Source organism: uncultured Sphaerotilus sp., from assembly GCF_963924895.1.
Taxonomy (GTDB): domain Bacteria; phylum Pseudomonadota; class Gammaproteobacteria; order Burkholderiales; family Burkholderiaceae_C; genus Sphaerotilus.
Genome location: NZ_CAWURG010000044.1, coordinates 1 through 56,401 on the forward strand (window position 1 = coordinate 1; position 56,401 = coordinate 56,401).

The window sequence follows — 56,401 nt, forward strand, 5'->3', positions numbered from 1 at the left end:
ACGCTGACATTCAGCATCACCGGCGGCGCCGATGCAGCCCGGTTCACGATCGACGCCAGTACGGGCGTGCTGCGCTTCCGGACGGTGCCGGACTACGAAGCCCCGACCGACACCGGTGCCGACAACGTCTACGACGTGACCGTGCAGGTCAGCGACGGTGCATGGGCCGCTGCACAGGCGATTGCCGTGTCGGTGACCGCTGTCAACGACAACGCGCCGACGATCACCTCGGGCAGCGCGGTGGGTGTGGACGAGAACAGCACCGCGGTGATGACCGTGACGGCCACCGACGCGGATCAGCCGGGATCGACACTGCGCTTCAGCATCGCCGGCGGCGCGGATGCCAGCCGGTTCACCATCGACAGCGCGACCGGGGCGCTCCGGTTTGTCACTGCACCGGACTACGAGGCGCCGACCGACCAGGGGGGCGACAACGTCTATGACCTGCTGGTCCAGGCCAGCGATGGCGCGCTGACCGGTACACGGGCAGTGACCGTGACGGTCGCTGGCGTCAACGACAACGCACCGGGTTTCAGCTCGGAGGGCGGGGCGGCTGCAGTGACGGTGTCGGTGCCGGAAGGGACGCCGTGGTCGACTGTCCTCGGCGCGACCGACGCCGATCAGCCGACGCAGGCCCTGGCCTACCGCATCAGCGGGGGCGCGGATGCTGCGCTGTTCGAACTGGATCCGGTCAGCGGTCTGCTGACGTTCAAGCCGACGGCCGACCACGAGGCGCCGCAGGATGCCAACCACGACAACGCCTACGAGGTGGTGGTGAGCGTGTCGGACGGTACGCTGGTCGGCAGCCGGGCGCTGACGCTGCTGGTCACCAACGTCAATGAGACACCGGTGCTGGTGAACAGCCAGCTGGCGGTCGACCAGGGTGGTCAGGTGGTGCTGGATGGCGACATGCTGGGATCGAGTGACCCGGACACCGATGCCGCAGGGCTGGTCTACACCGTGAGCGATGTGCGCTCGGGCGCGTTCGAGCAGATCGGCGCGCCGGGACAGGTGGTGACCCGGTTCACGCAGGCGGACGTGACCGCCGGTCGGGTCGTGTTCGTGCAATCCGGGACTGCGGCGAGCGCGGGTTTCGGGCTGACCGTCTCGGACGGCAGCTGGGTGCTCGGGCCGCGCCAGGTGGAGGTGCGCGTGCGGCCGACGGCTTCGGTGCCGCCAACGGACCAGTCGTCCGATCCGGTGCCTGCCATCGTGTCGGCACCGTCGAACTACGAGTTGCTGCCCGCGCCGGCCAGCGGGTCTGGTCCGGCATCGGTGTCCGGCGGCGGCCTCCAGCTGCCATCGGCGGTGGCCGGGCCCGCTGACCGGTTCGACCCGATCCTGTCCGATGTCACCGCTGGCGGAAACGGCGTGGCCGCGGTGCGAGGCGCCAACCGGTTCACCACCACCGACCGCGACAGCGACGCGCTCGCTTCGACGGTGTCCTCCAGTGCGGGCTCGGTGCCGGCGCCGGGTCCGATGCGGGCGATGGTCGTCTCCGCTCCGGGTGTCGGGCCGGGTGTGCAGGCCGAGCGGGTCGGGGGGATCCGGGTCGGTGGCGTGTCCGCATCCGGATCAGCGCCGGACATGGCGCGGCTGACACCGAGCGAGCTGCTGGTGATGCTGGACGCGCCGATCGATCTGAGCGGATTCGTGCAGGAGCGCTCGGCGCTGCTCCAGTGGGCGCTCACCGATGAACGCTCGCGGGGCCAGGCCGAATCCGTCCGGCAGCAGGACGAGTCGGACAGTGGGCCGGGCTTGCACTGGGACAGCGGCAGTGCGGTGAAGGTCGGTGGTTTGGCGCTGTCGGTCGGTCTCGTGTTCTGGGCCACGCGGGCCACCGGACTGGTGGCCAGCCTGATCGCGGTGTCACCGCCGTGGCGGCAGTTCGATCCGCTGCCGGTGTTGAGCGTGAACGCGCCGCGTCAACCGGACGACGCTGAAGTCGAGTGGCTGGATACCGATATACCGGGATCGCTGGCGGAGCTGGCGGAAGACATCCTCGACCAACGGACCTGACCCCGCATGCGATTTCCCTGGCCCCCCGACACGATCACCCGCATCGCCGTCGGCATCGCCGCGCTGGTGGTGCTGTGTCTGATGGGGATGGACTACGCCTTCGGACTGGTTCCCAATCCGGTGCGCCTGGAGATCGACCGGCGCCAGGCCGTCAGCCAGCTGCTGGCCGACCAGACCGCGCTGGTCGCGACCCGGCTGGGGCCGAAGGACGTGGACCAGTTGCTGTACGGCGCCCGCCGCAACGAGGGCCGGCTGCTCGGCATGGCGCTGCGTTCTGCCGCGGGCGAGGTGGTCTCGGTGACGGGCATCACGCCGCCGCGGGTTGGTCCGAATTTCCGCAGCACCTCCACCCACATCCGGGTGCCGGTGATGCTGCAGGGCCAGCCCTGGGGGGCGCTGGAGCTGAACTGGGAGCCGATCGCCGCCGAGTCGTTTCCCCAGATGCTGCTGATTCCCCAGGCGCTGTGGCCGATGCTGACCTTCGTGGGACTGGTGGTGCTGCTGCGCCTGTACCTGGGCAAGGTCCTGCACCAGCTCGATCCCAGCGCCGCGGTGCCGGAGCGGGTGAGCAAGGCCTACAACGCCCTGTCCGAGTCGGTCATCATGCTCGACGGGCAGGGCCGCGTCGTGCTGCTCAACGAGGCCTTCCGGGTGCTGGTCGGTCAGCGCAGTGTCCAGATCGGGCGCCGGCTGGAAGAGCATGTCTGGCTGCGCGACGGCGCGGAGCTGCAGCCCGGTACCGGCTATCCCTGGACACTGGCGCTGCGGTCCAACACCGCCTGCTCCCGCCTGCCGATGAAACTGCGCCTCGGGGACGAACTGCGCGTGACCCTGGTGAGCTGCAGCCCGATTGCGCAGAAGAAGAAGACCGTGGGCTGCCTGGTGGTGATTTCCGACCAGACCCACATCGAACGCAGCAACGAGAGCCTGCGCCTGACGACCAGCCAGCTGCAGTCCGCCAACGACGAGATCCAGCAGAAGAACGCGGAGCTGTTCCGCCTGGCCACGCGGGATCCGATGACCGACTGTCTCAACCGCCGGGCCTTCTTCGAAACCGGTGGCGCCCAGAAGGACCAGTGCAATCTGATCGGGCAACCGGTGGCGGTCATCATGTGCGACATCGACCACTTCAAGTCGTTCAACGACCGCTATGGCCACGCCATCGGCGACGAGGTGATCAAGGCCGTGGCGGGCATCTACAACAGCGCGGCGGCCGAGGTCGGACTGGCCTGCCGCTACGGCGGGGAAGAGTTCTGCGTGATGCTGCCCGGCTGCGACGAGGTGCAGGCGGGCGTCTTCGCCGAGCGGCTGCGCAAGCTGGTGCAGGACACGGCCGGCGACGGCATCGACTACGAACCCCGGCTCAGCATCACGTCGAGCTTCGGGGTGGCGGTGACGCGCTCGCCGCGGTTGTCGCTGGAGCTGCTCATCGACCAGGCGGACCAGGCGCTCTACCAGTCCAAGCGGGCGGGACGCAACCGCTGCACCCTGTTCGAGCCGGCGCCAACCCAGGACGCCGAGACCGCGGTCGAAACCGGGGCCTGAATCCGGCTCAGAGCGGCAGCGGGTCCGTGTCGTCGAAGCGCAGGACTTCGAAACTGACCGTGGGGGCGTTGATGATGTTCGGGCTGACGCCCAGGCAGATCACGCCGCGGCCATGCAGCGTGCAGGCACCGCGGCGCAACGTGACCACCTCGGACTGCCGCCCGAAGCGCACGTAGGTGCCGTTGGAGCTGAGATCGGTGAGCTGGAAGTTGCCGCTGTGCCACTCGATGCGGGCATGCATGCGTGAGACGCGGCTGTCGTCCAGACAATACGCCGCCTCGTGGCTGCGGCCCAGGATGGCCGGCAGGTTGCGCACCGTGTGGATGCGCGAGACCCCTTCGCTGACGAGGCGGATGCCCTCCGGCACCGTGGTAGGCGCCGAGTCGCCGAACATCGTCGACAGCGGGTCCGGCCCGGAGCGCCGCGGCTCGAACCGCCAGACCTCCACCGGCTCGACGCGCCCGCGCAGGTGCAGACGCTCCAGCCGGCGAAACCGCTCGCGCACGTCCGACGGCAGCACGCCCAGCGTCTGCGAGGTCACCAGGGTCTCGTTGTCACCGGCATGGTCCAGCAGGCGGGCGGACACGTTGACCGCATCGCCGAAACAGTCGCCGGCCACCTCGATCACCTCGCCATGGGCCATCGCGATCTGCACGCGCATCACCGGACTGCGCGAGGGACGCGCCGCACCCATGACCCGTTCGAGTGATTCGTGGACTTCCTCTGCGGCCCGCACACCACCGACCGGGTGCGGGAACACCGCCATCAGGCCGTCGCCGAGCGTCTTGATCACCCGCCCGCCCTGGCCTTCCATGATGCGAGCGACCACCGCCACGCTGTGCGTGACGACAGACGCGGCTTCAGCATTCCCCAAGCTTTCGTAGAGGGACGTGCTGCCGCGCAGATCGGCAAAAAGAACGGTGCAAGTGACGGTCTGCGGCATGGGCGCAGTTTACCTTGTCGGTTCGTGAAGCAGTGCGCATCCAGAGGTGGCAGAAGTGAAATGACCCCACAGGTGCGGGGCCATGTTCATGGGAATACTGGATTCCCCTTTGTCAACAAGGATGCTTACAGATTGTCCAGATAAGTCCGCAACTTGTCCGACCGGCTCGGGTGCTTGAGCTTGCGGATGGCCTTGGCCTCGATCTGGCGGATCCGCTCGCGGGTCACGTCGAACTGCTTGCCGACTTCTTCCAGCGTGTGGTCCGTGGACATCTCGATGCCGAAACGCATGCGCAGCACCTTGGCTTCACGCGGCGTCAGGCTGTCCAGAATGTCCCGCACGACATCGCGCAGACCCGACTGCATCGCGGCCTCGATCGGCGCGGTGTTGTTGGTGTCCTCGATGAAGTCGCCCAGATGCGAGTCGTCGTCGTCCCCGATCGGCGTTTCCATGGAGATCGGCTCTTTGGCGATCTTCATGATCTTGCGGATCTTGTCCTCGGGCATCTCCATCTTCTCGGCCAGCGACGGAGCGTCCGGCTCGAAGCCGAACTCCTGCAAGTGCTGGCGCGAGATCCGGTTCATCTTGTTGATCGTCTCGATCATGTGCACCGGGATCCGGATGGTGCGGGCCTGGTCGGCGATCGAGCGGGTGATGGCCTGGCGGATCCACCACGTCGCGTAGGTCGAGAACTTGTAGCCGCGGCGGTATTCGAACTTGTCGACCGCCTTCATCAGACCGATGTTGCCTTCCTGGATCAGGTCGAGGAACTGCAGGCCGCGGTTGGTGTACTTCTTGGCGATCGAGATCACCAGACGCAGGTTGGCCTCGATCATCTCGCGCTTGGCTTCGCGCGAGTTGGCCTCGCCCTCGTTCATGCGCTTGTTGATCGCCTTCAGGTCGTCGATCGGCACGACGGCCTTGGTCTGCAGGTCGATCAGCTTCTGCTGCAGTTCCTGGATCGGGGGCAGGTTGCGGCCCATGATGGCGCTGTAGGGCTTGCCGGCAGCGATCTCGCCCTCGGCCCAGGCCAGGTTCAGGATGTTCGGCGGGAACACCTTGATGAACTGCTCCTGCGCCATGCCGCAGCGGTCCACCACGATCTTGCGCAGTTCGCGCTCGTAGCGGCGCACGTCGTCCACCTGCGAGCGCAGCAGGTCGCACAGCTTCTCGATCGTCTTGACCGTGAAGCGGATCGTCATCAGCTGGTTGCTGATGGCCGTCTGGGCGGCGTTGTAGGGCGCCGACTTGTAGCCGTGGCTGGCGTAGGCCGCGCGCATCTTGACGAACTCGGCGCGCATCGAATCGAAGCGCGTCAGAGCCTGGTTCTTCAGTTCTTCGAGCTTCTTGGTCAGCGCCTTGGAGGTGCCGCCTTCTTCCTCGTCCTCGTCGAATTCGTCGAAGTCTTCTTCGGCGACGTAGTCATCGGCTTCTTCGGAGGAGACAAAACCGTCCACCACTTCCGAGATCTGCGACTCGCCGGCGCGGATCCGGTCGGCCATGCCGAGGATTTCCTCGATCGTGGCGGGTGAGGCCGAGATGGCCAGCATCATGGCCTGCAGACCGCCTTCGATCCGCTTGGCGATCTCGATTTCGCCTTCGCGGGTCAGCAGTTCGACCGTGCCCATTTCGCGCATGTACATGCGCACCGGGTCGGTCGTGCGGCCGAATTCGGAGTCCACCGTCGAGAGCGCGGCTTCCGCGGCTTCTTCGGCTTCTTCCTCGGTCGACGTCGTCGTGCCACCGCCGGCGATCAGCAGCGTGGCCGCGTCGGGCGCCTGCTCGTAGACCGCGATGCCCATGTCGTTGAGCATCGAGATGATGGCTTCCAGGATCTCGTTCTCGACCAGCTTCTCGGGCAGGTGGTCGTTGATCTCCTGGTGCGTCAGGAAGCCGCGCGTCTTGCCCATCTTGATGAGGGTCTTCAGCTCCTGGCGGCGCTTGGCGACTTCCTCTTCGGTGAGCGTGGTCTCGTCGAGGCCGAACTCGCGCATCAGCGCACGTTCCTTGGCCCGGCTGACCTTCATGCGCAGCGGCTTGGCCTTGGGCTTGTCGGCTTCAACTTCGACTTCCCCTTCGGCGACCACCTCGACCTCGGTCTCGACTTCCGTTTCCACGTCGATCTCGGCGTCGGGGTCGGTGAAGTCCTCGTCGGCGTCCAGCGTCGGCTTTTCTGCCTTCTTCTCGATCTTCTTGTCGGTCTTGTCAGCCTTCTCCGCTTTTTCTGCCTTGACGGGTTTCTCGGCTTTCTCGACCTTCATGTCCGACTCGGCCTCCGGCGCCTTGGCCTTGCGACCACGCTTGATCACGACGACAGGCCCGGTGGCCTCGGTCGGTGTGACCGGGACGGTGGTCGCTGTAGCCACTTCGGTCGTGGTGGCGGGGGCTTCTGGCTTGACGGCCTTGACTGCCTTCACGACGCGCACGGTCTTGGACGTCACCGGGGCGGCCGGAGCGGCAGCGGTGTTCGTCACGGGGGATTGCTCAGGGGCGCTCTTTTTCGCGGGCATGCGATTCCTCGGCTGGGGTGCTCGGATACGGTGGGGCTTTGAGCCTGAATCACAAGTCTCGGGCGGCGCACTGCAGGCGCTCGCGGACGAGGTGCTTCTCAGGCGGGCAAGCTGGCGTGAACATCCATCAAGGTGCAGTGCTGGCGGGGAAGTTGGCCTGAAATAACCCGTGTCGCGGGTGGCCGGGGCCGGCAGGCACTGCTGTCACTCTTGCCGCGTCGAAACCAACCTTCAATTATACAGCAGCGTTCCCGGCCGGCCTGGACTTGAGCTGGGACCGCTGCTGGAAGAGCGCATTGCGGCGCTGGGTGGCCGCCTCGGACAATTCGCCCGACTCCAGCAGCAGCGCGATCTCGTCCTCGACCGCCTGCAGCCGGATCCGGTTGACGACGACCCGCAGATCGTCCGCCAGCGGCGCGTCGCTGCCGAGTTCGTGCAGCCGGCGGATCCGCTCCAGCAGCGCGCCCAGCCCCGCTTCGGCCGGATCCTGGGCCAGCTCGTCGAGCGTCGACAGGATGCCGGCCGCACCCAGCACGCCCTGGTCGTGCAGCAGCCGCTCCAGCGCGGCGAAGAAGCCCCCGTGCGGCGCACTCTGCTGGACGAGCAGTTCGTGGACCTCGCCGGGCAGGTCCAGCCAGAGCTGCGCGTTCTGCACCATCAGCCAGGCCGCACGGTCCAGCAGCGAGGCCGTGCGCGGGGGCGGGCGGCGCGGTGAAGCCATCGCGGCGCTGCCCCCCTTGCGTGCCCAAGGCGGCGGATCGTTGCCGAAGCTGCGGCCCTTGCCACTACGGCCGCCGAAGTCCTTGCCGCGCTTGCTGCGCCAGTCCTTGGCGTGCTCGGGCGTGCCATCGTCCATCGGGTCGTAGCCGAGGTCGTTCGGATCGGCTTCGGGCGGCGCCTCGTCGGGCGGCGGCGCATTGTCCCAGTCCGGTTCGTCGTGGTGGCGCGCGGCGGGTGCCTGCGCGGAATGGGACTGATGTTCAGACTGTCCGGGCTCGGCGCGTCGGCGATCACCCCGGCGCGCACCGGCCGCCGCCCAGTGGTGCAGCAGCACATCGGCGGTCAAGCCACCGTCGCGGGCCAGTTCGACCAGCAACTGCGCCTTCAGCAGGCCTTCCGGCAGCAGTTCGTACAGCGGCCGCGCCTGCGCCAGCATCCGTGCGCGGCCTTCGGGTGTCGCCATGTCGCAGCCGTCGCCGGCCACCGCCAGCAACTGCCGCGACAGCGTGAACGCCTCGTGGATGCAGGCCTCGAAGGCTTCCGGCCCGCGCTCGCGGATGAAGGAGTCGGGGTCGTGCTCGGCCGGCAGGAACAGGAAGCGGAAGCTGCGCGTGTCGCTCGCGTGCGGCAGCACGGCCTCCAGCGCCCGCGCCGCCGCCCGCCGACCGGCCGCATCGCCGTCGAAGCTGAAGACGACCTGCTCGGAGAACCGCAGCAGCTTGACGATGTGCTCGCCGGTGCAGGCCGTGCCGAGCGTGGCCACCGCGTTGCCGAAGCCGAGCTGCGCCAGCGCCACCACGTCCATGTAGCCCTCGGTGACGAGGATGAAGCCGCGCTGCCGGATCGCGGCTCGCGCCTCGAACAGACCGTACAGCTCGCGGCCCTTGCTGAAGACCGGCGTCTCCGGCGAGTTCAGGTACTTCGGCTCGCCCTGGTCCAGCACCCGTCCGCCGAAGCCGATCACCTCGCCCTTGGGATTGCGGATCGGGAACATGATCCGGTCGCGGAAGCGGTCGTAGCGGCGCTGCTCGGCCGCGTCGTCGCCCTGCAGGATCACGAGGCCGGATTCGACCAGCAGCGGGTCGTCGTACTGCCCGAAGGCGCTCGACAGCCCGTGCCAACCGCCCGGCGCATAGCCGAGGGCGAAGTGTTTCGCGACCTCGCCCGTCAGGCCGCGGCCTTTCAGGTAAGCCACCGCACGCTGGCTGTCCTTGAGCTGGGCGCGGTAGTGGTCACTGGCTTTCAGCAGCACATCGCCCAGCGTGACCTGGTGGGCGCGGACCTTGGCGGCGCGGGCGCGCTCCTCCGGGCTGTTGTCGTCGTCGGGCACGGTCATGCCCACGTCCTGCGCCAGATCCTTCACCGCCTCGACGAAGCCCAGGCCGCTGTGCTCCATCAGGAAGCCGACCGCGTTGCCATGCACGCCGCAGCCGAAGCAGTGGTAGGTCTGGCGCGAGGGGCTGACGATGAAGCTCGGGGATTTCTCGCCGTGGAACGGGCACAGGCCCTTGTAGTTGATGCCGGCTTTCTTCAATTGCACGGCGCGGCCCACCACGTCGACGATGTCGGCGCGGGCGAGCAGGTCCTGGATGAAGCCTTGGGGGATCACGCGCGGGAGTCTACTCGGCGGGAGGGTCATGGCTGGCCCCGGAGCGATGCAGGACGGCGTGGTGGTCGCGGTGCGGGTGTTGTTTGTTATGGTTGTGTCTCCTTGGTGTGCTACGTGGCTACGTAGTGGCGCTCTGCGTGAATGCGCATTGGTTGCATGGAGTGAAGATGCTGGCCTCAGACGAACTTGCCTTGTTGCTGACCGACCTCGAATCCGACCGGGTCGAGCGCACCACGTCCACCAGCAACACCGACAAGTTCGCCGAAGCCATCTGCGCCTTCGCCAACGACTACCCGAACCACCGCAAGCCGGGTTACCTGCTGATCGGCGTGCGGGACGACGGCGCGCTCGACGGCTTGCAGGTGACGGATCTGCTGCTGCGCAACCTTGCCGGCATCCGAGCGGATGGCAATGTCCTGCCGCCACCAGCGATGAGCGTCGCCAAGTTCAGCCTGCCCGGTGGTGATGTGGCGGTGGTCGAGGTGATGCCGTCCAGCGTCCCGCCGGTGCGCTACAAGGGCAAGGTTCACCTGCGTGTCGGTCCGCGCAAGGCGGTGGCCAACGAGCAGGAGGAGCGTGTGCTGTCCGAGCGCCGCTCCGCCCTGGTCAGCACCTTCGATATCCACCCGGTGCGCGAAGCCGCCGCCGACGACCTCAGCCAGCGCCTGTTCGACGACTACCGCGCCGGCACTGTCAACCCCGATGTCATCGCCGCCAACCACCGCAGCACCGAGGAGAAATACGCCTCGCTGCGCTGTTTCGACCTGATCGCGCATTGCCCGACCGTGGCCGGCATCCTGCTGTTCGGCAAGAACCCGCGCTACTTCCTCCCCGGCGCCTATGTCCAGTTCATCCGGTTTCCGGGCACGACGATGACCGAGCGGCCGATCGACCAGAAGGAGATCGACGGCGATCTGCGCACCGTTGTCGAAGCCCTGCGCGGGCGCATCGACGCGCACAACGCGGTGGCGCTCGGGGAGGGCGCCGGCTTCCGTGACCGTCCTCGGTCGGCTTATCCGGAGTGGGCGCTGCGCGAGTTGCTGCTGAACGCGGTGATGCACCGGGATTACGCCTCCACCAGCCCGATTCGCTTCTACTGGTTCAGCGACCGCATCGAGATCCAGAACCCCGGCGGTCTGTACGGCACCGTCACCCGCGACACGCTGACCCGCCGCAATGCCTACCGCAACCCCGTGCTCGCCGAGGCGCTCAAGGCCATGGATTACGTCAACAAGTTCGGCTATGGGCTGCAGCGTGCCGAGCAGTTGATGAAGGACGGCGGGCACCCGCCACTGGAGTTCGAGATCGACGACCGGGTGTTCGCCGTGACAGTGAGGGCGCATCAGTCATGACCGCAACCCCCACGACGGCGGCCATGAAGTCCATCGCGTTCTTCAACAACAAGGGCGGCGTCGGCAAGACCTCGCTGGTCTACCACCTGGCGTGGATGTATGCCGACCATGGCCTGAAGGTGCTGGTGGCCGATCTGGACCCGCAGGCCAACCTGACCTCGATGTTCCTGGACGAAGACCGTCTGGTGTCACTGTGGAGCGACGACGGTGAACCGCGCACCATCCGCGACTGTCTGCGCCCGCTGATGTCTCGTCAGGGCGACATCCTGGAGCCGGTCGTCGAGCGACTGCAGCCGACACTGGGCTTGATTCCGGGGCACCTGGGCTTGTCCCGGTTCGAGGATCTGCTGTCAGAGAACTGGCCCAAATGTCTGGATGGTCAGGAGGCTGCCTTCCGGGTCATGACGGCGTTTCACCGGATCATCCTGTCGGGCGCGCGCCAGATGGAGGCGGACCTCGTGTTGATCAATGTCGGACCGAACCTGGGGGCGATCAACCGTGCCGCGCTGATCGCCGCCGCGCAGGTGGTCATCCCGCTGGCCCCCGGTCTGTGCGCGCTCTCGGCCCTGTGCGACCTCGGGCTGACGCTGCGTGCATGGCGCCAGGGCTGGGAGGTGCGCGCCAAGGCGCTGCCGGCGGAGGTGTCGATCGAGATGCCCTCGGGCGAGATGCGGCCCGCCGGCTATGTCGTGACGCAGCACAGCGCCCATGCGAGCAGCTTTGCGGAGGTGTCCCCGGCGTGGGGTGATCAGGTGTCGCGGGTGTACCGGGAGTCGGTGCAGGGCGAATCCTGCCCGTCCCATGTGAACCCTGGCGATGACCCGCACCGGCTGGCGTTGCTGCGGCACTACCGCAGCCTGATGCCGATGGCGATGGACGCGCACAAGCCGATGTTCTTCCTCAAGCCGGCCGACGGTGCGATCGGTTCCCACATCGATGCAGTACGCGCTTGTTACCAGGATTTCGAGACGCTGGCGAGAAAGATTGCTGCCAATGCCAACGTGACGATGGGCTGACTCCGGATGTTCATTGCCCCAGCACCACGCCTTCGCGCCGCGGATCGGCACCACCGCGCCAGACCTCCCGCCCCGCGTCGCGCCCCCGGCTGATCGCCTGCAAGCCGCTGGTCAACTCCACCTCGCGCACCTCGTGCCCGCGCGCCTTCAGCGCCTCGACCACCGCCGCCGGAAACCACCCCTGCTCCAGCAGCACCGGCCCGCCGGTCGTGCCGAAGTTCGGCAGGTCGATCGCCTGCTGTGGCGTCAAGCCCCACTGCAGCACGCCGTGCAAGGTCTTGGCAACGAAATGGATGATCAGCGCGCCGCCCGGGCTGCCGCCGGTCATCGCCAGCCGGCCCTGGTCGTCGAACACCAGCGTCGGCGACATTGATGAGCGCGGACGCTTGCCCGGCTCGACCCGGTTGGCGATGGGGCGGCCATCGGCGTCGGCGGGCAGGAAGCTGAAATCTGTCAGTTCGTTGTTGAGCAGGAAGCCGCGCACCATCTGGCGCGACCCGAAGGCGTCCTCGATGGTCGTGGTCATCGAGACGGCGTGGCCTTCGGCATCGACGACGCTGATGTGGCTGGTGCCATATTCCACCTGTTCAGGCATCGGTGCGAGGCTGGTCAGCGCACTGCCCGGGGTACCGGCGGGCGCGACCGGCATGCGCTGCGGGCCGATCAGCCGGGCGCGCTCGCGCAAGTAAGCCGGGTCGAGCAGGCTGCGCCAGTCGCCCGCAGGTGCCGCCACAAAGTCGGGATCACCCACGTACTGCGCCCGGTCGGCAAACGCCAGCCGCGACGCTTCCGCATAGGTGTGCAGCCACTCGGCCGACGGCAGGCCAGCGTCGGTCAGCGGTTCCTGCGCCGCCGTGGTCTGGCCGAGCAAGCCGAGGATCTGGCCGATCGCGATCGCACCAGAACTCGGCGGCGGGAAACCGCACAGGCGCCACTGTCGATCGCCGGCTCGGTGGTCGGAGCACAGCGGCGGGCGCTCCTTCGGCTGGTAGTCCACCAGATCGCGCAAGCTCAGGCGTCCTGGGTTGCCCGGGTGCTGGCGGACCTTGGCGACGATGGCCTCGGCGATGTCGCCCTCGTGCATTGCGCGGGCGCCTTCCGTGGCGAGGCGGCGCAGCACTTCGGCCAGTTCCGGATTCTTCAGCAGGTGCCCGACCGGCCAGGGCGCGCCGTCCGGCTGGTAGAAATAGGCCGCCGCGGCCGGGTCCTTCTTCAGGTGGACCTCGGCCTTCAGCAGCGTGTGCAGGCGCGGGCTGACCGGGAAGCCGTCCCGCGCCAGCCGGATCGCCGGCTCGAACAGCGCCGACCACGGCAGCCGGCCATGCCGCGCGTGCGCCATTTCCAGCATGCGCACCGTGCCCGGCGTGCCGACCGCGCGTCCGCCGACGACCGCGTCGTGGAACGCGAGCGGTTTGCCGTCTGCGCCGAGGAAGAGCCGCGCATCGGCCTCGGCTGGCGCGGTTTCGCGGCCGTCGTAGGCCCGTACCGCACGCCCGTCCCAATGCATCAGGAACGCGCCGCCGCCCAGGCCGCTCGATTGCGGTTCCACCAGCGTCAGCACCATCTGCACCGCGATGGCGGCGTCGATGGCGCTACCCCCTGCCGCCAGGATCTGCCGGCCGGCGTCGGTTGCCAGCGGGTTCGCGGCGGCTACGGCGTAGCGCGTGGTGGTCCAGCCGGGTTTGGCCTGCCATCCCGACGCCGCTTCGGGCTGTGCCGGTTGGATCGGGCGAGGGGCTTTGGTGGTGCTGCACGCCGCCAGCAGGGCGGCGGCACCGATGAGCCACGACAGTTGAAGCAGGCGGGCAGGGCGTTCGGTCATGCCCGCCATCGTGTCACAGGTGCTTCAGCGCGGGGCCAATCGGATCGCGCCGTCGAGGCGGATCACTTCACCGTTGAGCATCTCGTTGGTGACGATCTGGTGCACCAGCTTGGCGTAGTCGGCGGGCGTGCCCAGTCGGCTCGGGAACGGGACGCCAGCGGCCAGCGCGTCCTGCACCTCCTGCGGCATGCCGAACAGCATCGGTGTGCCGAAGATGCCCGGCGCGATGGTCATGCAGCGGATGCCGTTCTTCGACAGGTCGCGCGCGATCGGCAGGGTCATGCCCACCACGCCGCCCTTGCTCGCCGCGTACGCCGCCTGGCCGATCTGCCCGTCGAACGCGGCGACGCTGGCGGTGTTGATCAGCACACCGCGCTCGCCGGTCGGCTCCGGCTCGTTCTTGCACATGGCTTCGGCGGCCAGGCGGATCATGTTGAAGGTGCCGATCAGGTTGACCGAGATGACCTTGCTGAACAGGCCCAGCGGGTGTGCGCCGTCGCGGCCGACGGTGCGGCTGGCCGGGGCGATGCCGGCGCAGCTCACGAGGCCCATCAGCTTGCCCATCGACACGGCCTGTGCCACCACGGCACGGCCGTCGTCCTCGTTCGACACGTCGCACTTGACGTAGGCGCCACCCAGTTCGGCGGCGACTGCTGCACCGCGTTCTTCCTGCAGGTCGGCGATGACCACTTTCGCGCCCTCGCGCGCCAGCATGCGCGCTGCGCCTTCTCCCAGCCCCGAGGCGGCGCCGGTGACGATGAAAACCTTGCCTGCGATGTCCATGTGTGTCTCCTGATGAAGTCGATCGGAAGTCGATCCGAAAAACCGGGAGATGTTGATTGACGTTGACGTAAACGTCAATTGGGGAACGCAAAAAAGCCGCCCGGAGGCGGCTCGGCGTGGCGACGGCGCAGTGGCCGTGCCGGGATCAGCCCAGTGCGGCGAACGCGCGGGCGGTGATCTCGTCGACCGTGCCCGTGCCGCTGATGGCGCGGTACTGCGGAGCGGCGGCGTCGCCGGTGGCGGCCCACTGCGAGTAGTAGTCGACCAGCGGACGGGTCTGGCTCTGGTAGACCTCCAGGCGCTTGCGCACGGTGTCTTCGGCGTCATCGGCGCGCTGGATCAGCTCCTCGCCGGTCACGTCGTCCTTGCCTTCGACCTTGGGCGGGTTGAAGACGACGTGGTAGGTGCGGCCCGAGGCCACGTGCACGCGGCGGCCGCTCATGCGCTGGATGATGGACGCGTCCGGCACGTCGATTTCCAGCACGTAGTCGAGCTTGACGCCCGCGGCCTTCATCGCGTCCGCCTGCGGGATCGTGCGCGGGAAGCCGTCGAACAGGAAACCGTCGGCGCAGTCGGGCTGCGTGATGCGTTCCTTGACCAGGCCGATGATGATGTCGTCGCCGACGAGACCGCCAGCGTCCATCACCTTCTTGGCGGCCAGGCCCATTTCCGTGCCGGCCTTGACAGCCGCGCGCAGCATGTCGCCAGTGGAGATCTGGGGAATGCCGTATTTCTGGCAGATGAAGGCCGCTTGCGTGCCTTTGCCGGCGCCGGGGGCGCCCAACAGGATCAGTCTCATGGATCTCCTCGGTCTCTGTCTGTCAGCAGGTCAGTGCTGATGGCTTGATGCCTGAACGAATGTAAAGCTGTCGCGAAAGCGTGAAAGGTACTGCGAATTCTGGGGTTCGTTTTGAGAATACCATGGCTCCCCTGAGTTGAAACTGACTCGACGTGGCACGTCGCGCCGGTTGAACGTCAGGGTCTGTCCAGGGTATGGCTGCGGCGAAATCTGCGGTATCGGAGTCGAATCCTGCGGCTATTCAGGCTGTTCGAAGTGTCGGCGCACCCGTTCGAGGTCTTCGGGCGTGTCCACACCCGGGCCGGGCCGCGTGTCGCTGACGTGCACGGCGATGCGCTCGCCATGCCACAGCACCCGCAGCTGCTCCAGCGACTCGACCTGCTCGATCGGGCTGGCGCTCAGCGTCGGGAAGCGGCGCAGGAAACCCGCGCGGTAGCCGTAGATGCCGATGTGGCGCAGCGGTGCGGGGTTCGTCGGCAGGGCCGTGATGCGGCCGTCCGCATTGCCATCGCGCCACCAAGGCAGCGGGGCGCGCGAGAAGTACAGCGCGCGGCCCGCCGCGTCGCAGACCACCTTGACGACGTTCGGGTTGACAAACTCCTCGACGCTGTCGATGGCGTGGGCCGCCGTGCTCATGACGCAGTCCGGCTGCAGCAGCAGGCCCTGCGCGCAGGCGGCGATCAGCGCCACGTCGATCAGCGGCTCGTCCCCCTGCACGTTGACGACCAGGTCGCCACCATCGAGTCCGAGCAGTTCGCAGGCTTCGGCCAGGCGGTCGCTGCCTGTCGCGTGGTCGGCGCGGGTCAGCACCACGCGCACGCCATGCGCTGCGCAGGCCGCGGCCACTTCAGGCGCGTCGGTCGCGACCACCACGTCCCTGGCGCCCGCCGAGGCGCAGCGCTGCGCCACCCGCACGATCATCGGCAGCCCGCCCAGATCGGCCAGCGGCTTGCCGGGCAGGCGGGTCGAGGCCAGTCGGGCGGGAATCAGGATGGTGCAGTTCATCGCGTTCATCGTCACGGCGTTGGTGCGGTGTCCGGCAGCGGGAAGGGCGACGGCGGCGGGGCGTCCGGGTCGACCGTGCGCGCTTCGCTTTCGAGCATCACGGCCATGCCGTCCCGGATCGGAAACGCCAGCCGGTCGGCCGGGCAGACCAGCTCATGCGTGGCATGGTCATGGTTGAGCGGCCCCTTGCAGAGCGGGCAGACGAGCAGTTGCATCAGGCGGGTGTCCATGGGGCGTGATGCTACCTTGCCGGCGCGGGGCCGAGCGCGTCCAGCACACGCCGGATGAACACGGGCGGCAGCACCAGCACCAGCGGCACCACCCACACGCGCAGCCCCGGGCGCTCGGCCGCCACGCGCCGCGGATCGAGCTTGATGGCGTCCTTCTCGGTCACAACCACCTCACGGGCCTCTTGCGGCCAGGGGAGGCGGGCGTGGTCGTGGTGGTCGTCCAGGGGGAGGGTGTCGACCGTCAGGCCGGCGCTGCGCAGCGCGTCGAAGAAGCGCTGTGGCTGTCCGATGCCCGCGCTGGCGAGCAAGCGCCGGCCGCGCAGTGCGGCGAGTTGCTCGTGCGTGGCAGGGGCGCCCGCCCACCAACTGGCGAGCTCCACCGCCCCGGCGAGTTGCCGTGTCGCGCAATCACCGGGCAGGGTGGTGCTGGCTTGTGCCGCGTTGTAGAGCACGAACTGGTTCGACGCCGCCGCGGGGGCGTCGATCGGCTCGCGCAGCGGTCCCGCCGGCAGCAACCAGCCGTTGCCGGCGCCGCGCTCGTCGAACACCACGATCTCGAGGTCGCGGCCCAGCCGCAGGTGCTGCAGGCCATCGTCGCAGACCAGCACGTTCACGTCGGGATGGGCGGCCAGCAGGGCCTGTGCGGCGGTGGCGCGGTCGCGACCGACCCACACCGGCACGCCCGCGCGGCGCTGCATCAGCAGCGGTTCGTCACCGACGGCGCTGGCCACGCTGTCGGCGCCGACCGGGCGGGGGGCCGTGCCCTGGCCGCCATGTCCGCGTGACACGATGCCCGGTTGCCAGCCCGCCTGTTGCAGGGCGTGGATGAGGGCCAGCGTGGTCGGGGTCTTGCCGGCGCCACCGGCGACCCGGTTGCCGACGACGATGACCGGGCAGGGCAGCCGGACGGTGGCTTTCCAGCCTTGCCGGTAGAGCACGCGCCGAAACCAGACCAGCGCCCGGTGCAGCGCGCCCAGCGGTCGCAGCGCCCATTGCGCCGGCCCGCCCTTGTGCCAGACCGCCTCCAGCCGCGCTGCGGGGGTCACCGGCTCACGGGCCCTTGCTGCCGCTGCGGGCGCTCTGGGTGGCGAAGGTGAGTTGCACCAGCCCGGCCCGGCGCGCCGCGTCCATCACGTTGATCACGCTCTGGTGCGCGGCCATCGCGTCGGCCGAGATGATCACGGTGCGGCCCACGTCGCCCTGCGCGGCAGCACTCAGCGCGTTGGTCAGCACCTCGATGCCCACGCCCTCGACCGGCTGCTTGTTGATCGTGTAGACGCCGTCCGAGGACACGCCCACCACGATCTCGCGCGGCTGGCTCTCGATCCGGTTCGACTCGGCCACCGGCAGCGTGATCTTCAGCTGCGTGTACTTGGCGTAGGTGGTGGTGAGCATCAGGAAGATCAGCACCACCAGCAGCACGTCGATGAACGGGATCAGGTTGATCTCCGGCTCCTCGGGGCGGCGGTGACGGAAGTTCATGGCCATGGTGCGCGTCTCCGCTCAGCGGCGCGGGGTGCGCTGCAGCAGCTGCGGCAGCAGCCGCTCGGCGCCTTGCTCCAGCGTCAGCACGAACTCGTCCACCTGGCCGCGGAAGTAGCGGTAGAACATCAGGGACGGGATCGCCACGATCAGACCGAAGGCGGTGTTGTAGAGCGCGACCGAGATGCCGTGCGCGAGCTGCTCCGGGTTGCTGCCCGAGGTGGGCGACTGCGCGCCGAAGATCTCGATCATGCCGACCACCGTGCCCAGCAGGCCCAGCAGCGGCGCGGCCGAGGCGATGGTGCCCAGCGCGTTGAGGTAACGCTCCAGCCGGTGCGTCGCGATGCGGCCGGAGGTCTCGAAAGCGTTGCGCAGCTGCGCCTCGTCGCAGCGCGGATCGGCCACCGCAGCGCGGATGCCGCCCGCCAGCACCGTGCCGAGCACCGAGTTGCCGTGCAGCTTGTCGACCACGTCGGTCGACGGCAGGCTGCTGCGCGTGACCGCGAGCACTTCATCGAGCAGCTTGGGCGGTGCGACCTTGGCGGCGCGCAGGCTCATGAAGCGCTCGATGATGATGGCCAGGGCGGCGATGGAGCAGAGGATGAGCGGCCAGATCGGCCAGCCAGCGGCTTGTATGATCGAAAACAAGGGTCGTTCCCCGGGGTGAGGTGGACATCCGCAGCCGAGCGCGGCGCGGCGCAGTGCCGACGATTATGGCCTCAAGGTGGACGGTCCAACGCTCGGGCAGCGTGGAACAAGCGATCCAGTTTCTCCCCCGCTGCTGTGGATAACGTTGGGGAGAAGCTGAGGACGGCAGCGCCAAGTCCTTGTCAGGGCAGTGTTTTTGTTGGATTGCCTGTTTTTTAATCAACCATGAAGTTGTGAAATCCTGATGACTACCGCGAACGGCGCCCGGGTCTGGGACGTGGCCCTGCTGGTGCAGGCCATCGGCGACACGCTGCAGACGCGCTTCGGCGCCGTCGCCGTGCGGGGCGAGCTGGCCGGCTTCACCCGTGCGTCCAGCGGCCATTGCTACTTCAACCTGCGCGCTGCGGACGGCAGCGCCGGCCTGCGCTGCGCGATGTTCCGCCGCGCCGCCAGCTTCCTCGACTTCTCGCCGCGCGACGGCCAGGCGGTCGAGCTGCGCGGCAAGCTGGCGGTCTACGAGCCGCGCGGCGAGCTGCAGATGATCGTCGAGGCCATGCGCCCCGCGGGCGAGGGCGCGCTGATGGAGCAGTTCCTGCGCCTGAAGGCCCGGCTCGAAGGTGAGGGCCTGTTCGACGCTGACCGCAAGCGCCCGCTGCCTACCTTCCCGCGCCGCATCGGCGTCGTCACCTCGCTGGCCGCGGCCGCGCTGCACGACGTGGTGACCGCGATGCGCCGCCGTGCGCCCCATGTCGAGGTCATCGTCTACCCGGCGCCCGTGCAGGGTGCCGAGGCGCCACCGCTGCTGGTGCGCGCCATCACCGAGGCCGGGCGGCGGGACGAGGTCGACGTGCTGATCGTCTGCCGCGGCGGTGGCTCGCTCGAAGACCTGTGGGCCTTCAACGACGAGGCGGTCGTGCGTGCGATCGTGGCCTCGCCGGTGCCGGTGGTCTGCGGCGTGGGCCATGAAACCGACTTCACGCTGGCCGATTTCGCTGCCGATCTGCGCGCGCCGACCCCGACCGCGGCGGCCGAACTGGTCGCCCCCGAGCGGGCGGCCTGTCTGGAGACGCTGGCGCAGCGGCAGCGGCAGTTGCAACAGGGGCTGCAACGCCGGCTCGACCGCGAGGCGCAGCGCCTGGACCGCGCCGGCCTGCGCCTGTCGCGACCGAGCGAGCTGCTGCGCCAGCACCAGCAGCGTCTGGCCCTTCTGGCCCAGCGCCACGCGGCGGCCTTGCCCCAGGCATTGCAGCGACGCGGCCAGCGGCTCGATGTGCTGGCGGCACGGCTGCAGGCGCTCGACCCGGCCCGCGTGCTGCAGCGCGGTTACGCCTGGGTCACCGACGCCGAGGGCCGCACGCTCGTCAGCGTCGGACAAGTGCAGCCCGGCGCGGCGCTGACGGCGGTGCTGCGCGACGGGCAGGTGCGGACCACGGTGACCGCTGTCGAGCCGAGCCCGCCCCACCAGAGCGCGGATTGAGCGCCGTGCCTACAATCGCAAAGTCGGATTTCACCCCGTTCACCCACAAGAGGAACCCCATGGAACATACCCTGCCCGCACTCCCGTTCGCGATGGACGCCCTGGCTCCGCACATGTCGAAGGAAACCTTCGAATACCACTACGCCAAGCACCACCAGGCGTATGTCACCAACCTCAACAACCTGATCAAGGGCACGGACTACGCCGACCTCGATCTGGAAGCCATCGTCAAGAAGGCCCCGGCTGGCGGCGTCTACAACAACGCGGCGCAGGTCTGGAACCACACCTTCTTCTGGAACTGCCTGAGCCCGAACGGCGGCGGCGCCCCGACCGGCGCGCTGGCCGACGCGATCGCTGCCAAGTGGGGCTCGGTCGACGACTTCAAGAAGGCGTTCCAGGCATCGGCAGTCGGCAACTTCGGCTCCGGCTGGACGTGGCTGGTGAAGAAGGCCGACGGCTCGGTCGACATCGTCAACATGGGCGCCGCCGGCACCCCGCTGACGACTGGCGACAAGGCCCTGCTGTGCATCGACGTGTGGGAACACGCCTACTACGTCGACTACCGCAACATGCGCCCGAAGTTCGTCGAGACTTTCCTGAACAGCCTCGTCAACTGGTCGTTCGCGGAAGCGAACTTCGCCTGAGTTAACGCGAATGCGCTGAGGGTTCGCCCTCGTGCGATGGAAGCCGGCCTGCGGGTCGGCTTTTTGCGTTCTGGGTGAAAGCCTCGCCGTATCCCCCCTCGTCTCCTGAAAAAGAGGGATATCTCCCCGTCCTCTGAGTCGCTCCAATCAGCAAATCGACACAGCGCGAGGGAGACCCGATGACCACGACGAGCCGCCACTACGACCCCGACCGCGCCCTGCATCTGCTGCGTCTGGGTTGCCAGGACGCCACCGCCACCTTCCGCGATGACCAGGAGCCCGCCATCCGTCACCTCGTCGAAGGCCGTGGCCGCCTGCTGGTGGTGCAGAAGACCGGCTGGGGCAAGAGCAGCGTCTACTTCATCGCCACCAGATTGCTGCGCGAACAGGGCGCTGGCCCCGCGCTGCTGATCTCGCCGCTGCTGGCCCTGATGCGCAACCAGATCGCCGCCGCCGGGCGCATGGGGGTGCGGGCGCTGACGATGCATTCGGAGAACACGGCGGACTGGGCGACCGTGACCGCGCAGGTGGTGCGCCATGAAGTGGACATCCTCCTTGTCTCGCCCGAGCGGCTGGGCAGCGATGCGTTCCGGGAGACGGTGTTGTCCGTGATCGCCCCCAGCCTGTCGCTGCTGGTGATCGACGAGGCGCATTGCATCTCGGACTGGGGCCACGACTTCCGTCCGCATTACCGCTTGCTGGAACGCCTGGTGCGCCGCCTGCCCGCCAATGTCCGGCTGCTGGCGACGACGGCCACCGCCAATGACCGGGTGATGGCCGATCTGCGCGAGGTGCTCGGTTCGACGTTGACGGTGCAGAGGGGTGATTTGCACCGGCCGTCGCTGACCTTGCAGACGCTGCGATTGCCGGGCCAGATCGAGCGGCTGGCGTGGCTGGCTGAGCGGCTGGGTGAACTGGACGGCAGTGGCATTGTCTACGCGCTGACGGTGCGCGATGCGGAACAGGTTGCCGCCTGGCTGCGCTCGCAAGGGTTGGCGGTCGAGGCGTACACCGGCCAGACCCCCGACCTCCGCCGCATCGAACTCGAACACGCGCTCCAGCACAACCAGGTCAAGGCGCTGGTGGCCACCTCTGCCCTCGGCATGGGCTACGACAAGCCGGATCTGGCCTTTGTCATCCACTACCAGATGCCGGGTTCGGTGGTGCATTACTACCAGCAGGTGGGGCGGGCCGGGCGCGGGCTGGCGGCGGCGCATGGGGTGCTGCTGTCAGGGGTGGAGGATGACACCATCACCGACTGGTTCATCCGCACGGCCTTCCCGACACCCGACGAGGTGCGCCAGGTGCTGTCCGTCCTCGACGCGGCGCACGGTGGCTGCACGCAGCGGGAGTTGGAGAGTGCCGTCAACCTGCCCAGCGGTCGCATCCAGCAGACGCTGCTGCTGCTGGAACTGGAGTCGCCAGCCCCCGTCGTCCGCAACGGTTCACGCTGGCAACTCACCTCGGCAGACCTGTCCACGACGTTCTGGCAACGCGCCGAACGCCTCACCGCGCTGCGCCGCGACGAGCAGCGGCAGATGCAGGACTATGTGCGGCTGCCCTTCGGAGATCACATGGCCTTCCTGATTGCTGCGCTTGATGGCGATCCGACCCATGTCACTGTGCCCTCGTTGCCCGCCCTGTCTACGGCCGTCGATCCCCACGTGATCGCAGAGGCCACCCGGTTCCTGCGCCGATTCAGCCTGCCCCTGGAGCCGCGTCGACAGTGGCCACCCGGTGGTCTACCCGGGTTTGGACTCACCGGCGGGCGCATACCCGTGGACCGGCAGGCGCATCCGGGACGTGCGCTGTGTGTCTGGGGCGATGCTGGCTGGGGTGACTGGGTGGCGCGGGGCAAGTATCGGGAACACCGTTTTGCCGATGCGCTCGTGCAGGCGTGCGTGGACCTGCTGGAGCACTGGCGGCCGGACCCTTTTCCTGCCTGGGTCACCTGCATCCCGTCGTGGCACCACGCGGACCTGGTGCCGGATTTCGCCCGCCGTCTGGCCCAGGCGCTGGGACTGCCATTCCGCATGGCACTGCAAAAGACAGCAGCTCGCCCGCCGCAGAAAGACATGGCCAACAGCGTCCAGCAAGCGCGCAACCTCGATGGTGCGCTGGAGGCAAGCATGGCGGACGGGCCGTGGCCGAGCGGGCCGGTGCTGCTGGTCGATGACATGGTGGATTCGCGCTGGACCTTGACGCTGGCGGCCTGGCTGCTGCGAGACAATGGGGTGAGCGATGTCTGGCCACTCGCGCTCGCGCAAACCACCCCCGACACATGAAATGACTTCACCCGCCCCCGACGCCACTCCATCCCCCAACACCCAGGCGATCCTGCTGCTGACCGCACCGCTGACGGTGGGCCGTGACCGCAGCACGGGCGTGGACCCGCTGACCCACGGCGAGTACAAGCGGCTGGTCCGGCACCTGATCGGTTTGCAGCGGAAGCCCTCCGATCTGCTGGACCCGGAGGCGTTGGCGGTGATCGAAGCCTGTGCGCCCATCGTCGAAACGGGGCGGATGGTGGCGTTGCTGGGTCGTGGGTTCCAGTTGAGCCAGGCGCTGGAGCGGTGGCAGGCGCGGGCGATCTGGGTGGTGAGCCGGGCGGACGCGGCGTATCCGCGGGTGCTCAAACGCCGGCTGCGCGAAGAAGCGCCCGCCGTGCTGTACGGCTGTGGCGAGGCGGCCTTGTTGTCGCAGGGTGGATTGGCGGTGGTCGGCTCGCGCCATGTGGATGCGGCCCTGTTGACGGTCGCGGCACAGATCGGTGGATTGGTCGCGCAAGCCGGCCGGGTGCTGGTGTCAGGCGGCGCGAAGGGCATTGACCAGGCGGCGATGGCGGGGGCAGCGGACGAGGGTGGCGCCGTGGTCGGGGTGCTCGCGGACAGTCTGGAGCGGGCGGCGGTGTCGCGTGCGAACCGTGATCGGCTGATGGCGGGGCGGCTGGCGCTGGTGTCCCCGTTTGATCCGGCGGCAGGTTTCCATGTCGGGCTGGCCATGCAGCGCAACAAGCTGATTTACGGGCTGGCTGATGCGGCGCTGGTGGTCAGCTCGGATCTGGGCAAGGGAGGCACCTGGGCGGGGGCCGTCGAGGAACTGGGTCGGTCGGGGGGCGTGCCGGTCTATGTGCGATCGAGCGCGGCCGGGGCGTCGTCGGCCGGGTTGGCCGCGCTGCATGACAAGGGGGCACAGGTCTGGCCTGAACCGCAAGATGTCTTGGCACTGGCCTCGGTGCTGGCCGATGCCGACGCGCCACCTCAGGCCGTCTTGTTCGAGAGTCCGTTGCGCACAGCCCCTTCGATCGTCGCCGGATACGGTCCGTCCACGTAATCCCCCGCCGCGCTCAGCCCCACGGCAATCCTGACCGCCGGCCGCTGCAACCCCGGCACACACCGAAACGTCGCCCGCTTCTCCGCCACCAGTTTCACCAGCGCGGCATCGGCCGCCCCTTCGCCCCGCAGCACCGACCGCGCCTGCGCCAGCAAGACTGCGCCGGTCGCGTCCATCCCTTGCGCGACCCACGGCGCTGCGCCGCTCACCACAAACGCGAACAGCCCCGGCGTCATGCCCAGCGCGCCGTGGTCGAACGCGAACTGCGCCGGCGCCTGCGGACCCTCGGCGAGCGCCACCATCGGTGCGGCCAGACGGGCATTCGCCGCCTGCACATAGCCGGTCACGATCGGCTCATACCCGAACACCGCCGCACTGGCCGACCACGCCGGGGCGATGTTGCCGGTCAGCCGCGCCGCCTCGCTGGCGCTGCAGGCGAGCACGACGCGGTCGAACGGTGCGTCATCCACCGTCCAGCCTGCGCCGTCCGTCCGCACCGCCAGCCGCTGCACGCGCTGCCCGATGCGCAGCGTCGCGCCGTGTTTGTCCAGCCAGCGCAGCGCCGGCTCTGGCAGCAACTCCGCCAGCGGTCGCCGCGGAATCAGCAGGTCGCTCGCCCCCGGCCCGGAAAACAGCGCGTCGTGCAGCACCCGCAGGAACACGGTCGCGCTGGCGGCATCTGCGGGCGTGTTCAGCGCCGCCACGCACAGCGGGTCGATGATCTCGGCGCGGACGCGCACGGGCAGGGCGGCGGTCAGCTGCGCCACCGTCCACGCCGGGTCGCAACGAAAGCGCCGCAGCATCCAGCCCGCCGCCGCGTTGCTCAACGCCAGCCGCTCGCGCAAGGACCAGTGCCGCATCGCCCAGACCGCCCGCGTGAACGCGATGACCGGGTGCCCCTCCGGCAGTCGCAGTCCGACGCCATCCTGGTCCAGCAGCGCTAGCGGCGTGCGCAGCAGCACCGAGTCTGGATCGACGCCGACGCGGCGCATCAGGCCGAGCGTGGCGGTGTAGGCGCCGATCAGGATGTGCTGGCCGTTGTCGAGCCGCAGCCCGCTCGGTTCGGCGGCGAGGCTGCGGGCGCGGCCGCCGGCTTGCGGCGCCATCTCGAACAGCGTGACGCGCTCGCCTGAATCGACCGCGGCCACCGCCGCCGCCAGCCCGGCCCAGCCCGCGCCGACCACTGCCGTCGCCGCGCTCATGCCAGCCTCAGCCGATTGGCGTCGATGGCGCCGCGCACGCGTTTGACCGTCGTCGCTCTGATGGACCGGCCGGCGGCGATCGCCGGAAAGCGACCAGCCAACTCGACCATGCGTTCCACGACCGTCGCGGCCCAGGCGCGGTCCAGGCCGCCTTGGTTGGCCAATTGCAGCAGATGGGCGCGGGTGATGTCGCGGCCTTCTCCGCACACATCCATCTGGTGCTCGCCCCCCGGCCCTTCGGAAAAGGTCAGGTCGTAACACGGTGCCAATCGCCAGTGGCGGTCCCGCCCGAGCCGGAAGGACACGTTCTTGGCGTGGTCGTCGCGGTTGTGGAACACCACGTTGAACACCGCCCGCTCATACGCCTTGCGCACCTCGTGCTCGTCCCGCGTGAACAAGCGCGTGGCCCGCAGCAGCGTCGTGTAATCGACCGCGGACGGCAGCCTGAAATCCACCTGCAGCGCCCCTGCCAGCGTATGCGTTGGCACGCGCAGCCCGTCCTCCACATCGAATCGGGCAATGCCAAACGCCCCGAGGCGCGCGTCGAGGTCAAAGCTGCGGGTGTCGGGCATGTCCAGCCCTGCGTCCCGCGCCAGTTGCGCATAGGCATCTTCCAGCGCGCAGACCTCCTTGTGCTCGTCACGCGCCTGGAACTTGACCAGCCACGGCTCGCCTCCCGGGAACGGCACCGTGCTGATGTCGGACGTGCGTGGGTCGTGGTGGACCAGCACCTTGGGCCGGGCGCCTTGTGGGGAACCCCCGAGCAGTGCCAGTTGGCGCAAGGCCACGCTGTCCCGGTCATGCACCACAGCACGGGCTTCCCGCGCCAGATCGAGCAGCCGCAGGTCGTCCGGGGCGATTGACTGGGGCTGCGCCGGCTCGAATGTCAGCGCGCCCAGCGTGCGCTCGCCGAGGAAGGTCAGGCGGTCCAGCGGCGAGACCGTGGCCGGGTTCACGCCGTTTCTGCGGAACAGCCGGTCCATCAGCAGCAACCCCCAGCCATCGGGCAGCGCGTCGGCGATAAGACCCGGCAGGTGTTGCTGATGGCCAGGGAATCCGCTGAAGACGCCCGGCCGCAGGGGCAGATGACGGGGCGACAGCTCCAGACCTTGTCGCAAGGCGTCGGCCGAATACTCGAACAGGAGATCGTGCCCGTCGTGGGCCAGCGTGCCCAGCAGCCACCGCTCACCCCAGCCGACGTAATGCACCAGGACTTTGCGGATCATGGCCGAGGCGGTCGCTGGCGGGGGGCGCGCTGACGGGGCGTGCTGGCGCGACGCTCCAGTTCGGCGATGGAGCGTGGCGGCGGCGGCACGAACAGCGACTGCAACTCGCCCTCCAGACCCAGCACCTGCACCACCCGCACCAGCGAGGCCAGCGTGGTCTGGCCCTGGCCTTCGAGGGTCACGACGGTGCCGCGCGACAGATCCGCCCGCCGCGCCAGTTCGGATTGCGTCCAGCCCCGCGCCAGCCGCACCGCCTTGAGCCGCTGACCCAAGGTCTGACAGATTTCGTCAGAGGAGGCGAGTCCAAAGTCCAGTATGTTGAACATAGATCCGCATTTTAGGCGCTAGTGATCGGTTTTATGGTCACCGCCCGCGCCAGTTCGTCTGCATCGCGATCCAGAGCTTCCTCACCGGCGTCAGCGAGATGCGCTGGTGCAGCACCTGGAACTGGTTCGCCTCGATCTCGCGCAGCAGCGTGCGGTAGATGTTGGCCATCATCAGCCCTGGCTTCTGCGCACGGCGATCGGCGTCGGGCAGCAGCGCGAGGGCTTCGTCGTAGGTGCGGTGGGCGCGCTCGGCCTGGAATTTCATCAGCGCCGTGAAGCGCTCGCTGTAGCCGCGGTTCAGGATTTCCTGCGCCTTCACGTCGAACTGCTTCAGCTCGTTCACCGGCAGGTAGATCCGCCCGCGCCGCGCGTCGTCGCCCACGTCGCGGATGATGTTCGTGAGCTGGAACGCGAGGCCCATCTTGTGGGCGTAGGTGGTGGTCTGCGGGTCGGTCTGGCCGAAGATGCTGGCCGCGACCTCGCCGACGATGCCCGCGACGAGGTGGCAATACCGCTGCAGGCCGGGGTAATCGAGGTAGCGGCTTTGCTGCAGGTCCATCTCGCAGCCGTCGATCACGGCGTGCAGGTGCGCGGCGGTGATGTTGTAGAGCGGCGCGTGCGGCATCAGCGCGAGCAGGACCGGGTGCTGCGAGGGCTGGCCGGCGAAGGCCTTGGCGACTTCCGCGCGCCACCACGCCAGCTTGGTCGCGGCCACGCCGGCGTCACTCGTCTCGTCCACCACGTCATCGACCTCGCGGCAGAACGCATAGAACGCGGTGATCGCGGCCCGGCGCGGCGGCGGCAGGAAGAGGAAGGCGTAATAGAAGCTGGAGCCGCTCTTGGCAGCCTTCTCTTGAACGTAGTGTTCGGGCGTCGTCGTCATGGGGCGGGATTGTCTCAGCGAACGCGGTGCGCGCCGTGGGGTTCACATGACCATGGCGCGCCACAGCAACCCCGGCGCGTCGGCGGCGCCGATCTTCGGCCGCCGCTGCAGCACTTCGAAGTCCATCGCCGCGATCTTGTCGAGGATGCGCAAGCCCCCTTGCACCACCAGCCGCAGCTCCCAGCCCGTGCGCCCCGGCAGCCGCGTGGCCAGCGGCGCGCCGGACAGCATCAGCTCGCGCGCCCAGCGGACCTCCTTCTCCACCAGCGCCCGCGTCGCCCCGGTGTCGCGCTGGCGCATCAGGTCCGGCACGCCGACGCCCACCTCGGCGCAGTCGAGCAGCGGCACATACAGCCGGTCACGCGGCAGGTCGACACTCAGGTCCTGCCAGAAGTTGATGAGTTGCAGCGCGGTGCAGATCGCGTCCGACTGCGTCAGCGATTCGAGGTCGCGCACGCCGTAGAGGTGCAGCAGCAGCCGCCCGACCGGGTTGGCCGAGCGCTTGCAGTAGTCGAGCACGGCGGCACGGTCCGGGTAGCGGCGCTGGTGCGTGTCCTGCTCGAAGGCCGACAGCAGTGCCTCCAGCAGCGGCAAGGGCAGGTGGTGCCGGCGGAACATGGCGGCCAGCGGGACGAAGACGCCTTCCCAGCGCGGCGTCGGCGCGTGGCCGCGGGCGACGCTGCGCAGGTCCTCGCGGTAGGCGTCGAGGTCGGCCAGGCGCTGCGCGGGCGTGGCGTCGCCCTCGTCGGCGATGTCGTCGGCCGTGCGGGCGAACCAGTAGATCGCCGTCACCGCGGGCCGCAGCGCCGGCGGGCACAGCACCGAGGCGACGGGGAAGTTTTCGTAGTGGTCGACGCTCATGGGAACCGGGCGAGGCAGTGCGGGGGCGGGATCGTGATTATCGCCACGGTTCTGCGCAGGAATTGACAATGGTTCAAACGGACTCGTACATTACTGACCAGTCAGTCAGTTTGGAGTTTTCCCCATGCGACCCCGCCTCCCTCGCGCCCGCCGCCCCCTGTCGATGGTTCTCGGCCTGTCGGTGCTCGCCGTGCTGGCGGCCTGCTCGAAGCCCGAGCCGCAGCCGGAGCCGATCCGCGCCGTGCGCACCCAGAAGGTCAGCACCGGGTCCGCTACCGCGCAGCAGGAATACGCCGGGGAGATCAAGGCGCGCACCGAGACGCGGCTGAGCTTCCGGGTCGGGGGCAAGCTGATGAGCCGCTCGGTCAACCTGGGCGACGAGGTGAAGGCGGGGCAGGTGATCGCGCAGCTTGATCCGTCCGACCTGAAGCTGGGGCAGGACGCCGCCGCTGCCGGTTTGCGCGCCGCCCAGGCCAACTGGGACCAGGTCAGCGCCGACCTCAAGCGCTACCGCGACCTGTTCGCCCAGGGCTTCATCGGCGCGGCCGAACTGGAGCGCCGCGAGACCGCTGTCAAGGCCGCGCAGGCCACGCTCGACCAGGCCCGCAGCCAGGCCGGTGTGCAGGGCAACCAGACGCAGTACACCCGCCTCGTCGCCGATGCGGCGGGCGTCGTGACCGGCGTGGACGCGGAGCCAGGAACGGTCGTCGCGGCGGGAACGCCCGTCGTCCGGCTGGCGCTGTCCGGCGCACGCGATATGGTGTTCAACGTCCCGGAGGACCGGGTCACTTCGGTGCGGGCGCTGCTGAAACAGCCGGGCGCGCTGCAGGTGCGGCTCTGGGGTGCGACCGGCGAGCCGGTGCGCGCCACGCTGCGCGAACTCGCCGCCGCCGCTGATCCGACCACGCGCACCTTTGTCGCCAAGGCCGATCTGGCCTCGGGTGAGGTGCGCCTGGGCCAGACGGCGACCGTGGCCTTCGATCTGGTCAAGCGCGACGCGGTCACGCGCCTGCCGCTGGCGGCCGTGGTGGAGCAGGGCGGCCAGAGCGTCGTCTGGCTGCTGGACGCGGCCACGATGACGGTCAAGCCGCAGCCGGTGCAGATCGCCGGCGCGGACGGCAATCTGGTGCTGGTCAGCGGCGGCGTGCAGCCCGGGCAGGAAGTGGTCACGGCGGGCGTGCATGTGCTCACCGCGGGCATGAAGGTCAAGCGCTACGCCGAGCCGGTGCGTCCGGCGGCGTCGCGCTGAGGCGGGCAGAAGGTTCGGTGCACACGCCATGAAAACCCATACCCACGACACCGGCACCCGCTCGGGCTTCAACATCTCGCGCTGGGCGCTGGAGCACCCGGCGCTGACCCGCTACCTGATGATCGTGCTGATGGTGCTCGGCTTTGCCGCGTACTTCCAGCTCGGCCAGGACGAGGACCCGCCGTTCACCTTCCGCGCGATGGTCGTGCAGGCCGTCTGGCCGGGTGCGACCGCGCAGCAGATGGCCGACCAGGTCACCGACAAGATCGAGAAGACGCTCCAGGAGGTGCCCAACGCCGACATCATCCGCAGCTACACCAAGCCGGGCGAGTCGGTCACCATCTTCCAGATCAAGGACAGCTCGCCGCCCAAGGACGTGCCGCAGATCTGGTACCAGACGCGCAAGAAGATCGGCGACATGCGCAGCACGCTGCCGGCCGGCGTGATCGGGCCGTTCTTCAACGACGAGTTCGGCGATGTTTACGGTTCGATCGTCGCGCTGTCGGCCGATGGTTTCAGCCAGGAAGAGCTGCGCGAGTTCGCCGAGGACGTGCGCTCGAAGCTGCTGCAGGTCAAGGACGTCGCCAAGGTGGAGACCTTTGGTGCGCAGCCGGAGAAGGTGTTCATCGAGCTGTCGGGCAAGCGCCTGGCGCAGCTCGGCCTCGATCTGAACCAGGTGATCAGCCAGATCGGCACGCAGAACGCGGTCGAGAGCGCGGGTGTGCTGAACGCGGACACGCAGAACCTGCAGGTGCGCGTGGGCGGCCAGTTCCGCTCGATCGACGAACTCGGCCAGCTGCCGATCCGCGTCGTCAATCCGGCCACGGGCGTGGCGAGCATGACGAAGCTGGGCGATGTCGCCACGATCCGCCGCGGCTACACCGACCCGCCGGCGGTGAAGGTGCGCCACCAGGGCGAGCCGGTGATCGCGCTGGGCGTCTCGATGGCCAAGGGCGGCGACATCATCGCGCTGGGCAAGGCGCTGCACGCGCGGGTCGAGGAGATCCGCGCCGAGCTGCCTGCGGGCATCACGCTGTCGCAGATCCAGGACCAGCCGGTGGCGGTGTCGCAGTCGGTGGGCGAGTTCGTCAAGGTGCTGGTCGAGGCGATCGCGGTGGTGCTGGCGGTGAGCTTCATCAGCCTGGGGCTGCACTTCAAACCGTTTCGCATCGACATCTGGCCGGGGCTGGTGGTGGCGATCACGATCCCGCTGGTGCTGTCGATTACCTTCGTCACCATGTACTACTGGGGCGTCGGGCTGCACAAGATCTCGCTGGGCTCGCTGATCATCGCGCTGGGCCTGCTGGTGGACGACGCGATCATCGCGGTCGAGATGATGGTGCGCAAGCTGGAGGAAGGCCACGACAAGCTCTACGCCGCCACCTACGCCTACGACGCCACCTCGATGCCGATGCTGACCGGCACGCTCATCACGGCCGCCGGCTTCCTGCCCATCGGCATGGCCAGGTCCACGGTCGGCGAGTACACCTTCGCGATCTTTGCCGTGACCTCGGCCGCGCTGGTCATCTCGTGGGTGGTGTCGGTGTACTTCGTGCCCTACCTGGGCGCGCGCTTCCTGCGCGTGAAGCCGCACACCGACGGCCAGCCGCACGACCTGTTCGACACCCCGTTCTACAACCGCTTCCGCGGTATGGTGGGCTGGTGCGTGGACCACCGCTGGATCACGATCGCGCTGACGATCGGCGTGTTCGTGCTCGGGCTGGTGGGCATGGGCAAGGTGCAGCAGCAGTTTTTCCCCGATTCGAGCCGCATGGAGATCATGGTCGACCTGTGGCTGCCGGAAGGCGCAACGATCCAGGAAAGCGAGCGCATGGCGGCGCGTTTCCAGAAGCGGATGCAGCAGGAGGCGGGCGTCGAGACGGTGACGACCTGGATCGGCAGTGGCACGCCGCGTTTCTACCTGCCGCTGGACCAGATCTTCCCGCAGACCAACGTGAGCCAGTCCATCGTGCTGCCCAAGGGCATGGCGCAGCGCGAGGAGCTGCGCAAGCGCCTGCCGACGCTGCTGGCCGACGAGTTCCCGGAAGTGCGCGGTCGCGTGAAGCTGCTGCCGAGCGGTCCGCCGGTGCCGTACCCGGTGCAGTTCCGCGTGGTGGGCCCGGACCCGCTGGTGCTGCGCGGCTGGGCGGACCAGGCCAAGGCGATCCTGCGGGCCAGCCCGAACATGCTGGGCGTGAACGACAACTGGAACGAGTCGGTCAAGGTGCTGCGCCTGCAGATCGACCAGGACAAGGCGCGCGCGCTCGGCGTGACCAGCCAGTCGATCGCGCAGGCCACGCGCATGCTGCTGACCGGCACGCCGGTGGGCCAGTTTCGCGAGGGCGACAAGCTGATCGACATCGTGATGCGCCAGCCGACCAGCGAGCGTGACGCGATCACCGATCTGGGCAGCGCCTACGTGCCGACCAGCAGCGGCAAGCCGATCCCGCTGACGCAGATCGCGCGCATCGACCATGTCTGGGAGCCGGGCGTGATGTGGCGCGAAGGGCGCAAGTACGCCGTCACCGTGCAGGGCGACGTGCCGGAAGGCGTGCAGGGGCCGACCGTGACGAAGGAGCTGTGGCCGGCGCTGTCGAAGCTCAAGGAGCGGATGCCGCTGGGCTATTCGATCGAGATCGCTGGCGCGGTCGCCGAGAGCAGCAAGGGGCAGGGCTCGATCGCGGCCGGCGTGCCGGTGATGCTGTTCGTCACCTTCACGCTGCTGATGCTGCAGTTGCAGAGCTTCGCGCGGGCGCTGCTGGTGTTCCTGACCGGGCCGATGGGCATCGCCGGCGTGGCCGCGGCGCTGATCCTGCTGAACCGGCCGTTCGGCTTCGTGGCGCTGCTGGGCGTGATCGCGCTGATGGGCATGATCATGCGCAACTCGGTGATCCTGATCGACCAGATCGAGCAGGACCGGGCCGCGGGCGTGCCGGACTGGAACGCGGTGGTCGAGTCGGCGGTGCGGCGGTTCCGGCCGATCGTGCTGACGGCGGCGGCTGCCGTGCTGGCCATGATCCCGCTGTCGCGCAGCATCTTCTGGGGGCCGATGGCGGTGGCGATCATGGGCGGGCTGATCGTCGCCACGGCGCTGACGCTGCTGGCGCTGCCCGCGATGTATGCGGCGTGGTTCCGGGTGAAAAGGGCGCCTGCCTGATCGGGTTAGAATTCAAGGTTCCGGGAATTTCCGACGCGTGCCGCGCGGGTGGCGAAATTGGTAGACGCACCAGGTTTAGGTCCTGACGCCTTCACGGGCGTGCCGGTTCGAGTCCGGCCCCGCGCACCACACCAGGCACGCAACTCCCCCAGATTCAAGCAACCTAAAGAGCTTCAGAACATGGCTGTTACTGTGGAGACCCTCGACAAGCTCGAGCGCCGTATCACGCTGACCTTGTCGGCCGTTGAACTCCAGACCGAGGTCGAGAACCGCCTCAAGCGGATGGCCCGTACGGTCAAGATCGACGGATTCCGTCCTGGCAAGGTCCCGATGTCCGTCGTCGCCCAGCGCTACGGCTACTCGGTCCAGTACGAAGTCATGAACGACAAGGTCGGTCAGGCTTTCCAGGAGGCCGCAACCGAAGCCCAGGTGCGCGTGGCGGGCACGCCGCGCATCACCGAGAAGGAAGAAGCGCCTGAAGGCCAAGTCGCCTTCGACGCGACCTTCGAGGTCTACCCGGACGTGGTGGTCAGCGACCTGACGGCGGTCGAGATCGAGCGTGTGTCCTCCGAGGTCACCGACGCCGCGATCGACCGCACGGTCGACATCCTGCGCAAGCAGCGCCGCACTTTCACCGAACGCGCCGCCGATGACGTGGCCGCCGACGGCGACCGCGTGACCATCGACTTCGACGGCAAGATCGACGGCGACAGCTTCCAGGGCGGCCAGGCCGAAGCGTTCCAGTTCCTGCTGGGCGAAGGCCGGATGCTCGAAGCCTTCGAGACCGCCGTGCGCGGCATGAAGGCTGGCGAGTCGAAGACCTTCCCGCTGAAGTTCCCCGACGACTACCACGGTGAAGACGTGGCCGGCAAGGAAGCCGACTTCCTCGTCACGCTGAAGAAGGTCGAGCAGCAGAACCTGCCGGACGTGGACACCGCGTTCGCCGAATCGCTCGGCATCGCCGACGCGACCGTCGAAGGCCTGCGCGCCGACATCAAGAAGAACCTGGAACGCGAAGTCAAGTTCCGCGTCGCTGCCCGCAACAAGCAGGCCGTGATGGCGGCGCTGGAAACGGCGACCTCGTTCGACCTGCCCAAGGCGCTCGTGGACAACGAACTCGGCCGTCTGGTCGAGAACGCCCGTGCCGATCTGAAGCAGCGCGGCGTCAAGGATGCCGACAAGGCTCCGATCCCGAACGAAGTGTTCCAGCCGCAAGCCGAGCGCCGTGTGCGCCTGGGCCTGACGGTGGCCGAAGTCGTGCGCACGCATTCGCTGGCCGCGACGCCGGACCAGATCCGCGCCCACATCGAAGAGATGGCGCAGAGCTACGAGCGTCCGTCCGAAGTCATGGCCTGGTACCTGGGTGACCAGCAGCGCCTGGCCGAGGTCGAGGCCGTGGTCATCGAGGCCAATGTGTCCGACTTCGTGCTGGCGCAGGCCAAGGTCACGGACAAGGCGCTGGCCTTCGACGAACTGATGGGTGCCTGAGGCACGACCGCAAGAAAAGCTGCACTAGCCGACTACGCTGGTCGGTAAAGCAGGAACAAGGGGCGCCACGAGCGCCCCTTGTCACATGATGGCCTCCCCCGTGTCCGGCGTTGAATGCCGGCAACCCCCATAATCGGGTTCATCGCTGACGGCCGACCCGTACCGAGCGGTCATCAGCGCGACACAGTGATGTTTCAAGGGTCTCCAATGAGCGCAATCGACACGCAGAACCTGGGCATGGTGCCCATCGTCATCGAACAATCCGGACGCGGCGAGCGCTCCTATGACATCTATTCGCGCCTGCTGCGCGAACGGGTCATCTTCCTGGTCGGCCCGGTCAATGACCAGACGGCCAATCTGGTGGTCGCCCAGCTGCTGTTCCTGGAAAGCGAAAACCCGGACAAGGACATCTCGTTCTACATCAACTCGCCGGGCGGCAGCGTCAGCGCCGGCATGTCGATCTACGACACGATGCAGTTCATCAAGCCCCAGGTGTCCACGCTGTGCATGGGCATGGCGGCGAGCATGGGTGCGTTCCTGCTGACGGCCGGTGAAAAGGGCAAGCGCTTCGCGCTGCCGAACTCCAAGATCATGATCCACCAGCCGCTCGGCGGCACGCAGGGTCAGGCCACCGACATCGAGATCCACGCCCGCGAGATCCTCAAGACCCGCGAGCAGCTCAACCGCATCCTGGCCGACCGGTCGGGCCAGCCGCTGGAGAAGATCCAGGCCGACACCGAGCGCGACTACTACATGTCCGCCGACGAAGCCCAGACCTATGGCCTGATCGATCAGGTCATCAGCAAGCGCGCCTGACCAGCTCCGCATTTCCTTTCTCCCGACTCGACAAGGCCGCATTCCATGCCCGAGAAAAAAGGCTCCTCCGGCGAAAAGACGCTGTATTGCTCGTTCTGCGGCAAGAGCCAGCACGAGGTCAAGAAGCTCATCGCCGGCCCGTCGGTGTTCATCTGTGACGAGTGCATCGAGCTGTGCAACGACATCATCCGTGATGAAGCGCCGGCTGCTGATGTGCCCGGTGGCAAGACGAACCGCGACGACCTGCCGGTGCCCAGTGACATCAAGGCCAGCCTGGACCAGTACGTCATCGGCCAGGACCAGGCCAAACGCACGCTCGCCGTCGCCGTCTACAACCACTACAAGCGCCTGAAGCACATGGAGGGCAAGGCCAAGGGCGACGGGGTGGAGCTGTCCAAGAGCAACATCCTGCTGATCGGCCCGACTGGTTCCGGCAAGACGCTGCTGGCCCAGACGCTCGCCCGCTTGCTCAACGTGCCATTCGTGATCGCCGACGCCACCACGCTGACCGAAGCCGGTTACGTGGGCGAGGATGTCGAGAACATCATCCAGAAGCTGCTTCAGAACTGCAACTACGAGGTCGAGCGTGCCCAGCGCGGCATCGTCTACATCGACGAGATCGACAAGATCAGCCGCAAGGCCGACAACCCGTCGATCACGCGCGATGTGTCCGGTGAAGGCGTGCAGCAAGCCCTGCTGAAGCTGGTCGAAGGCACGATGGCGTCCGTTCCTCCCCAGGGCGGCCGCAAGCACCCGAACCAGGACTTCCTGCAGATCGACACGACCAACATCCTGTTCATCTGCGGTGGCGCCTTCGACGGGCTGGAAAAGGTCATCGCCAACCGGTCCGAGAAGTCGGGCATCGGGTTCGGTGCGTCGGTCAAGGCCAAGTCCGCGCGCAGCGCGGGCGAAGCCTTCCGCGAGGTCGAGCCGGAAGACCTGATCAAGTTCGGCCTCATCCCCGAACTGATCGGCCGCCTGCCGGTGATCGCGACCCTCGGCGAGCTGACCGAGGACGCGATGGTGCAGATCCTGACCGAGCCGAAGAACGCGCTGGTCAAGCAGTACCAGAAGCTGTTCGCGATGGATGGGGTCGATCTGGAGATCCGCCCGTCCGGTCTGACCGCCATCGCCCAGAAGGCGCTCAACCGCAAGACCGGTGCCCGCGGGCTGCGCTCGATCATCGAGCAGGCCCTGATGGACACCATGTTCGAGTTGCCCACGTTCCATGGTGTGGCCAAGGTCGTCGTCGACGAGCACACCATCGAGGACAACACCAAGCCCCTGCTCGTTTACCACGAGCAGGCCAAGGCCAGCGCCTGAGTGCATCCGCGCCGGTTTGCACCTGACTCTTGCAAACCGGCGATGTGCTCCCAGATGGGAGCGCAGAAAGAGAGGTTCTGATGTCAGGCCACCCCATTCTTCCCCCCGATCCGATCACGCTGCCGCTGCTGCCGCTGCGCGATGTCGTGGTCTTCCCGCACATGGTCATCCCGCTGTTCGTGGGCCGGCCGAAATCCATCAAGGCGCTGGAAGCCGCGATGGAAGCGGGCCGCCAGATCATGCTGGTGGCACAGAAGGCTGCCGGCAAGGACGAGCCCAAGTCGGACGACATGTTCGAGACCGGCTGCGTCTCCAGCATCCTGCAGATGCTCAAGCTGCCCGACGGTACCGTGAAGGTGCTGGTCGAAGGTCTGCAGCGCGCCAACACGGTGACGATCGATGACAGCGGCGAGTACTTCACCTCGGTCGTCTCGCCGGTGCCTGTGCCGGATCAAGGCACGCCCGAGATCGAGGCCCTGCGCCGCGCGGTCACGCAGCAGTTCGACCAGTACGTCAAGCTGAACAAGAAGATCCCCCCGGAGATCCTTACCTCGATCGCCGGCATCGACGACGCTGGCCGCCTGTCGGACACGATCGCCGCGCACCTGCCGCTCAAGCTCGAGAACAAGCAGGTCATCCTCGATCTGGTCCCGGTGGCCAAGCGGTTGGAAAAGCTGCTGGAGCTGCTGGAGCACGAGGTCGACATCCTGCAGGTCGAGAAGCGCATCCGTGGCCGCGTCAAGCGCCAGATGGAGAAGAGCCAGCGCGAGTACTACCTGAACGAGCAGGTCAAGGCCATCCAGAAGGAACTCGGCGAAGGCGAAGAAGGCGCCGACTTCGAGGAGCTGGAGAAGAAGATCACCGCCGCGCGCATGTCCAAGGAAGCGCGCAAGAAGGTCGATGGCGAGCTGAAGAAGCTCAAGCTGATGTCGCCGATGTCGGCCGAAGCCACGGTGGTGCGCAACTTCATCGAGACGCTGGTCAACCTGCCGTGGGCGAAGAAGAGCAAGGTCAAGCACGACCTGCCCTTCGCCGAAGGTGTGCTGAACGAGGACCACTACGGCCTCGACAAGGTCAAGGAACGCATCCTTGAATATCTTGCGGTGCAGCAGCGTGTCGAGAAGGTCAAGGCGCCGATCCTGTGCCTGGTCGGTCCTCCGGGCGTGGGCAAGACCTCGCTGGGGCAGTCGGTGGCGCGTGCCACGGGCCGCAAGTTCGTCCGCATGGCGCTGGGTGGCGTGCGCGACGAGGCCGAGATCCGCGGCCACCGCCGCACCTACATCGGCTCGATGCCGGGCAAGGTTCTGCAGAGCCTGAGCAAGGTCGGCGTGCGCAACCCGCTGTTCCTGCTGGACGAGATCGACAAGCTGGGCACTGATTTCCGGGGTGACCCGTCGTCGGCGCTGCTGGAGGTGCTGGACCCCGAGCAGAACCACACCTTCGGCGATCACTATGTCGAGGTGGACTTCGACCTGTCCGACGTGATGTTCATCGCCACGTCGAACTCGCTGAACATCCCGCCGGCGCTGCTCGACCGCATGGAAGTGATCCGCCTGGCGGGTTACACCGAGGACGAGAAGGTCTCGATCGCCCAGCGTTACCTGCTGCCCAAGCAGCGCACCAACAACGGCGTGAAGGACGAGGAGCTGACGGTCGCGGAAGACGCGATCCGCGGCATCATCCGTTACTACACCCGTGAAGCCGGTGTGCGTTCGCTCGAACGCGAGATCTCCAAGATCTGCCGCAAGGTGGTGAAGGGGCTGTCGCTGAAGAAGTACGACGGGCGTGTCACGGTCGAGGCCGCCAACTTGAACGACTTCCTGGGCGTGCGCAAGTACAGCTACGGGGAAGCCGAGAAGCAGAACCAGGTCGGTCAGGTCAACGGCCTGGCGTGGACCGAGGTGGGCGGCGATCTGCTGACCATCGAGGCCGCGATCATGACGGGCAAGGGTGTGATCATCCGCACCGGATCGCTCGGCGACGTGATGAAGGAGTCGGTCGAGGCGGCACGCACGGTGGTGCGCAGCCGTGCGGCGCGGCTTGGCATCAAGGAAGAGCTGTTCGAGAAGCGCGACATCCACATCCACGTGCCGGATGGCGCCACGCCCAAGGACGGCCCGAGCGCGGGTGCTGCGATGACGACGGCCTTCGTGTCGGCGCTGACCGGCATCCCGGTGCGTGCCGATGTGGCGATGACGGGCGAGATCACGCTGCGTGGCGAGGTGACGGAGATCGGTGGCCTGAAGGAGAAACTCCTGGCGGCCCACCGCGGTGGCATCAAGACGGTGCTGATCCCCGAGGCCAATGCCAAGGACCTTCAGGACATCCCTGAAAACGTCAAGAGCCAGCTGGAGATCATCCCGGTCAAGTGGATCGACAAGGTGCTGGAGATCGCGCTGGAACGCCAGCCGCAGCCTTTGCCCGATGAAGAGCCGAAGGTGGTGATCGAGGCGGCCAAGGTGGAGCCGGCTGCAGCGGTCGTGGTGGAAGCTGCGACCAAGCACTAAAAAAACTGGCCTGAAAAGCTTGTGCGACGAGAATGATCTGTTCTATACTTTCGTTCTCGACGCGCAGCACCAAACACCAAATGCGGTGCAGCTAGTCAGGAATGCAGAAGTGCAAAGCGGGAATAGCTCAGTTGGTAGAGCGCAACCTTGCCAAGGTTGAGGTCGCGAGTTCGAGTCTCGTTTCCCGCTCCAGTTTTGCTCAGGTTTCCGAAAAAGGGAGCGCAAGTTGGCTTCCTTTTTTGTTGGTGAAGATATTCAGCGGCGCGGTAGCAAAGCGGTTATGCAGCGGATTGCAAATCCGTGTAGGGTGGTTCGACTCCACTCCGCGCCTCCAGAATCAGAATCATTTGGTTGAATGCGGGAATAGCTCAGTTGGTAGAGCGCAACCTTGCCAAGGTTGAGGTCGCGAGTTCGAGTCTCGTTTCCCGCTCCAGTTTTGTCTTGTCTGGTGCTGGTTCGCAGCCCGGGTGGTGAAATTGGTAGACACTGCGGACTTAAAATCCGCCGCTTTCCCGTGAGGGGGCGTACGGGTTCGATTCCCGTCCCGGGCACCAGATTCGTTGGTTGATTGAATTGAATAGTTTGCGGGAATAGCTCAGTTGGTAGAGCGCAACCTTGCCAAGGTTGAGGTCGCGAGTTCGAGTCTCGTTTCCCGCTCCAACAAGCAGAAAAGCCGTCCAGCGTGACGGCTTTTCTGCTTTTTTGCTTTCTGATTTCAGCGCCTGGGCATCAGGCGCTCGAAACCCAGGTCAACGACCACGGCCAGCAGCCCGACCAGCACGGCGCCCTGCAGCACATACGCCGTGTTGAAGCCGCTGAGTCCGATGATGATGGGCGATCCGAGCGTCTTGGCGCCGACCGTCGAGGCCACCGCCGCCGTGCCGATGTTGATGATCACCGACGTGCGCACGCCAGACAGCATCACCGGCCACGCCAGCGGCCACTCGACCCGCCACAAGCGCTGGGCCGGCGTCATGCCCAGCCCGGTCGCCGCGTCCAGAACATCTTCCGGCACCGAGCCGAGCCCTGCCAGGGTTTGTTGAACGACTGGCAGCAAGCCGTACAAGGCCAGCGCGATCAGTGCCGGTGTTTCTCCAAACCCGATCAGCGGTGCGGCGATCGCCAGTACCGCGACTGGCGGAATGGTCTGCCCCATGGCGACGATGGTTTCGATCATCGGCCGAAATACCAGTCCGGCGGGCCGCGTGGCGAACACGCCCGCTGCCCAACCCAGCAGCACCGACACCAGGCTGGACACCGCCACCAGCCCGATGTGCGACAGCATCAACGCCAGGAAGCTGTCCTGCTCGTACATCGGCCGGTCCAGCGTGGGGAAACCAGCGGCAAACAGCGGTTTGAGCGAAGACATGCCCAGCGTGAGCCCGACCAGCGCGAGCAGCGCCCAGGGCAACGGTTCTGCCCAGCGGCTGCGCTTCATGACCCGCTCGGCACCAGGTCGGCCAGATGCAGCTGCCCGCACGGCTGCCCCGCGCCGTCGACCACCGGCAGACACGGGACGCCCTGCACGAGCAGCATCGACAGGGCATCGCGCAGTGAATCGGTATCGCGCAGGGTTGCTGGCGCGCCCGACATGTCCGGTTCTCGGCGCATCCTGCTCGCCACGGTGTCCAGTGCCAGCAGACGCAGCCCCGTGTCGCTGCGGCCGATGAAGTCGCGCACGAACGCGTTGGCCGGCTCGGCGAGCAGCTGCCGGGGTGTGCCGATCTGGACGACGCGTCCGTGGTCCAGCAGCACGATGCGGCTGCCCAGGCGCAGCGCTTCGTCGATGTCGTGCGTCACCAGCACGATGGTCTTGCCGGAGAGCCGGTGGATGCGCGCCAGTTCGGTCTGCAGCGCTGCGCGGGTGATCGGATCGAGCGCGCCGAAGGGCTCGTCCATCAGCAGCACGTCCGGGTCCGCGGCGAGCGCCCGCGCCACGCCGACCCGCTGCTGCTGGCCACCGGACAGCTCGTTCGGATAGCGACCGCGGTAGAGATCCGGCGACAACTGCAGCAGTTCGAGCAACTCTGTGACCCGGTCGCGGATGCGTGCCGCAGGCCATTTCAGCAGGGTCGGCACGCAGGCGATGTTGCGCTCCACCGTCCAGTGCGGAAACAGCCCCGTCGACTGGATCGCGTAACCCATGCGCCGGCGCAGGTCCTCGGGCTGGAAGGAGCGGATTTCCTGGCCGGCAAAGAGGATGCGGCCCCGGTCGTGTTCGACCAGGCGGTTGACCATCTTCAGCGTGGTCGACTTGCCCGAGCCGGAGCGCCCGATCAGCACCACGAATTCGCCCGGGGCGATGGTCAGCGAGAAGTCCTCGACCACCGCCTGGCCGCCGAAGGACTTGCCCACCTGCTGGAATTCGATCATCGCGCTCCCCGCGTCGTCCATTGCGCGAGCACCTTGAACAGCGCATCCGCCACCACCGCCAGCGCCACCACGGGCACCACGCCGAGCAGCACCAGATCGACCGCGCTGCTCAGCAGTCCCTGGAACATCACCGCCCCGAACCCGCCCGCACCGATCAGCGCCGACACCATCGCCAGCCCGAGCGCCTGCACAGTCGTCACCCGCAGACCCGCCAGCCAGACCGGCCACGCCAGCGGCACCTCGACCTGCCAGAACAGTTGCCGGCGCGTCATGCCCATGCCGCGCGCCGCTTCCAGCACACCCGGCGCGATCTGGGCCAGCCCGGCCATCGTGCTGCGCACGACCGGCAGCAGCGAATACAGCGTCAGCGCCGTGACCGCCGGCGCCACGCCGATGCCGCTCACGCCCCAGCGGGCGAGCACCGGCCACCGACTGGCCAGCGCTGCCAGCGGCACCATCAGCAGCGCAAACAGGGCGATCGACGGCACCGTCTGGACCAGATTGAGCACCGACAGCAGCGCCGGTTGCATCGTCGGGCGCCGGCTCGCCAGCACGCCCAGGGGCACGCCGATCAGCACCGTCGGCAACAGCGTCGCGCCGACCAGCAGCAGGTGCCGCTGCAGGGCGGCGTCGAAGACGTCCCGGCGGTTGTCGTATTCCTTCATCAGCGAGAGGGCGTCCAGCTGGCCACTCCACACCAGTGCCACCACCGGCACGACGAAGACCACGCTGGCCAGCAGCGACAGCCAGGCGTGTAGCGACCAGCCGCGCACCGCTTCGGCCATCGCCAGTCCGCACAGCACGGCCAGCACCCAGTAACCACCGCCCAGCGAGGTGCGGCCCAGCGGCAGGTCCTCGGACAGCAGCGCACTGGCATGGGTGCCGGCCAGCCAGGTCAGTCCGGCCAGCAGACTGGTGGCGCCGACCAGGGTCAGCCAGCGCGTTTGGCGCTCGGATGGGGTTTGAAGTGCAGCCGCCAGCAGCAACAGGACTGGCGCCAACGCCCAGCGCCGGGTGCCGATGAGCACATCAGCCAAGGGCACACCCACGCCGGACAGCAGTCGGTTCGGCGCCTGCGTCAGGAAGGGAAGGCCGAACGCCGCCGCCATCCCCGCCAGCAACAGCACCCACAGCACCGGGTGCGTGGGGCGGCGTCGGCCTCGCATCCGAGCGTGCCGCTGTGCTGCTGCGCCCGCTTACTTGATGAAGCCTTTGGACTTCAGGTAGCTCGCAGCGACCTTCTTCGCGTCTTCACCACCCAGCGCGATGCGGGCGTTGAGCGCCTGCAGCGTCGGGCCATCCAGCGTCTTGAACACCGGGGCGAGCAGGTCGCGGATCTTCGGGTGCTTCTCCAGCACCTCGGCGCGCACGATCGGCGCCGGGGCGTAGATCGGCTGCACGCCCTTGGTGTCGTCCAGCACCACCAGTCCCAGCGCTGCCACCGGCCCGTCGGTGCCGTAGGCCATCGCGGCGTTGACGCCCGAGGTCTGCTCGGCGGCGGCCTTGATGGTCACCGTGGTGTCGCCGCCGGCCAGCGTCAGCAACTGGTCCTGCTTGAGCTTGAAACCGTAGGCGGTCTGGAAGGCGGGCAGGGCGTCCGGGCGCTCGATGAACTCGGCGGAGGCGGCCAGCTTGAACTTGCCCCCACCCGCGATCCAGCGGCCCATGTCGTCCAGCGTCTTGAGCTTGTTGGCGGTGGCCACGTCCTTGCGGATCGCGATGGCCCAGGTGTTGTTGGCCGGAGCGGGTTCGAGCCAGACGATCTTGTTGGCCTGGAAATCGAGCGCCTTGACCTTCTCGTAGCCGGCCTTGGCGTCCTTCCAGGCGGGATCCTTCTCGACCGAGAACATGAAGGCGCCGTTGCCTGTGTATTCGGGGTAGATGTCGATCTCGCCGGCGGTGAGGGCGCCGCGCACGATCTTGGTGTTGCCGAGCTGCACCTTGTTCTCGGTGCGGATGCCGCCGGCTTCAAGCACCTGGATGATCAGGTTGCCCAGCAGCGAGCCCTCGGTGTCGATCTTGGAGCCGACGCGCACGGCGGTCTGGGCCTGGGCGGCGCCGCTGGCGAGCAGGGAGGCCAGCAAGGTGCCGGTGAAGAGACGGCGGGTCAGGCTTGCAGTGCGCATCGGAGTTCCTTCGGGGGCTGGGCTGAGGCGAATTCGAGAACTATTTCGCAGGGGCACTATAAGCGACGGGGCGTTTTTTCGCGGGCGCGCGCTATTCGGCCAAGGCCTCGAAGGTGCAGGGGAAGTCGAGCCAGCGTTGCACGAACCCCCGCAGCGTGGCGACATCGCCGGTGGTCCACAACTGCGCCAGCGGTGTGGCCGTGGTCGCGCCTTGCGTGGCCCCCGGTCCCAGCGCGCCAACCAGCGACACCGTGCGCCGCGCGACCGCATCCGACGTGTCGATCAGGCGTACCCCGTCGCCCATGGCCGCCTGGATGTGGTGGGCGACAAAGGGGTAGTGCGTGCAGCCGAGGACGACCGTGTCCACGTCCTGCGCCCGCAGCGCTGCGCAGTGGGTGTCCACCCGCTCGCGCACGGCGGGCGAGTCGGTCTCGCCGGCCTCGATGGCGGCGGCCAGGCCGGTGCAGGCTTGCAGGCGCAGATCGAGGTGGGCGGCGTGGGCCTGGGCCAGCAGACGGAAACGCTCGCTGCGCAGCGTGCCATTGGTGGCCATGACGCCGACGCGGCCATTGCGGCTGAGTGCGGCGGCGGGTTTCAGGCCCGGCTCGACCCCGACGATGCGTCCTTCTGGATAGCGCGTACGCAGGGCGGTGGCCGCGGCCGCGGTGGCGGTGTTGCAGGCGATCACCAGCAGCTGCGCGCCCTGCCGGTAGAGGAAGTCGGCGATGACCAGCGAGCGGGCGCAGACGTAGTCGTCACCGCGTTCGCCATAGGGGGCGTGGCCCGAATCCGCGACGTAGAGCAGCTGTGCCGCCGGCAATTGCTGCCGGATCGACCGCAGCACCGACAAGCCGCCAAGGCCTGAATCGAACACGCCGATGCGTGGGGGAACGGGGGGCGCAGTGGTCGTCATGCAGGCAGGAGCGGCGGTGGAGCGCCAGTCTAGCAGCGCGCACCGTGGTGTTTTCCGTCGGTCTTCGGGTGTTCCCTGATACAAAAAAAGCTGCGCCGCGATGGTGCAGTGCGGCAAGATTGGCTAAAATCGAACGATCGTGCTTTTTTCGGTGGCGCTGCCACAATCCGTCGCAATTCACGCTTGGGCGGCCCCTAGAATTGCGTTCCCGCCGTCCGTATTCAGACCCATTCAAATACTGGAGAACTTCGCATGAAGGCACTCGTACCCGTCAAGCGGGTCGTCGACTACAACGTCAAGGTCCGCGTCAAGTCCGATGGCACGGGGGTGGACATCGCCAACGTCAAGATGAGCATGAACCCCTTCGACGAGATCGCCGTCGAAGAGGCGGTGCGCCTGAAGGAAAAGGGCGTGGTCACCGAGATCATCGCCGTGTCGTGCGGTGTCACGCAGTGCCAGGAAACGCTGCGCACTGCCATGGCCATCGGCGCCGACCGGGGCATCCTGGTCGAGTGCGCGGACGAACTGCAGCCGCTGGCCGTGGCCAAGCTGCTCAAGGCACTGGTCGACCGCGAACAGCCGGGCCTGGTGATCCTGGGCAAGCAGGCCATCGACGACGACTGCAACCAGACCGGCCAGATGCTCGCCGCGCTGGCGGACCTGCCGCAAGCCACCTTCGCCTCGAAGGTCGAGGTGGTGGACGGCCGCGCCGTGGTCACCCGTGAAGTGGACGGAGGTCTGGAGACGGTGTCGGTCTCGCTGCCGGCGATCATCACCACCGACCTGCGCCTGAACGAGCCGCGTTACGTGACGCTGCCGAACATCATGAAGGCGAAGAAGAAGCCGCTGGAAGTCATCAAGCCGGATGCGCTGGGCGTGAATGTCGCCTCGCGCATCAAGACGCTGAAGGTCGCCGAGCCGGCCAAGCGCGGCGCAGGCATCAAGGTGGCGGATGTGGCGACGCTGGTCGCCAAGCTGAAGAACGAAGCGAAGGTGATCTGAGATGTCTGCACTCGTCATTGCTGAACACGACAACGCCCACATCAAGGGCGCGACGCTGAACACCGTGACCGCTGCGGCGCAGCTCGGTGAAGTCCACGTGCTGGTCGCTGGCTTGAACGCCGGTGCGGCGGCGGCTGCAGCGGCCCAGATCGCCGGCGTCACCAAGGTGCTGCACGCCGACGGCGCCAGCCTCGCCGATGGTCTGGCCGAGAACCTCGCGGCGCAGGTGCTGGCCGTGGCCGGTGCTTATAGCCACCTGTTGTTCCCGGCAACGGCCAGCGGCAAGAACGTCGCCCCGCGCGTCGCGGCCAAGCTGGATGTGGCCCAGGTCACCGACATCACCAAGGTCATCAGCGCCGACACCTTCGAGCGCCCGATCTACGCCGGCAACGCCATCGCCACCGTGCAGAGCACGGACGCGGTCAAGGTCATCACCGTGCGCACGACCGGCTTTGACGCTGCCGCCACGACCGGTGGCTCGGCCGCAGTCGAAACGGTCGCCGCCGTGGCCGATTCGGGCAAGAGCCAGTTCGTCGGCCGGGAAGTCACCAAGAACGACCGCCCCGAGCTGACCGCCGCCAAGATCATCGTCTCCGGTGGCCGCGCGCTGGGCTCCAGCGACAAGTTCAATGAAGTGCTGATCCCGCTGGCGGACAAGCTGGGCGCTGCGCTCGGTGCGAGCCGCGCTGCGGTGGACGCGGGTTACGCGCCCAACGACTGGCAGGTCGGGCAGACCGGCAAGATCGTGGCGCCGAGCCTGTATGTCGCTGCCGGCATCTCGGGTGCGATCCAGCACCTGGCCGGCATGAAGGACTCCAAGGTGATCGTCGCGATCAACAAGGATCCCGAAGCGCCGATCTTTAGCGTCGCGGACTACGGCCTCGAAGCCGACCTGTTCACCGCTGTGCCGGAGCTGGTGAAGGCGCTGTAAACCAGCACCGACACCGACGCAAACCCCGTCCCGAAGGGCGCCCCACTTGATGCGGCGCCTTTTTTTCGACCACAAAGCCCCCGAAAGAATCGAAAAATGACCTACCGCGCCCCCGTCAAGGACTTCATGTTCGGCCTCAAGGAACTCGCCGGCCTGGAGCAGCTCACCCAGATCCCCGCCTTCGCCGACCACGGCCTCGACACCGCTCAGGCCGTGCTCGACGAGTGCGCGAAGTTCAACGAGAACGTCGTCGCCCCGCTGAACTGGATCGGTGACCAGCAGCCCTCGTCTTGGAAAGACGGCGTCGTCACGACCACGCCCGGCTTCAAGGACGCCTTCCGCCAGTTGGGCGAAGGCGGCTGGCAGGGCCTGCAGCACCCCGAGGAGTTCGGTGGCCAGGGCTTGCCCAAGGCGATCGGCGCGGCCTGCATCGAGATGATCAACAGCGCCAACCTGAGCTTCGCGCTGTGCCCGCTGCTGACGGACGGGGCGATCGAGGCCCTGCTGACCGCCGGCTCCGACGCGCAGAAGGCCACCTACCTGATGCCGATGGTCGAAGGCCGCTGGACCGGCACGATGAACCTGACCGAGCCGCAGGCCGGCTCCGACCTGGCGGCAGTGCGCACCCGGGCCGAGCCGCAGCCGGACGGCACCTACAAGGTCTTCGGCACCAAGATCTTCATCACCTACGGCGAACACGACATGGCCGAGAACATCGTCCACCTCGTGCTGGCCCGTGTGGCCGGCGCACCGGAGGGCGTGAAGGGCATCAGCCTCTTCGTCGTGCCGAAGTTCCTGGTGAACGACGACGGCAGCCTCGGCGCGCGCAATGACGCGCACTGCGTGTCGATCGAACACAAGCTCGGCATCAAGGCCAGCCCGACGGCGGTGCTGCAGTTCGGGGACCACGGCGGTGCGATCGGCACGCTGGTGGGCCAGGAGAACCGCGGTCTGGAGTACATGTTCATCATGATGAATGCGGCCCGCTTCGCGGTGGGCGTGCAGGGCATCGCGGTGGCCGAGCGTGCGTACCAGAAGGCGGTGCAGTTTGCCCGTGACCGCGTGCAGTCACGCCCCGTGGACGGCTCGACCCCGGGCGCCGCCGCGATCATCCACCACGCCGACGTGCGCCGGATGCTGATGACGATGCGCGCCTACACCGAGGGCTGCCGCTCGCTGGCGCTGGTGGCGGGTGCCGCGTATGACGCCGCGCACCACCACCCGGACGCCGACACCCGCAAGGTCAACCAGACCTTCTACGAGTTCATGGTGCCGCTGGTGAAGGGCTACTCGACCGAGATGAGCCTGGAGGTGACGAGCCTGGGCGTGCAGGTCCACGGCGGCATGGGCTTCATCGAGGAAACGGGCGCGGCGCAGTACTACCGCGACGCCAAGATCCTGACCATCTACGAAGGCACGACCGCCATCCAGGCCAACGACCTCGTGGGGCGCAAGACCGGGCGCGATGGTGGGCAGACCGCCAAGGCGCTGGCCGGGCAGATCGAGCAGACCGAGGCGCTGCTGGCCGCGCGGGACAGCGTGGCGGCCCAGTCGTTCGCGAAGAACCTGACGGCGGCGCGGCTGGCCTTCCTCGACGCGGTGACGTTCATCGCCGCCAATGGCCGCAGCAACCCGAACGCCGCGTATGCCGGCTCGGTGCCTTACCTGATGCTCACCGGCAACCTGATGGCCGGCTGGCAGATGGGCCGCGCGCTGCTGGCGGCGCAGGACTGCATCAACGAGGGCGAGGACGTCGCCTTCATGCAGGCCAAGGTCACCACGGCGCAGTTCTATGCGGAGCACATTCTGGTGAAGGTGCCGGGGTTGCGGGACTCGATCGTGGGCGGGGCGGAGTCGGTGTGCGCGCTGGCGCTGGACGCGTTCTGATCGGGCGTTGATCTAGAGGGCAGGGCAGCCAGCCTGATGGGGTGGCTGCCCTTTTTGTTTTACCTGATTGATTCCAGCAAGACCTCGGGGTGTTTGCGAGCGATTCGGATCAGTGCTTGCGCGGCCCCGGAAGGCGAGCGCCGACCTTGCTCCCACTCTTGCAGCGTGCGCTTTGAAATGCACAGCGCTTCGGCAAATTGAGCTTGCGACAGCCCGGTCTGTTGGCGGGCGTCTGCGACTTCGTTCAGCTCGACCTCGGTGATTCTGGCGGCTTGGCCTGCCTGCATTTCCTTGACGGATTGAAGGAGTTTCAGGCCGAGTTCGGTGCCGGACAGGGTGTCAGTGGGTTGGCGACGATTCTTCATTTTCAATGGCCTCACGAACGGCTTTGAGGATATGGCCAGGGATGTTGCCTCTGACCGCCTTGGCGTAGATGACGAGGAGCCATATCTTGCCGAATGGCAGGCGAGTGAAGTAGATCACTCTGACACCTCCGCGCTTGCCCATGCCGGGCCGAGACCACCGCACCTTGCGGCAGCCGCCACTGCTGGGGATGACATCGCCCGCCTCCGGGTTGCCGGCGATCCATACGCAAAAGGCGGCCCGCTCTTCTTCAGTCCACAGTTTTTTCGCGTCTTCGATGAAGGACGGCGTTTCTGCGATGGTGTACATGAGCGGGCAATGTACGTCAAAGACGTACTCTGTGCAACCCTTGCCAATTGGAGAATGTCGCCTTCATGCGGACCAAGGTCACCACGGCGCAGTTCTATGCGGAGCGCATTCTGGTGAAGGTGCCGGGGCTGCGGGATGCGATCGTCGCGGGCGCGGATTCGGTGTGTGCGATGGCGCTGGATGCGTTTTGATCGCGGGTTGATCTAGAGGTCTGGGCAGCCAGCCTGATGGGGGTGGCTGTTTTCAGGGCTGATATGGGCGGGCGGCGCTTTACGGTGGCCGCCCGTTTGCCTTTTGATCGATTACTTAGTATTCCGCTGACCCACTTGGCTGGTATAGCCATAACGTGAAGGTGATCTACCTTCCTCCGAGCCGATTAATCAGCCACTGATTGACATATTTCATTGTTGTCCCACTGGCTTGATGAACCTCTGTGTGGTTGGTGCTGGATAGATATTTTTCTAACCTAGCGGTGGAGCCATCTGGTCGAATGTTCCGTTCTTCATCATATTCTTCGTATAAGAAGATTCCAATTAAAGGCGGATGATCCCCGGACCTTACTTCAAGAGCGGTTTGAACATTATTGGGGACAACATCTTCTACATCGTAACGCCCTTGATATTTGTTGCGTGGATCGCCGCCTATAGCTAGCGTATCGTGCGCAACAAATGTCCAGCCATATGAAGAAACATCAAGATCAACGAGTAAATCGACTGTCAATTGACTGGCTTGTGTAATTGCGGCATGAGCCCAAACGCCGCCATGACTATGTGCAATAACAACGACCTTGGTTTTGTCGCCTTTCCTGAAAAATTTAAGGTCGGAGACAAGTTGGTTGAAGCCGCCATACCCATCTACCACATCCTGATGATCGGCATAGTAATGTGTTTCAACTGAATATCCTGCCGATTTCAGAGCGGTGACAACATCGGGGCCGGCGGTAGTTTGTAAATAGGATTTCGATGAGTTTCCATCAAATAGGGTATCATGACCGCTTACGAAAAAAACTGCAACATGCCCTGCGTCTTCTGGGGAATTTGACCCACCTCCGCAACCTGCCAAGAGCATGGCGCAGAACATGATCGTGGCGAAAAACTTTCTCATAGCTACTCCCTTAAAGACATTCAATTTCAGCGTTGGTTGAGCATGATTGTCTTTTGGGAATTGGAAAAATATCTGTAGTAAATCCAAAAACAAGAAGGCGGCGTGAATTTCTTCATGCCGCCTAGGTCGTTATTTCATCTGTTCCAGTGAACTATTGCGCTCACCCTTGGTTTGTATCGTCGCAGCGAATCCTCGCGCAACCAACCCTCTCGCGCCGAGGACTACCGCCGCCCACCCGCGATCAGCGCGTTCATCTCCGGATAGTGATAATTCGCACTCATCGCCGGATGCCGCTTCGCCGCCGCGATCATCGCCTGCGCGATCTGCTCCACCCGTATCGACCGATACTTCCCCGGCGTCACGAACGAAAACAAGGGCAGCGCCTTTTCAAGCAGCCACGGCGTGTGCCTCGACCCGATGATCATCGCGGGACGGAACACGCTCACGATCGCCGGCCCGCTCGCGCGCACGGCTTCTTCCGCCTCGCCTTTCACCCGGTTGTAGCGCGCCATGCCGGCCGCGCCACTGCCGCTGGTCTTCGCCGCCGGGTCCGCCCCGGCGGCGCTCATGAACGCGAGGTGCCGGACCTGGCCCGACTCCCGCAGCGCCCGGGCGAACGCCTCGTTCAGCGCCACATCGACCGCGCGATGCGCCTCCAGCGTGAGCTTCGCGGTGTCGGCGCCGACGCCCAGCACGCTGAACCCTTCCAGCTCGCCGCCGACCGCTTGCGCCACCTCCAGGGTCGCTGCGGCGAGGGACGTCGGCGCCATGTCGGGCACGAGTTTCTCCACCAGCCGGCGGCCCGTGGCGCGGGCCAGCGCAACCGCCTCGGGCAGCGATCGGCGCGACAGGGTGATGACGGTCCCGAAACCCTCGTCGTGGAACAAGGCGTGGAGCAAGGCGCCGCCGACGGAGCCTGAGCCGCCGAGGACGATGGCGGTGCGTGGGCGCATCATTTCCCCACGATCGCCAGCACAGCCCCCGGATTGGTACTCGCAATGGCCAGCAACGTCCTCGCCGCTCCACTGGGCTGCTTGCGCCCTTGCTCCCAACCCTGGAGCGTGCGAACGGACACGCCCATGAGTGTGGCGAACTGGGATTGCGACAGGCCCGTTTTCTTGCGAGCTTCGGTCACAGGCGAGGCCACCACCTTGACCTGCCCCGCCTTCATTTCCTGAATGGACTGCAACAGTTCCGAGGCGAGGTCGCGCTGTGCCTCATAGGCGTCCAGTTCGGCATCGGTCAGGAGCTTATTCTTCGAGGGCACGGCGTATCTCCTTCAGTTTCGGACCTGTGAGGTTGTCTGTCTTGGACTTCGCGTAAAGCGTCAACAACACCACTTCGCCTTCGGCAGTGCGGGTGAAGTAGATCACCCGTACACCGCCTGACTTGCCCGAACCGGCACGACCCCAGCGCACCTTCCGAATGCCGCCGGATTCGGGCACGACATCTCCGGCGCTCGGATGCTCACCCAGGTAGGCGGCGAAGGCGCCTCGTTCTTCCTCGGTCCAGTAGAGCGGCCATTGGCGTTGAAAGAGCAGGGTTTCGACGACGGTGAGCATCGCGGGACTATACGCCTAAAGCGCATATCGAGTGATCAGGCGTGGCCATCACGGCCATGCCGTATCAGTGGGCGCAATGCGTCGATCACTCGGTGCTACAGTGGTCCACGCTAGACGTGTATAGCATCTGCCTAGGAGTTCCCATGCTCGCCATCCGCCTCCCCCCGGACATCGAAGACCGCCTGAATGCCTTGGCCCAGCGCACCGGCCGCACCAAGACCTTCTACGCCCGCGAGGCCATCCTGGAACATCTGGATGACCTGGAAGACCTGTACCTGGCCGAAACCCGCCTGCAGGCGCTGCGCCGGGGTGACGACCAGGCGGTGCCGCTGGAGGAACTGATGCAGCGCCATGGTCTGGCGGATTGAGTTCGCGCCGGGCGCCGCCAAGGAACTGGGCAAGCTCGACGGACCCGTGGCGCGGCGCATCCTGGGCTTCCTGCACGAGCGGGTGGCCGAGCTGAGCGACCCCCGCAGCGTCGGCGAGGCGCTCAAGGGGTCAAGTCTGGGCGAGTTCTGGAAGTACCGCGTCGGTGACCACCGCATCATCTGCAGCATCGAGGATGGCGCGCTGAAGGTGCTGGTGGTGCGCATCGGGCATCGGCGCGAGGTGTACCGCTGACCTGCGCATTCGCGAGGATGGCGGCACCTGAGCGACACGTCAGCGCCTTCGGGAACGGCACACTTGCCCGATCGCTCGACCATTCTGTCGCCCCCGCTCAGGAGACCGCCTTGCCCCTCCCGCCCATCCTCGCCCACCTCCCCCTGCCCATCATCGGCTCCCCGCTGTTCATCATCAGCAACCCGAAACTCGTCATCGCCCAGTGCCAGGCCGGCGTGGTCGGCTCGATGCCCGCGCTGAACGCCCGCCCGGCGTCCCAGCTCGACGACTGGCTCGCCGAGATCACCGAGACGCTGGCCGCCTACGACGCCGCGCACCCGGACGCCCCCGCCGCCCCGTTCGCCATCAACCAGATCGTCCACAAGAGCAACGACCGGCTCGACCACGACATGGCGGTCTGCGCCAAGTACAAGGTGCCGATCATCATCACCAGCCTCGGCGCGCGCACCGACGTGAACGACGCGGTCCATGCCTGGGGCGGCGTGGTGCTGCACGACATCATCAACAACACCTTCGCGAAGAAGGCGATCGAGAAGGGCGCCGACGGCCTGATCGCGGTCGCCGCGGGCGCGGGTGGGCACGCCGGGGTGAAGAGCCCGTTCGCGCTGATCCAGGAGATCCGCCAGTGGTTCGACGGCCCGGTGGCGCTGTCTGGCTCGATCGCCACCGGCGGCGCCGTGCTGGCCGCGCAGGCGATGGGCGCCGACTTCGCCTACATCGGCTCGGCCTTCATCGCCACCGACGAGGCGCGGGCGAGCGAGGCGTACAAGCAGGCGATCGTGGACGGCAACAGCGATGACGTGGTCTACAGCAACCTGTTCACCGGCGTCCACGGCAACTACCTGAAGCCGTCGATCCGCGCCGCGGGCCTCGACCCGGACAACCTGCCGGAGAGCGACCCGACCAAGATGAACTTCGGCGGCGACGCGAAGAAGGCGTGGAAGGACATCTGGGGTTGCGGGCAGGGCATCGGCGCGGTGGACGCTGTGGTGCCGGCCGCCGAGCGGGTGGCGCGGCTGAAACGGGAATATCAGGCGGCGAAGGCGCAGCTCTGCGGCGCATGACGCTGTGCTGAGCCATGCGCTGCCGATCGTGGCGGCGCGTTCTCTCGGCGCTACCGCGACGCCGTCTTGGCCCGGTCTCGTCCGGGAAATCGACTGACGGTCATGATCCACTCGGCGATCCGGTTCAAGGACAGGATGTCATCCGCCGCCCCCAGCCGGATCGCCTCGGCCGGCATGCCGAAGACCACGCAGCTCGCCTCGTCCTGCGCGGCGGTCCAGGCGCCGGTTTCGTGCATCTCCAGCAGGCCGCGGGCGCCGTCGCCACCCATGCCGGTCATGATGATGCCGAGCGCATTGCGGCCTGCGCAGCGCGCCACGGACGAGAACAGCACGTCCACCGAGGGCCGGTGGTGGTTGACCGGTGGCCCGTCCCGGACCTCGACCACGTACTGTCCACCCGCCCGGCGCAGGCTCATCTGCTTGCCGCCCGGGGCGATGAGGACCCGGCCGTCGAGCACGACATCGCCGTCGCGGGCCTCCAGCACCTCGAGCGCGAACTGGCTGTTCAGCCGCGCCGCGAAGGAGGCGGTGAATTTTTCCGGCATGTGCTGGACCAGCACGATGCCCGGCGTGTCGGGGCCAAGCTGGCGCAGCACGGCTTCGATGGACTGCACGCCACCCGTCGAGATGCCGATCGCGACCACCCGGGTGGTCGGGCGGCCTCCCGCGACTGCACGCGGGCTGGCCACCGCCGGTGGCGCAGCCGTGTACAGCGGCGCAGGTGCGGTGTAGGGCGCTGCCGACGGCATGGGGGGCGCGCTGGCGCGCAGGGACGGCGGTGACCCCGCGGTGCGTGCCGCCTGCCGCACGGCGGCGATCAGCGCATGGTCGGTATCGGTGCCCGCACCGTGCGCCGCAGGGGATCGGGTGTTCGTCGGCGGACGCCGGACCGCGAAGGCCGTCGCGCCCGCAGCGAGTGCCTGCTGGACCACCGGGTCGTACGGGCCGAGATGGGTGGCGCAGACCACGACGGGCGTCGGGCGCTCGTTGAACAGGCGTTTCAGGAAGCCGGCCACGTCCAGTTGTGGCCACTCGATGTCGAGCACGATGACATCCGGCCACCGGGCCTGCAGCTTCTGCCACGCGAAACTGGGGTCCGCTGCGGTGCCGGTGATCTCGAAACCTGCCGCTGCCAGCGACTGGTGCAGATGCAGCCGTCCGACGGCGGCCGGGTCGATGAGGAAGAGGTGTTGTGCCACGCTGTCGGTGCTCTCGTTCGCCTCAGGCGTGGCGGTAGATGGCGGGCGCCACCGCCGCGGCCGGGATGCCGAGGTTGGCGATCGACTCGGCATGGCCCGTGAACAGCAGTCCGTCGGGCTTGAGCCGCGTCAGCACCCGCTTGACGATGTCGGCCTTGCCGGGGTTGTCGAAATAGATGAGCACATTGCGCAGGAAGATCAGGTCGAACTGACCGATCTCGGGCAGCGTGCGGGTCAGGTTGGCGCATTCGAAGCGCACCAGCTGGCGCAGTTCTGGCGCCACCATCAGCTTGCCGGTGTTGTCGCCATGGCCTTTCAGGCACCAGCGCTTGAGCAGCGGCGTGGGGGTCAGGCGGGCGCGTTCGAGCGGGTAGAGGCCGCGCCGCGCGGCGTCCACCATCGCGGTCGAGAGGTCGGTGCCGATCACCTGCCAGCCCTTGAGCCCGAAGTGTTCGCCCAGCACCATCGCGATGCTGTAGGCCTCCTCGCCGGAGGAACTCGCGGCACTCCAGACCCGGAAATCGCCGGCCGCCGCCCTGGTCCGCCGCTCGGCCAGCATGCGCTTGAGGTGCTCGAAATGCTGGGGCTCGCGGAAGAAGTAGGTCTCGTTGGTGGTCAGCTTGTCCACCACCTTGACCATCTCCTGCGCATCGCCCTCGCGCATCAGCAGCTCGACGTAGGCATCGACGTCCCGCGCGCCGCGGGCCTGGGCGAGCTTCTGCAGGCGGCCCGCGACGAGGGCCTGCTTGGCTTCGGAGAGCTGGATGCCCGACACCTGCCGGAACATCGTGGTCACGGCCTGGAAGGAATTCTTGGAAAGCATGGTCATGGTCGCCTTGGTCGCCTTGGTCGCCTTGGTCGCACAGGCTGCAGAGGCCCGTCAGAACGTACTGAACTGGGTTTCGTCCACGGCAGGGTGTCTGCCGGACGGGAGGAACAGCGGACGCGCGGCGCGGACGCTGCGGTCCTGGTTCGGTTTCGGATGGGCGCGGGTGAGGCCGGGCAGCTGCTGGGGTTCGGACCGGGTGAGCTGGAAGCCGGCCATCATGTCCTGCAGCGCCAGGGCCTGGCCAGACAGCTCCTCGGCCGTGGCCGACAGCTCTTCGGACGCCGCGGCGTTCTGCTGCGTGGTGGTGTTGAGGTGGTTCATGGCGGTGGTGATCTGCTGGACGCCCTCGGCCTGTTCGCCCGAAGCGGTCGAGATCTCCTGCACCAGCCGGCTCGTCTGGGCGATGCCGGGCACCATGCGCGCCAGCACCGCGCCCGCCTGTTCGGCCAGCTTGACGCTGGAGCCGGCGAGCTGGCCGATCTCCTGTGCGGCGATCTGGCTGCGCTCGGCCAGCTTGCGCACTTCGGCGGCGACCACGGCGAAGCCCTTGCCGTGTTCGCCGGCGCGCGCCGCCTCGATGGCCGCGTTGAGCGCCAGCAGGTTGGTCTGGTAGGCGATGTCGTCGATGATCGAGATCTTCGAGGCGATCGAGGTCATGGCCTCTGCCGTGCGGCTGACGGCGCTGCCGCCATCGCGCGCCTCGCGCGAGGCGTCCGCCGCCATCTCGTTGGTGGTGGCCGCATTGGTCGAGTTCTGGCGGATCGAGCCGGCCATCTGCAGCAGCGAGGCGGTGGTCTCCTCGACGCTGGCCGCCTGCTCGGACGCCGAGTGCGACAGCGTCTGCGAGGTGCTGGACACCTGGTGCGCGGCGACGCTGAGCGCCTGCGCCGCCAGGCTCACGTCGGCCAGCGTGGACGCCAGGCGCATCACGGTGGTGTTCACCGCCCGCTGCAGCTCGGCAAACGCGCCCTGGTAGTGGCCCTCCATCTGGCGTGTCAGGTCGCCGGTCTCCACACCGGCCATCGTGGCGCGGACCTCGTTCAGCGGCATGACGATGGCGTCGAGCGTCTGGTTGACGCCCTCGACGATGCGGCGGAAATCGCCCTCGTGGCGCCGGGCATCGGCCCGGACCTCGAGCTGGCC

Annotated in this window: 51 protein-coding genes and 6 tRNA genes (1 of these 57 cut by a window edge); 27 read left to right on the forward strand and 30 right to left on the reverse strand. The window is 67.3% G+C overall.

The genetic code is table 11. The annotated features are described in order from the left end of the window. Positions 1-2,019 (forward strand): cadherin-like domain-containing protein (locus tag AABN02_RS15800; RefSeq protein ID WP_338415886.1); only part of this gene is annotated, 2,019 nt, incomplete at its 5' end. Positions 2,020-2,025: 6 nt separating this feature from the next. After that, complete coding sequence (locus AABN02_RS15805; RefSeq protein ID WP_338415887.1) at positions 2,026-3,564, forward strand: sensor domain-containing diguanylate cyclase; 1,539 nt, start codon at positions 2,026-2,028, stop codon at positions 3,562-3,564. A 7-nt stretch (positions 3,565-3,571) separates the two neighbouring features. Here AABN02_RS15805 and AABN02_RS15810 read toward each other — a convergent pair whose 3' ends face one another. The 3 genes from AABN02_RS15810 to dnaG all read right to left on the reverse strand — a co-directional run bounded on the left by AABN02_RS15810 (position 3,572) and on the right by dnaG (position 9,346). Beyond that, a complete protein-coding gene (locus AABN02_RS15810; protein ID WP_338415888.1) occupies positions 3,572-4,507 on the reverse strand; it encodes an adenylate/guanylate cyclase domain-containing protein in 936 nt (311 codons plus the stop codon). A 125-nt stretch (positions 4,508-4,632) separates the two neighbouring features. Further along, positions 4,633-7,017 (reverse strand): RNA polymerase sigma factor RpoD, encoded by a 2,385-nt coding sequence (gene rpoD / locus AABN02_RS15815; RefSeq protein WP_338415889.1) that lies wholly within the window; start codon positions 7,015-7,017, stop codon positions 4,633-4,635. 235 nt (positions 7,018-7,252) lie between these two features. Further along, entirely contained in the window at positions 7,253-9,346 is a 2,094-nt protein-coding gene (gene dnaG, locus AABN02_RS15820; RefSeq protein WP_338415890.1) for a DNA primase, read from the reverse strand. A gap of 167 nt (positions 9,347-9,513) precedes the next feature. Between dnaG and AABN02_RS15825 the strand changes: the two genes are divergently transcribed. Beyond that, the gene (locus AABN02_RS15825; RefSeq protein WP_338415891.1) at positions 9,514-10,698 is read left to right on the forward strand and encodes an ATP-binding protein; all 1,185 of its coding nucleotides are present in this window, start codon (positions 9,514-9,516) and stop codon (positions 10,696-10,698) included. After that, positions 10,695-11,714, forward strand: a complete 1,020-nt coding sequence (locus AABN02_RS15830; protein WP_338415892.1) for an AAA family ATPase — start codon at positions 10,695-10,697, stop codon at positions 11,712-11,714. Before AABN02_RS15825 ends, AABN02_RS15830 begins: the two co-directional genes overlap by 4 nt. A 10-nt stretch (positions 11,715-11,724) precedes the next feature. Here AABN02_RS15830 and AABN02_RS15835 read toward each other — a convergent pair whose 3' ends face one another. The 8 genes from AABN02_RS15835 to AABN02_RS15870 form a co-directional block, all read right to left on the reverse strand. Beyond that, complete coding sequence (locus AABN02_RS15835; protein WP_338415893.1) at positions 11,725-13,536, reverse strand: gamma-glutamyltransferase family protein; 1,812 nt, start codon at positions 13,534-13,536, stop codon at positions 11,725-11,727. Between the two features lie 24 nt (positions 13,537-13,560). Further along, positions 13,561-14,319 (reverse strand): 3-hydroxyacyl-CoA dehydrogenase, encoded by a 759-nt coding sequence (locus AABN02_RS15840; RefSeq protein ID WP_338415894.1) that lies wholly within the window; start codon positions 14,317-14,319, stop codon positions 13,561-13,563. Between the two features lie 145 nt (positions 14,320-14,464). Further along, the gene (gene adk, locus AABN02_RS15845; RefSeq protein ID WP_338415895.1) at positions 14,465-15,118 is read right to left on the reverse strand and encodes an adenylate kinase; all 654 of its coding nucleotides are present in this window, start codon (positions 15,116-15,118) and stop codon (positions 14,465-14,467) included. 237 nt (positions 15,119-15,355) lie between these two features. After that, on the reverse strand, positions 15,356-16,123 hold the full coding sequence (gene kdsB / locus AABN02_RS15850; protein ID WP_338415896.1) for a 3-deoxy-manno-octulosonate cytidylyltransferase: 768 nt from the start codon (positions 16,121-16,123) through the stop codon (positions 15,356-15,358). An 11-nt stretch (positions 16,124-16,134) separates the two neighbouring features. Further along, a complete protein-coding gene (locus AABN02_RS15855) occupies positions 16,135-16,353 on the reverse strand; it encodes a Trm112 family protein (protein ID WP_338415897.1) in 219 nt (72 codons plus the stop codon). Between the two features lie 11 nt (positions 16,354-16,364). Further along, positions 16,365-17,399, reverse strand: coding sequence for a tetraacyldisaccharide 4'-kinase (lpxK, locus tag AABN02_RS15860; protein ID WP_338415898.1), 1,035 nt, complete (start codon positions 17,397-17,399; stop codon positions 16,365-16,367). A 4-nt stretch (positions 17,400-17,403) separates the two neighbouring features. After that, on the reverse strand, positions 17,404-17,835 hold the full coding sequence (locus AABN02_RS15865) for a biopolymer transporter ExbD (RefSeq protein WP_338415972.1): 432 nt from the start codon (positions 17,833-17,835) through the stop codon (positions 17,404-17,406). A gap of 21 nt (positions 17,836-17,856) precedes the next feature. Next, positions 17,857-18,483: a MotA/TolQ/ExbB proton channel family protein gene (locus tag AABN02_RS15870; RefSeq protein WP_338415899.1), complete on the reverse strand. Its 627-nt coding sequence runs from the start codon at positions 18,481-18,483 to the stop codon at positions 17,857-17,859. 244 nt (positions 18,484-18,727) lie between these two features. On the opposite strand from AABN02_RS15870, the gene xseA reads away from it, so the two are divergent. From xseA to AABN02_RS15890, 4 genes are all read left to right on the forward strand, one after another. After that, positions 18,728-19,960 carry an exodeoxyribonuclease VII large subunit gene (gene xseA / locus AABN02_RS15875; RefSeq protein WP_338415900.1) on the forward strand — a complete coding sequence of 411 codons (1,233 nt, stop codon included), beginning with the start codon at positions 18,728-18,730 and terminating at the stop codon, positions 19,958-19,960. 59 nt (positions 19,961-20,019) lie between these two features. Next, positions 20,020-20,604 carry a Fe-Mn family superoxide dismutase gene (locus AABN02_RS15880; protein ID WP_338415901.1) on the forward strand — a complete coding sequence of 195 codons (585 nt, stop codon included), beginning with the start codon at positions 20,020-20,022 and terminating at the stop codon, positions 20,602-20,604. Between the two features lie 179 nt (positions 20,605-20,783). Beyond that, on the forward strand, positions 20,784-22,889 hold the full coding sequence (locus tag AABN02_RS15885; protein ID WP_338415902.1) for a RecQ family ATP-dependent DNA helicase: 2,106 nt from the start codon (positions 20,784-20,786) through the stop codon (positions 22,887-22,889). A gap of 1 nt (position 22,890) precedes the next feature. Further along, the gene (locus AABN02_RS15890) at positions 22,891-23,937 is read left to right on the forward strand and encodes a DNA-processing protein DprA (protein WP_338415903.1); all 1,047 of its coding nucleotides are present in this window, start codon (positions 22,891-22,893) and stop codon (positions 23,935-23,937) included. On the opposite strand, the gene hpnE is transcribed toward AABN02_RS15890, so the two are convergent. From hpnE to hpnC, 5 genes are all read right to left on the reverse strand, one after another. Beyond that, a complete protein-coding gene (hpnE, locus tag AABN02_RS15895; protein WP_338415904.1) occupies positions 23,865-25,139 on the reverse strand; it encodes a hydroxysqualene dehydroxylase HpnE in 1,275 nt (424 codons plus the stop codon). The two genes, AABN02_RS15890 and hpnE, sit on opposite strands and share 73 nt — an antisense overlap. Next, positions 25,136-26,365: a type II toxin-antitoxin system HipA family toxin gene (locus AABN02_RS15900; protein WP_338415905.1), complete on the reverse strand. Its 1,230-nt coding sequence runs from the start codon at positions 26,363-26,365 to the stop codon at positions 25,136-25,138. Before AABN02_RS15900 ends, hpnE begins: the two co-directional genes overlap by 4 nt. Beyond that, on the reverse strand, positions 26,362-26,637 hold the full coding sequence (locus AABN02_RS15905) for a helix-turn-helix transcriptional regulator (protein WP_338415906.1): 276 nt from the start codon (positions 26,635-26,637) through the stop codon (positions 26,362-26,364). The genes AABN02_RS15900 and AABN02_RS15905 overlap by 4 nt, the downstream gene beginning before the upstream one ends. Before the next feature lie 91 nt (positions 26,638-26,728). Further along, a complete protein-coding gene (gene hpnD, locus AABN02_RS15910) occupies positions 26,729-27,574 on the reverse strand; it encodes a presqualene diphosphate synthase HpnD (protein ID WP_338415907.1) in 846 nt (281 codons plus the stop codon). A gap of 42 nt (positions 27,575-27,616) precedes the next feature. Continuing rightward, positions 27,617-28,435, reverse strand: coding sequence for a squalene synthase HpnC (hpnC, locus tag AABN02_RS15915; protein WP_338415908.1), 819 nt, complete (start codon positions 28,433-28,435; stop codon positions 27,617-27,619). Positions 28,436-28,559: 124 nt separating this feature from the next. Here hpnC and AABN02_RS15920 point away from each other — a divergent pair, with 124 nt between their 5' ends. From AABN02_RS15920 to AABN02_RS15975, 12 genes are all read left to right on the forward strand, one after another. Then, complete coding sequence (locus tag AABN02_RS15920; RefSeq protein WP_338415909.1) at positions 28,560-29,684, forward strand: efflux RND transporter periplasmic adaptor subunit; 1,125 nt, start codon at positions 28,560-28,562, stop codon at positions 29,682-29,684. Positions 29,685-29,712: 28 nt separating this feature from the next. After that, positions 29,713-32,841 (forward strand): efflux RND transporter permease subunit, encoded by a 3,129-nt coding sequence (locus AABN02_RS15925; protein ID WP_338415910.1) that lies wholly within the window; start codon positions 29,713-29,715, stop codon positions 32,839-32,841. A 42-nt stretch (positions 32,842-32,883) separates the two neighbouring features. Continuing rightward, a tRNA-Leu gene (locus AABN02_RS15930) sits at positions 32,884-32,970 on the forward strand. Between the two features lie 51 nt (positions 32,971-33,021). Further along, positions 33,022-34,329 (forward strand): trigger factor, encoded by a 1,308-nt coding sequence (gene tig, locus AABN02_RS15935; RefSeq protein WP_338415911.1) that lies wholly within the window; start codon positions 33,022-33,024, stop codon positions 34,327-34,329. Between the two features lie 207 nt (positions 34,330-34,536). Further along, entirely contained in the window at positions 34,537-35,145 is a 609-nt protein-coding gene (gene clpP / locus AABN02_RS15940) for an ATP-dependent Clp endopeptidase proteolytic subunit ClpP (RefSeq protein ID WP_338415912.1), read from the forward strand. Positions 35,146-35,190: 45 nt separating this feature from the next. Continuing rightward, positions 35,191-36,468 carry an ATP-dependent Clp protease ATP-binding subunit ClpX gene (clpX, locus tag AABN02_RS15945; RefSeq protein ID WP_338415913.1) on the forward strand — a complete coding sequence of 426 codons (1,278 nt, stop codon included), beginning with the start codon at positions 35,191-35,193 and terminating at the stop codon, positions 36,466-36,468. A gap of 80 nt (positions 36,469-36,548) precedes the next feature. Further along, a complete protein-coding gene (gene lon, locus AABN02_RS15950) occupies positions 36,549-38,975 on the forward strand; it encodes an endopeptidase La (protein WP_338415914.1) in 2,427 nt (808 codons plus the stop codon). 116 nt (positions 38,976-39,091) lie between these two features. Then, a tRNA-Gly gene (locus tag AABN02_RS15955) sits at positions 39,092-39,167 on the forward strand. A gap of 68 nt (positions 39,168-39,235) precedes the next feature. Continuing rightward, positions 39,236-39,309, forward strand: a tRNA-Cys gene (locus AABN02_RS15960). Positions 39,310-39,332: 23 nt separating this feature from the next. After that, positions 39,333-39,408: transfer RNA gene (locus AABN02_RS15965), tRNA-Gly, on the forward strand. A 28-nt stretch (positions 39,409-39,436) separates the two neighbouring features. Next, positions 39,437-39,529 (forward strand) — tRNA-Leu (locus AABN02_RS15970). A 30-nt stretch (positions 39,530-39,559) separates the two neighbouring features. Continuing rightward, positions 39,560-39,635: transfer RNA gene (locus AABN02_RS15975), tRNA-Gly, on the forward strand. A gap of 55 nt (positions 39,636-39,690) precedes the next feature. Here the strand turns inward: AABN02_RS15975 and AABN02_RS15980 are convergent. The 5 genes from AABN02_RS15980 to murI form a co-directional block, all read right to left on the reverse strand. Next, positions 39,691-40,413: an ABC transporter permease gene (locus tag AABN02_RS15980; protein WP_338415915.1), complete on the reverse strand. Its 723-nt coding sequence runs from the start codon at positions 40,411-40,413 to the stop codon at positions 39,691-39,693. Continuing rightward, a complete protein-coding gene (locus tag AABN02_RS15985) occupies positions 40,410-41,348 on the reverse strand; it encodes an ABC transporter ATP-binding protein (RefSeq protein WP_338415973.1) in 939 nt (312 codons plus the stop codon). Before AABN02_RS15985 ends, AABN02_RS15980 begins: the two co-directional genes overlap by 4 nt. Next, entirely contained in the window at positions 41,345-42,514 is a 1,170-nt protein-coding gene (locus AABN02_RS15990) for an ABC transporter permease (RefSeq protein ID WP_338415916.1), read from the reverse strand. Before AABN02_RS15990 ends, AABN02_RS15985 begins: the two co-directional genes overlap by 4 nt. Before the next feature lie 30 nt (positions 42,515-42,544). After that, a complete protein-coding gene (locus AABN02_RS15995; protein ID WP_338415917.1) occupies positions 42,545-43,474 on the reverse strand; it encodes an ABC transporter substrate-binding protein in 930 nt (309 codons plus the stop codon). Between the two features lie 91 nt (positions 43,475-43,565). Continuing rightward, positions 43,566-44,387: a glutamate racemase gene (murI, locus tag AABN02_RS16000; protein ID WP_338415918.1), complete on the reverse strand. Its 822-nt coding sequence runs from the start codon at positions 44,385-44,387 to the stop codon at positions 43,566-43,568. Between the two features lie 252 nt (positions 44,388-44,639). Here murI and AABN02_RS16005 point away from each other — a divergent pair, with 252 nt between their 5' ends. The 3 genes from AABN02_RS16005 to AABN02_RS16015 all read left to right on the forward strand — a co-directional run bounded on the left by AABN02_RS16005 (position 44,640) and on the right by AABN02_RS16015 (position 48,207). Next, positions 44,640-45,389: an electron transfer flavoprotein subunit beta/FixA family protein gene (locus AABN02_RS16005; protein WP_179632238.1), complete on the forward strand. Its 750-nt coding sequence runs from the start codon at positions 44,640-44,642 to the stop codon at positions 45,387-45,389. Between the two features lies 1 nt (position 45,390). Next, on the forward strand, positions 45,391-46,320 hold the full coding sequence (locus AABN02_RS16010; RefSeq protein ID WP_338415919.1) for an FAD-binding protein: 930 nt from the start codon (positions 45,391-45,393) through the stop codon (positions 46,318-46,320). 96 nt (positions 46,321-46,416) lie between these two features. Next, positions 46,417-48,207, forward strand: a complete 1,791-nt coding sequence (locus tag AABN02_RS16015; RefSeq protein ID WP_338415920.1) for an acyl-CoA dehydrogenase — start codon at positions 46,417-46,419, stop codon at positions 48,205-48,207. 59 nt (positions 48,208-48,266) lie between these two features. Here AABN02_RS16015 and AABN02_RS16020 read toward each other — a convergent pair whose 3' ends face one another. Together AABN02_RS16020 and AABN02_RS16025 are read right to left on the reverse strand one after the other, a co-directional pair. After that, positions 48,267-48,572 (reverse strand): helix-turn-helix domain-containing protein, encoded by a 306-nt coding sequence (locus AABN02_RS16020; RefSeq protein WP_338415921.1) that lies wholly within the window; start codon positions 48,570-48,572, stop codon positions 48,267-48,269. Beyond that, on the reverse strand, positions 48,547-48,879 hold the full coding sequence (locus AABN02_RS16025) for a transcriptional regulator (RefSeq protein ID WP_310461845.1): 333 nt from the start codon (positions 48,877-48,879) through the stop codon (positions 48,547-48,549). Before AABN02_RS16025 ends, AABN02_RS16020 begins: the two co-directional genes overlap by 26 nt. Positions 48,880-48,944: 65 nt before the next feature. Between AABN02_RS16025 and AABN02_RS16030 the strand changes: the two genes are divergently transcribed. Then, the gene (locus tag AABN02_RS16030; protein WP_338415922.1) at positions 48,945-49,070 is read left to right on the forward strand and encodes an acyl-CoA dehydrogenase C-terminal domain-containing protein; all 126 of its coding nucleotides are present in this window, start codon (positions 48,945-48,947) and stop codon (positions 49,068-49,070) included. 166 nt (positions 49,071-49,236) lie between these two features. Here the strand turns inward: AABN02_RS16030 and AABN02_RS16035 are convergent, their stop codons facing one another. The 4 genes from AABN02_RS16035 to AABN02_RS16050 all read right to left on the reverse strand — a co-directional run bounded on the left by AABN02_RS16035 (position 49,237) and on the right by AABN02_RS16050 (position 51,545). Next, on the reverse strand, positions 49,237-49,983 hold the full coding sequence (locus AABN02_RS16035) for a hypothetical protein (protein WP_338415923.1): 747 nt from the start codon (positions 49,981-49,983) through the stop codon (positions 49,237-49,239). A gap of 221 nt (positions 49,984-50,204) precedes the next feature. Then, entirely contained in the window at positions 50,205-50,936 is a 732-nt protein-coding gene (locus AABN02_RS16040) for a hypothetical protein (RefSeq protein ID WP_338415924.1), read from the reverse strand. Next, positions 50,936-51,250: a helix-turn-helix domain-containing protein gene (locus AABN02_RS16045; RefSeq protein ID WP_338415925.1), complete on the reverse strand. Its 315-nt coding sequence runs from the start codon at positions 51,248-51,250 to the stop codon at positions 50,936-50,938. The genes AABN02_RS16040 and AABN02_RS16045 overlap by 1 nt, the downstream gene beginning before the upstream one ends. Then, on the reverse strand, positions 51,234-51,545 hold the full coding sequence (locus tag AABN02_RS16050; RefSeq protein WP_338415926.1) for a type II toxin-antitoxin system RelE/ParE family toxin: 312 nt from the start codon (positions 51,543-51,545) through the stop codon (positions 51,234-51,236). The genes AABN02_RS16045 and AABN02_RS16050 overlap by 17 nt, the downstream gene beginning before the upstream one ends. Positions 51,546-51,688: 143 nt before the next feature. On the opposite strand from AABN02_RS16050, the gene AABN02_RS16055 reads away from it, so the two are divergent. The 3 genes from AABN02_RS16055 (at position 51,689) to AABN02_RS16065 (ending at position 53,230) form a co-directional block, all read left to right on the forward strand. Further along, positions 51,689-51,913, forward strand: coding sequence for a TraY domain-containing protein (locus tag AABN02_RS16055; protein WP_338415927.1), 225 nt, complete (start codon positions 51,689-51,691; stop codon positions 51,911-51,913). Continuing rightward, the gene (locus AABN02_RS16060) at positions 51,897-52,166 is read left to right on the forward strand and encodes a type II toxin-antitoxin system RelE/ParE family toxin (protein WP_338415928.1); all 270 of its coding nucleotides are present in this window, start codon (positions 51,897-51,899) and stop codon (positions 52,164-52,166) included. Before AABN02_RS16055 ends, AABN02_RS16060 begins: the two co-directional genes overlap by 17 nt. Positions 52,167-52,276: 110 nt before the next feature. Next, positions 52,277-53,230, forward strand: coding sequence for a nitronate monooxygenase family protein (locus AABN02_RS16065; RefSeq protein WP_338415929.1), 954 nt, complete (start codon positions 52,277-52,279; stop codon positions 53,228-53,230). A gap of 50 nt (positions 53,231-53,280) precedes the next feature. On the opposite strand, the gene cheB is transcribed toward AABN02_RS16065, so the two are convergent. The 3 genes in view from cheB to AABN02_RS16080 are tightly spaced (at most 51 nt apart) and all read right to left on the reverse strand, a layout consistent with a single transcriptional unit that may run on beyond the window. Continuing rightward, complete coding sequence (cheB, locus tag AABN02_RS16070) at positions 53,281-54,429, reverse strand: chemotaxis-specific protein-glutamate methyltransferase CheB (protein WP_338415930.1); 1,149 nt, start codon at positions 54,427-54,429, stop codon at positions 53,281-53,283. A 22-nt stretch (positions 54,430-54,451) separates the two neighbouring features. Beyond that, positions 54,452-55,258 carry a protein-glutamate O-methyltransferase CheR gene (locus AABN02_RS16075; RefSeq protein ID WP_338415931.1) on the reverse strand — a complete coding sequence of 269 codons (807 nt, stop codon included), beginning with the start codon at positions 55,256-55,258 and terminating at the stop codon, positions 54,452-54,454. A gap of 51 nt (positions 55,259-55,309) precedes the next feature. Then, positions 55,310-56,401 carry the 3' end of a methyl-accepting chemotaxis protein gene (locus AABN02_RS16080; RefSeq protein ID WP_338415932.1) on the reverse strand. 1,497 nt of this gene lie beyond the right edge of the window, so 1,092 of the gene's 2,589 nt are visible here — the last part of the coding sequence; the start codon falls outside the window, past its right edge — the gene reads right to left on this strand; it ends in the stop codon at positions 55,310-55,312.

Coding starts and splice junctions, on each gene's coding strand:
- AABN02_RS15805 (WP_338415887.1), top strand. CDS start 2,026: ATGCGATTTCCCTGGCCCCCCGACACGATCACCCGCATCGCCGTCGGC.
- AABN02_RS15810 (WP_338415888.1), bottom strand. CDS start 4,507: ATGCCGCAGACCGTCACTTGCACCGTTCTTTTTGCCGATCTGCGCGGC.
- rpoD (WP_338415889.1), bottom strand. CDS start 7,017: ATGCCCGCGAAAAAGAGCGCCCCTGAGCAATCCCCCGTGACGAACACC.
- AABN02_RS15825 (WP_338415891.1), top strand. CDS start 9,514: ATGCTGGCCTCAGACGAACTTGCCTTGTTGCTGACCGACCTCGAATCC.
- AABN02_RS15830 (WP_338415892.1), top strand. CDS start 10,695: ATGACCGCAACCCCCACGACGGCGGCCATGAAGTCCATCGCGTTCTTC.
- AABN02_RS15835 (WP_338415893.1), bottom strand. CDS start 13,536: ATGACCGAACGCCCTGCCCGCCTGCTTCAACTGTCGTGGCTCATCGGT.
- AABN02_RS15840 (WP_338415894.1), bottom strand. CDS start 14,319: ATGGACATCGCAGGCAAGGTTTTCATCGTCACCGGCGCCGCCTCGGGG.
- adk (WP_338415895.1), bottom strand. CDS start 15,118: ATGAGACTGATCCTGTTGGGCGCCCCCGGCGCCGGCAAAGGCACGCAA.
- kdsB (WP_338415896.1), bottom strand. CDS start 16,123: ATGAACTGCACCATCCTGATTCCCGCCCGACTGGCCTCGACCCGCCTG.
- AABN02_RS15855 (WP_338415897.1), bottom strand. CDS start 16,353: ATGGACACCCGCCTGATGCAACTGCTCGTCTGCCCGCTCTGCAAGGGG.
- AABN02_RS15865 (WP_338415972.1), bottom strand. CDS start 17,835: ATGAACTTCCGTCACCGCCGCCCCGAGGAGCCGGAGATCAACCTGATC.
- xseA (WP_338415900.1), top strand. CDS start 18,728: ATGACTACCGCGAACGGCGCCCGGGTCTGGGACGTGGCCCTGCTGGTG.
- AABN02_RS15880 (WP_338415901.1), top strand. CDS start 20,020: ATGGAACATACCCTGCCCGCACTCCCGTTCGCGATGGACGCCCTGGCT.
- AABN02_RS15885 (WP_338415902.1), top strand. CDS start 20,784: ATGACCACGACGAGCCGCCACTACGACCCCGACCGCGCCCTGCATCTG.
- AABN02_RS15890 (WP_338415903.1), top strand. CDS start 22,891: ATGACTTCACCCGCCCCCGACGCCACTCCATCCCCCAACACCCAGGCG.
- hpnE (WP_338415904.1), bottom strand. CDS start 25,139: ATGAGCGCGGCGACGGCAGTGGTCGGCGCGGGCTGGGCCGGGCTGGCG.
- AABN02_RS15900 (WP_338415905.1), bottom strand. CDS start 26,365: ATGATCCGCAAAGTCCTGGTGCATTACGTCGGCTGGGGTGAGCGGTGG.
- hpnD (WP_338415907.1), bottom strand. CDS start 27,574: ATGACGACGACGCCCGAACACTACGTTCAAGAGAAGGCTGCCAAGAGC.
- hpnC (WP_338415908.1), bottom strand. CDS start 28,435: ATGAGCGTCGACCACTACGAAAACTTCCCCGTCGCCTCGGTGCTGTGC.
- AABN02_RS15920 (WP_338415909.1), top strand. CDS start 28,560: ATGCGACCCCGCCTCCCTCGCGCCCGCCGCCCCCTGTCGATGGTTCTC.
- AABN02_RS15925 (WP_338415910.1), top strand. CDS start 29,713: ATGAAAACCCATACCCACGACACCGGCACCCGCTCGGGCTTCAACATC.
- tig (WP_338415911.1), top strand. CDS start 33,022: ATGGCTGTTACTGTGGAGACCCTCGACAAGCTCGAGCGCCGTATCACG.
- clpP (WP_338415912.1), top strand. CDS start 34,537: ATGAGCGCAATCGACACGCAGAACCTGGGCATGGTGCCCATCGTCATC.
- clpX (WP_338415913.1), top strand. CDS start 35,191: ATGCCCGAGAAAAAAGGCTCCTCCGGCGAAAAGACGCTGTATTGCTCG.
- lon (WP_338415914.1), top strand. CDS start 36,549: ATGTCAGGCCACCCCATTCTTCCCCCCGATCCGATCACGCTGCCGCTG.
- AABN02_RS15980 (WP_338415915.1), bottom strand. CDS start 40,413: ATGAAGCGCAGCCGCTGGGCAGAACCGTTGCCCTGGGCGCTGCTCGCG.
- AABN02_RS15985 (WP_338415973.1), bottom strand. CDS start 41,348: ATGATCGAATTCCAGCAGGTGGGCAAGTCCTTCGGCGGCCAGGCGGTG.
- AABN02_RS15990 (WP_338415916.1), bottom strand. CDS start 42,514: ATGCGAGGCCGACGCCGCCCCACGCACCCGGTGCTGTGGGTGCTGTTG.
- AABN02_RS15995 (WP_338415917.1), bottom strand. CDS start 43,474: ATGCGCACTGCAAGCCTGACCCGCCGTCTCTTCACCGGCACCTTGCTG.
- murI (WP_338415918.1), bottom strand. CDS start 44,387: ATGACGACCACTGCGCCCCCCGTTCCCCCACGCATCGGCGTGTTCGAT.
- AABN02_RS16005 (WP_179632238.1), top strand. CDS start 44,640: ATGAAGGCACTCGTACCCGTCAAGCGGGTCGTCGACTACAACGTCAAG.
- AABN02_RS16010 (WP_338415919.1), top strand. CDS start 45,391: ATGTCTGCACTCGTCATTGCTGAACACGACAACGCCCACATCAAGGGC.
- AABN02_RS16015 (WP_338415920.1), top strand. CDS start 46,417: ATGACCTACCGCGCCCCCGTCAAGGACTTCATGTTCGGCCTCAAGGAA.
- AABN02_RS16020 (WP_338415921.1), bottom strand. CDS start 48,572: ATGAAGAATCGTCGCCAACCCACTGACACCCTGTCCGGCACCGAACTC.
- AABN02_RS16025 (WP_310461845.1), bottom strand. CDS start 48,879: ATGTACACCATCGCAGAAACGCCGTCCTTCATCGAAGACGCGAAAAAA.
- AABN02_RS16030 (WP_338415922.1), top strand. CDS start 48,945: ATGCGGACCAAGGTCACCACGGCGCAGTTCTATGCGGAGCGCATTCTG.
- AABN02_RS16035 (WP_338415923.1), bottom strand. CDS start 49,983: ATGAGAAAGTTTTTCGCCACGATCATGTTCTGCGCCATGCTCTTGGCA.
- AABN02_RS16040 (WP_338415924.1), bottom strand. CDS start 50,936: ATGCGCCCACGCACCGCCATCGTCCTCGGCGGCTCAGGCTCCGTCGGC.
- AABN02_RS16050 (WP_338415926.1), bottom strand. CDS start 51,545: ATGCTCACCGTCGTCGAAACCCTGCTCTTTCAACGCCAATGGCCGCTC.
- AABN02_RS16055 (WP_338415927.1), top strand. CDS start 51,689: ATGCTCGCCATCCGCCTCCCCCCGGACATCGAAGACCGCCTGAATGCC.
- AABN02_RS16060 (WP_338415928.1), top strand. CDS start 51,897: ATGGTCTGGCGGATTGAGTTCGCGCCGGGCGCCGCCAAGGAACTGGGC.
- AABN02_RS16075 (WP_338415931.1), bottom strand. CDS start 55,258: ATGACCATGCTTTCCAAGAATTCCTTCCAGGCCGTGACCACGATGTTC.